Source organism: Massilia sp. LC238, from assembly GCF_000735635.1.
GTDB classification, from domain to species: domain Bacteria; phylum Pseudomonadota; class Gammaproteobacteria; order Burkholderiales; family Burkholderiaceae_D; genus Telluria; species Telluria varians.
Map to the genome: position 1 here is coordinate 111,488 of NZ_JNNN01000080.1, position 56,397 is coordinate 167,884.

Annotated in this window: 55 protein-coding genes and 1 pseudogene (2 of these 56 only partly in view); 37 read left to right on the forward strand and 19 right to left on the reverse strand. The window is 59.6% G+C overall.

The genetic code is table 11. The features are described 5' to 3' along the window. Positions 1-69 carry the 3' end of a PhoX family phosphatase gene (locus FG94_RS23870; RefSeq protein ID WP_036216875.1) on the forward strand. 2,193 nt of this gene lie to the left of the window's left edge, so 69 of the gene's 2,262 nt are visible here — the last part of the coding sequence; the start codon falls outside the window, past its left edge; its stop codon occupies positions 67-69. A 143-nt stretch (positions 70-212) separates the two neighbouring features. After that, on the forward strand, positions 213-665 hold the full coding sequence (locus FG94_RS23875) for a hypothetical protein (protein WP_051997049.1): 453 nt from the start codon (positions 213-215) through the stop codon (positions 663-665). On the opposite strand, the gene FG94_RS23880 is transcribed toward FG94_RS23875, so the two are convergent. Continuing rightward, positions 662-1,549, reverse strand: a complete 888-nt coding sequence (locus tag FG94_RS23880) for a LysR family transcriptional regulator ArgP (RefSeq protein ID WP_036216877.1) — start codon at positions 1,547-1,549, stop codon at positions 662-664. The two genes, FG94_RS23875 and FG94_RS23880, sit on opposite strands and share 4 nt — an antisense overlap. A 94-nt stretch (positions 1,550-1,643) precedes the next feature. Between FG94_RS23880 and FG94_RS23885 the strand changes: the two genes are divergently transcribed. Both FG94_RS23885 and FG94_RS23890 read left to right on the forward strand, forming a co-directional pair. After that, entirely contained in the window at positions 1,644-2,261 is a 618-nt protein-coding gene (locus FG94_RS23885) for a LysE/ArgO family amino acid transporter (protein ID WP_051997050.1), read from the forward strand. A 50-nt stretch (positions 2,262-2,311) separates the two neighbouring features. Next, positions 2,312-3,373 carry a nitronate monooxygenase family protein gene (locus tag FG94_RS23890; RefSeq protein WP_036216879.1) on the forward strand — a complete coding sequence of 354 codons (1,062 nt, stop codon included), beginning with the start codon at positions 2,312-2,314 and terminating at the stop codon, positions 3,371-3,373. Here the strand turns inward: FG94_RS23890 and FG94_RS23895 are convergent. After that, complete coding sequence (locus tag FG94_RS23895; RefSeq protein WP_036216881.1) at positions 3,370-4,275, reverse strand: LysR family transcriptional regulator; 906 nt, start codon at positions 4,273-4,275, stop codon at positions 3,370-3,372. The two genes, FG94_RS23890 and FG94_RS23895, sit on opposite strands and share 4 nt — an antisense overlap. 102 nt (positions 4,276-4,377) lie before the next feature. Between FG94_RS23895 and FG94_RS23900 the strand changes: the two genes are divergently transcribed. Together FG94_RS23900 and FG94_RS23905 are read left to right on the forward strand one after the other, a co-directional pair. After that, positions 4,378-5,400 (forward strand): zinc-binding alcohol dehydrogenase family protein, encoded by a 1,023-nt coding sequence (locus FG94_RS23900; RefSeq protein ID WP_036216883.1) that lies wholly within the window; start codon positions 4,378-4,380, stop codon positions 5,398-5,400. Between the two features lie 21 nt (positions 5,401-5,421). Continuing rightward, complete coding sequence (locus FG94_RS23905; protein ID WP_036216885.1) at positions 5,422-6,075, forward strand: oxygen-insensitive NAD(P)H-dependent nitroreductase NfsB; 654 nt, start codon at positions 5,422-5,424, stop codon at positions 6,073-6,075. On the opposite strand, the gene FG94_RS26265 is transcribed toward FG94_RS23905, so the two are convergent. Together FG94_RS26265 and FG94_RS28605 are read right to left on the reverse strand one after the other, a co-directional pair. Continuing rightward, positions 6,062-6,748, reverse strand: a complete 687-nt coding sequence (locus FG94_RS26265; protein WP_051997051.1) for a DUF6624 domain-containing protein — start codon at positions 6,746-6,748, stop codon at positions 6,062-6,064. The two genes, FG94_RS23905 and FG94_RS26265, sit on opposite strands and share 14 nt — an antisense overlap. A gap of 45 nt (positions 6,749-6,793) precedes the next feature. Next, positions 6,794-7,165 (reverse strand): GNAT family N-acetyltransferase, encoded by a 372-nt coding sequence (locus tag FG94_RS28605; protein WP_081926162.1) that lies wholly within the window; start codon positions 7,163-7,165, stop codon positions 6,794-6,796. 87 nt (positions 7,166-7,252) lie between these two features. On the opposite strand from FG94_RS28605, the gene FG94_RS23915 reads away from it, so the two are divergent. From FG94_RS23915 to FG94_RS23935, 5 genes are read left to right on the forward strand one after another with little or no spacing between them, the layout of a single operon-like run. Beyond that, positions 7,253-7,831: a histidine phosphatase family protein gene (locus FG94_RS23915; RefSeq protein WP_036216990.1), complete on the forward strand. Its 579-nt coding sequence runs from the start codon at positions 7,253-7,255 to the stop codon at positions 7,829-7,831. A 29-nt stretch (positions 7,832-7,860) separates the two neighbouring features. After that, positions 7,861-8,199 (forward strand): DUF6152 family protein, encoded by a 339-nt coding sequence (locus FG94_RS23920; RefSeq protein WP_036216887.1) that lies wholly within the window; start codon positions 7,861-7,863, stop codon positions 8,197-8,199. Then, positions 8,199-8,675 (forward strand): hypothetical protein, encoded by a 477-nt coding sequence (locus tag FG94_RS23925; RefSeq protein ID WP_036216889.1) that lies wholly within the window; start codon positions 8,199-8,201, stop codon positions 8,673-8,675. The genes FG94_RS23920 and FG94_RS23925 overlap by 1 nt, the downstream gene beginning before the upstream one ends. A 24-nt stretch (positions 8,676-8,699) precedes the next feature. Further along, a complete protein-coding gene (locus FG94_RS23930) occupies positions 8,700-9,383 on the forward strand; it encodes an SOS response-associated peptidase (protein ID WP_036216891.1) in 684 nt (227 codons plus the stop codon). A gap of 43 nt (positions 9,384-9,426) precedes the next feature. Then, the gene (locus FG94_RS23935) at positions 9,427-10,197 is read left to right on the forward strand and encodes a glutaminyl-peptide cyclotransferase (protein ID WP_036216893.1); all 771 of its coding nucleotides are present in this window, start codon (positions 9,427-9,429) and stop codon (positions 10,195-10,197) included. A 1-nt stretch (position 10,198) separates the two neighbouring features. Here the strand turns inward: FG94_RS23935 and FG94_RS23940 are convergent, their stop codons facing one another. From FG94_RS23940 to FG94_RS23950, 3 genes are read right to left on the reverse strand one after another with little or no spacing between them, the layout of a single operon-like run. Then, positions 10,199-11,227: an NAD(P)-dependent alcohol dehydrogenase gene (locus tag FG94_RS23940; protein WP_036216894.1), complete on the reverse strand. Its 1,029-nt coding sequence runs from the start codon at positions 11,225-11,227 to the stop codon at positions 10,199-10,201. Between the two features lie 25 nt (positions 11,228-11,252). After that, a complete protein-coding gene (locus FG94_RS23945) occupies positions 11,253-11,717 on the reverse strand; it encodes a DUF2269 domain-containing protein (RefSeq protein WP_036216897.1) in 465 nt (154 codons plus the stop codon). Further along, positions 11,718-13,019, reverse strand: coding sequence for an SDR family oxidoreductase (locus FG94_RS23950; RefSeq protein WP_036216899.1), 1,302 nt, complete (start codon positions 13,017-13,019; stop codon positions 11,718-11,720). A 49-nt stretch (positions 13,020-13,068) separates the two neighbouring features. On the opposite strand from FG94_RS23950, the gene FG94_RS23955 reads away from it, so the two are divergent. Both FG94_RS23955 and FG94_RS26270 read left to right on the forward strand, forming a co-directional pair. Then, positions 13,069-13,542 (forward strand): hypothetical protein, encoded by a 474-nt coding sequence (locus tag FG94_RS23955; protein ID WP_036216901.1) that lies wholly within the window; start codon positions 13,069-13,071, stop codon positions 13,540-13,542. Positions 13,543-13,616: 74 nt separating this feature from the next. Next, positions 13,617-13,835, forward strand: coding sequence for a hypothetical protein (locus tag FG94_RS26270; RefSeq protein WP_051997052.1), 219 nt, complete (start codon positions 13,617-13,619; stop codon positions 13,833-13,835). A gap of 43 nt (positions 13,836-13,878) precedes the next feature. On the opposite strand, the gene FG94_RS26275 is transcribed toward FG94_RS26270, so the two are convergent. The 3 genes from FG94_RS26275 to FG94_RS23970 form a co-directional block, all read right to left on the reverse strand. Next, positions 13,879-15,240: a TonB-dependent receptor gene (locus FG94_RS26275; RefSeq protein WP_161783995.1), complete on the reverse strand. Its 1,362-nt coding sequence runs from the start codon at positions 15,238-15,240 to the stop codon at positions 13,879-13,881. A gap of 15 nt (positions 15,241-15,255) precedes the next feature. After that, positions 15,256-16,791 (reverse strand): TonB-dependent receptor, encoded by a 1,536-nt coding sequence (locus FG94_RS26280; protein ID WP_051997054.1) that lies wholly within the window; start codon positions 16,789-16,791, stop codon positions 15,256-15,258. A gap of 327 nt (positions 16,792-17,118) precedes the next feature. Then, positions 17,119-18,057, reverse strand: coding sequence for a DUF808 domain-containing protein (locus tag FG94_RS23970; protein WP_036216905.1), 939 nt, complete (start codon positions 18,055-18,057; stop codon positions 17,119-17,121). 198 nt (positions 18,058-18,255) lie between these two features. On the opposite strand from FG94_RS23970, the gene FG94_RS23975 reads away from it, so the two are divergent. The 10 genes and pseudogenes from FG94_RS23975 (at position 18,256) to FG94_RS24020 (ending at position 31,195) form a co-directional block, all read left to right on the forward strand. Beyond that, positions 18,256-18,477 carry a BrnA antitoxin family protein gene (locus tag FG94_RS23975; protein WP_036216907.1) on the forward strand — a complete coding sequence of 74 codons (222 nt, stop codon included), beginning with the start codon at positions 18,256-18,258 and terminating at the stop codon, positions 18,475-18,477. Positions 18,478-18,565: 88 nt separating this feature from the next. Then, on the forward strand, positions 18,566-18,850 hold the full coding sequence (locus FG94_RS23980) for an HU family DNA-binding protein (protein ID WP_027864703.1): 285 nt from the start codon (positions 18,566-18,568) through the stop codon (positions 18,848-18,850). Positions 18,851-18,953: 103 nt separating this feature from the next. Beyond that, complete coding sequence (locus FG94_RS23985) at positions 18,954-19,604, forward strand: LysE family transporter (protein ID WP_036216909.1); 651 nt, start codon at positions 18,954-18,956, stop codon at positions 19,602-19,604. A gap of 135 nt (positions 19,605-19,739) precedes the next feature. After that, positions 19,740-21,755 (forward strand): DUF6600 domain-containing protein, encoded by a 2,016-nt coding sequence (locus FG94_RS23990; RefSeq protein ID WP_051997055.1) that lies wholly within the window; start codon positions 19,740-19,742, stop codon positions 21,753-21,755. Between the two features lie 276 nt (positions 21,756-22,031). After that, a complete protein-coding gene (locus tag FG94_RS23995) occupies positions 22,032-22,298 on the forward strand; it encodes a DUF493 family protein (protein WP_036216911.1) in 267 nt (88 codons plus the stop codon). An 88-nt stretch (positions 22,299-22,386) separates the two neighbouring features. Beyond that, positions 22,387-23,076: a lipoyl(octanoyl) transferase LipB gene (lipB, locus tag FG94_RS24000; protein ID WP_036216913.1), complete on the forward strand. Its 690-nt coding sequence runs from the start codon at positions 22,387-22,389 to the stop codon at positions 23,074-23,076. Between the two features lie 27 nt (positions 23,077-23,103). Beyond that, positions 23,104-24,090: a lipoyl synthase gene (gene lipA / locus FG94_RS24005; RefSeq protein ID WP_036216915.1), complete on the forward strand. Its 987-nt coding sequence runs from the start codon at positions 23,104-23,106 to the stop codon at positions 24,088-24,090. Between the two features lie 292 nt (positions 24,091-24,382). Further along, complete coding sequence (locus FG94_RS24010) at positions 24,383-27,319, forward strand: glycosyl hydrolase 115 family protein (RefSeq protein ID WP_229446051.1); 2,937 nt, start codon at positions 24,383-24,385, stop codon at positions 27,317-27,319. Between the two features lie 93 nt (positions 27,320-27,412). Beyond that, positions 27,413-28,645: pseudogene (locus tag FG94_RS24015) on the forward strand (DEAD/DEAH box helicase); the annotation flags it as partial. Between the two features lie 597 nt (positions 28,646-29,242). After that, on the forward strand, positions 29,243-31,195 hold the full coding sequence (locus tag FG94_RS24020; protein ID WP_036216919.1) for a helicase-related protein: 1,953 nt from the start codon (positions 29,243-29,245) through the stop codon (positions 31,193-31,195). A gap of 180 nt (positions 31,196-31,375) precedes the next feature. Here the strand turns inward: FG94_RS24020 and FG94_RS24025 are convergent, their stop codons facing one another. After that, entirely contained in the window at positions 31,376-32,464 is a 1,089-nt protein-coding gene (locus FG94_RS24025) for a YsnF/AvaK domain-containing protein (protein ID WP_229446052.1), read from the reverse strand. A 605-nt stretch (positions 32,465-33,069) separates the two neighbouring features. On the opposite strand from FG94_RS24025, the gene FG94_RS24030 reads away from it, so the two are divergent. From FG94_RS24030 to FG94_RS26875, 3 genes are all read left to right on the forward strand, one after another. After that, on the forward strand, positions 33,070-33,723 hold the full coding sequence (locus FG94_RS24030) for an OmpA family protein (protein ID WP_036216921.1): 654 nt from the start codon (positions 33,070-33,072) through the stop codon (positions 33,721-33,723). A gap of 33 nt (positions 33,724-33,756) precedes the next feature. Further along, positions 33,757-34,209 carry a hypothetical protein gene (locus FG94_RS24035; protein WP_051997056.1) on the forward strand — a complete coding sequence of 151 codons (453 nt, stop codon included), beginning with the start codon at positions 33,757-33,759 and terminating at the stop codon, positions 34,207-34,209. Positions 34,210-34,805: 596 nt separating this feature from the next. Next, on the forward strand, positions 34,806-35,243 hold the full coding sequence (locus tag FG94_RS26875) for a PAS domain-containing protein (RefSeq protein WP_081926165.1): 438 nt from the start codon (positions 34,806-34,808) through the stop codon (positions 35,241-35,243). A gap of 184 nt (positions 35,244-35,427) precedes the next feature. Here the strand turns inward: FG94_RS26875 and FG94_RS27485 are convergent, their stop codons facing one another. Further along, entirely contained in the window at positions 35,428-35,808 is a 381-nt protein-coding gene (locus FG94_RS27485; RefSeq protein WP_152571096.1) for a hypothetical protein, read from the reverse strand. A gap of 209 nt (positions 35,809-36,017) precedes the next feature. On the opposite strand from FG94_RS27485, the gene FG94_RS27490 reads away from it, so the two are divergent. Continuing rightward, positions 36,018-36,971, forward strand: coding sequence for a hypothetical protein (locus FG94_RS27490; protein ID WP_152571097.1), 954 nt, complete (start codon positions 36,018-36,020; stop codon positions 36,969-36,971). A gap of 1,021 nt (positions 36,972-37,992) precedes the next feature. On the opposite strand, the gene FG94_RS24055 is transcribed toward FG94_RS27490, so the two are convergent. Further along, the gene (locus FG94_RS24055) at positions 37,993-38,448 is read right to left on the reverse strand and encodes a hypothetical protein (RefSeq protein ID WP_152571098.1); all 456 of its coding nucleotides are present in this window, start codon (positions 38,446-38,448) and stop codon (positions 37,993-37,995) included. Between the two features lie 663 nt (positions 38,449-39,111). Between FG94_RS24055 and rhuM the strand changes: the two genes are divergently transcribed. Together rhuM and FG94_RS28000 are read left to right on the forward strand one after the other, a co-directional pair. After that, complete coding sequence (gene rhuM / locus FG94_RS27995; protein ID WP_229446053.1) at positions 39,112-39,495, forward strand: RhuM family protein; 384 nt, start codon at positions 39,112-39,114, stop codon at positions 39,493-39,495. A gap of 39 nt (positions 39,496-39,534) precedes the next feature. Continuing rightward, complete coding sequence (locus tag FG94_RS28000) at positions 39,535-39,873, forward strand: Fic family protein (protein ID WP_200880026.1); 339 nt, start codon at positions 39,535-39,537, stop codon at positions 39,871-39,873. Positions 39,874-40,025: 152 nt separating this feature from the next. On the opposite strand, the gene FG94_RS27495 is transcribed toward FG94_RS28000, so the two are convergent. The 4 genes from FG94_RS27495 to FG94_RS24080 all read right to left on the reverse strand — a co-directional run bounded on the left by FG94_RS27495 (position 40,026) and on the right by FG94_RS24080 (position 43,047). Next, entirely contained in the window at positions 40,026-41,405 is a 1,380-nt protein-coding gene (locus FG94_RS27495; RefSeq protein WP_152571099.1) for a helix-turn-helix domain-containing protein, read from the reverse strand. 314 nt (positions 41,406-41,719) lie between these two features. Further along, complete coding sequence (locus FG94_RS24075; RefSeq protein WP_036216930.1) at positions 41,720-42,130, reverse strand: HAD domain-containing protein; 411 nt, start codon at positions 42,128-42,130, stop codon at positions 41,720-41,722. 29 nt (positions 42,131-42,159) lie between these two features. Next, the gene (locus FG94_RS27500) at positions 42,160-42,561 is read right to left on the reverse strand and encodes a hypothetical protein (RefSeq protein WP_152571100.1); all 402 of its coding nucleotides are present in this window, start codon (positions 42,559-42,561) and stop codon (positions 42,160-42,162) included. Between the two features lie 72 nt (positions 42,562-42,633). Then, a complete protein-coding gene (locus tag FG94_RS24080; protein ID WP_152571101.1) occupies positions 42,634-43,047 on the reverse strand; it encodes a hypothetical protein in 414 nt (137 codons plus the stop codon). A gap of 176 nt (positions 43,048-43,223) precedes the next feature. Between FG94_RS24080 and FG94_RS26880 the strand changes: the two genes are divergently transcribed. Then, the gene (locus FG94_RS26880) at positions 43,224-43,526 is read left to right on the forward strand and encodes a helix-turn-helix domain-containing protein (protein WP_081926166.1); all 303 of its coding nucleotides are present in this window, start codon (positions 43,224-43,226) and stop codon (positions 43,524-43,526) included. A 613-nt stretch (positions 43,527-44,139) separates the two neighbouring features. On the opposite strand, the gene FG94_RS24085 is transcribed toward FG94_RS26880, so the two are convergent. Then, entirely contained in the window at positions 44,140-45,303 is a 1,164-nt protein-coding gene (locus FG94_RS24085; protein WP_081926167.1) for a GGDEF domain-containing protein, read from the reverse strand. A 1,263-nt stretch (positions 45,304-46,566) separates the two neighbouring features. Between FG94_RS24085 and FG94_RS24095 the strand changes: the two genes are divergently transcribed. The 6 genes from FG94_RS24095 (at position 46,567) to FG94_RS24115 (ending at position 54,041) form a co-directional block, all read left to right on the forward strand. After that, positions 46,567-46,746, forward strand: a complete 180-nt coding sequence (locus tag FG94_RS24095; RefSeq protein ID WP_036216938.1) for a hypothetical protein — start codon at positions 46,567-46,569, stop codon at positions 46,744-46,746. A gap of 290 nt (positions 46,747-47,036) precedes the next feature. Further along, positions 47,037-48,920, forward strand: coding sequence for an ATP-binding protein (locus tag FG94_RS26885; RefSeq protein WP_161783993.1), 1,884 nt, complete (start codon positions 47,037-47,039; stop codon positions 48,918-48,920). Between the two features lie 70 nt (positions 48,921-48,990). After that, a complete protein-coding gene (locus FG94_RS26890) occupies positions 48,991-50,130 on the forward strand; it encodes a sensor histidine kinase KdpD (protein WP_229446054.1) in 1,140 nt (379 codons plus the stop codon). Between the two features lie 3 nt (positions 50,131-50,133). Then, positions 50,134-50,541 (forward strand): two-component system response regulator, encoded by a 408-nt coding sequence (locus FG94_RS26895; protein ID WP_081926170.1) that lies wholly within the window; start codon positions 50,134-50,136, stop codon positions 50,539-50,541. Between the two features lie 1,183 nt (positions 50,542-51,724). Further along, entirely contained in the window at positions 51,725-52,624 is a 900-nt protein-coding gene (locus tag FG94_RS24110; RefSeq protein WP_081926171.1) for an OST-HTH/LOTUS domain-containing protein, read from the forward strand. Between the two features lie 52 nt (positions 52,625-52,676). After that, positions 52,677-54,041, forward strand: coding sequence for a DUF6035 family protein (locus tag FG94_RS24115; RefSeq protein WP_036216943.1), 1,365 nt, complete (start codon positions 52,677-52,679; stop codon positions 54,039-54,041). A gap of 39 nt (positions 54,042-54,080) precedes the next feature. Here the strand turns inward: FG94_RS24115 and FG94_RS26285 are convergent, their stop codons facing one another. Next, positions 54,081-56,054 (reverse strand): PAS domain-containing sensor histidine kinase, encoded by a 1,974-nt coding sequence (locus tag FG94_RS26285; RefSeq protein ID WP_081926172.1) that lies wholly within the window; start codon positions 56,052-56,054, stop codon positions 54,081-54,083. 316 nt (positions 56,055-56,370) lie between these two features. Between FG94_RS26285 and FG94_RS26900 the strand changes: the two genes are divergently transcribed. After that, on the forward strand, positions 56,371-56,397 hold the 5' portion of the coding sequence (locus FG94_RS26900) for a sensor domain-containing diguanylate cyclase (protein WP_081926173.1). It continues 1,665 nt past the right edge of the window; only the first 27 of its 1,692 coding nucleotides appear in the window; it begins with the start codon at positions 56,371-56,373; its stop codon lies off the right edge, out of view.

A 56,397-nucleotide genomic window follows, 5' to 3' on the forward strand; every position in this document is an offset into this window, starting at 1 on the left:
GCCGGCAAGCGCCCGCGCTCGGCCACCATCGTGATCACCAAGAACGACGGCGGCCGCATCGGCACCTGAGCCTGAAGCGGCACTGACAGAATCTCCATCCTTTGGGGCTGGACGTCCACACGTCCAGCCTTTTTTTTCGTCCATCGCAAAGAGTATTGATGCGAGGCATGCCAGCATCGTGGATGCGCCCTTCAACGCCGCAGGAGCACGCCATGCCGACCGTCACGCTGTCCACCTATCTCCGCATCACGCGCGCCAGCGCCCTGTTCGATATCCTCATCGTGGCGCCCTTCGCCACGCCCTGGACCTTCCAGCTGCTGTACCCGCAGCTGGGCAAAGTCAATCTCTGGCTGGGCGGTGCGGCGCTGCCGCTTTTCGCCCAGCTCCACATCATGATTACCTGCCTGATGGGCAGCCTGGTGCTGCTGTGGTCGGTGCGGCGCCTGCTGGAACCGAGCCTGGCGCTGGGACGCTACGACGGCGCCGGGCGCTTCCTGTTCGCGACCTGGATGCTGTGGGCGCTGGCCCAGGGCGGGCTGCCGCTGGTCTGGCTGTTCCTGATTCCGGAACTGCTGTGGGGCGTGGCGCAATGGTGGCCGGTGGCGCCGGCGCGCACGGCCCAGCGCAGCAACGGGCCGGGCCTGAAACTCGTGCATGCGTCCTAAGGCAGCAGCACCTCACGCGCGGCCTTCACCAGCGCCGCACCCATGCGTTCGAGCCGGGGCGGCTGGATGCGCCAGGCGTGCCAGTAGAGCGGCACGTCCACGTGCAGCGCGGGCGCCAGGTCCACCAGGCTGCCGTCCTCCAGCATCGCGCCGCACTGCTCCAGCGGTAGCATGCCGTAGCCCATGCCGACCCGGATCGCCGTCACGAAGGGGTCGCTGGCCGGCACGTAGTGGAACGGGTAGGAACCCTCGGGCAGGCCGAAGTGCTTCAGCAGGAAGGCCGACTGCAGCGAGTCCTTGCGGTCGAAGACCACCACCGGCGCGCGGCGCGCGGTCTCGCGGTTGAAGCCGTCGGCGAACCACTGCCGGGCGAAGGCGTTCGACGCGACCATCCGGTAGCGCATCTGGCCCAGCGGGCTCACGCTGCAGCCGTGCATCGGCATCGCCTCGCCCGATATGCAAGCCACCACCCGGCCCTGCTCCAGTAGCGCGAAGGTATGGCCCTGGTTGTCGAGCACGAATTCCACCAGCAGTTCTTCCTGCGCGAGGATCGGCGCCAGTACCGGCAGCAGCCAGGTCGCCAGGGTGTCGTTGTTGACCGCGATCGCCACCCGGGCCGGGCCGTCGTCCATGCCCATCTCGGCCAGGAACTCCGATTCCAGCAGGGTCGAGCGGCGCAGGTACTGCAGCAGGCGCGTGCCCGGCCCGGTCGGCCGGCACGGGCGGCTGCGCACCAGCAGCGGCGTGCCGAAGTCCTGCTCCAGCGCCGAGATGCGCTGCGAGACGGCCGAGGGGCTGAGCGACAGCTGGGCGGCCGCCGCTTCCAGGCTGCCGCTGTCGACGGCGGCGATGAAGGCCGCGCTGCGGCGGGGATCGATCTGCATGGATCAGTTTTGCTTAACTAAGTTTAGAAATCATGAATATATTTGAATTTTGCTGTGTGGTAAGCAAACATGGCGGTTTTCGTCGAGGTGCATCATGTTTTCCCAACAGATTTTCCTGCAGGGGCTGGGTTTGGGAGCCAGCCTGATCATGGCCATCGGTGCGCAGAACGCGCACGTGATCCGTACCGGCGTGCGCGGCCAGCACGTGCTGGCGACGGTCGCCGCCTGCATCGCGGTCGACGTGCTGCTGATCGGGCTTGGCATCGCGGGCCTGGGCGCGCTGGTGGAAGCCTCGCCCACCTTGATGGCGGTGGCGCGCTACGGCGGCGCCGCCTTCCTGGTCTGGTATGGCTGGCGCTGCTGGACGAGCAGCCTGCGCGGCGGCGCGTCGCTCGCGGCGTCGCCGGACGCGAAGGCGCAGACCCTGGGCCGCGCCCTGGCCACCGTGCTGGCGCTGTCGCTGCTCAGCCCGCACGTCTACCTCGATACCGTGGTGCTGCTGGGCGCGGTCGGCAGCAGCCTGGCCGGCGAGGCGCGCCTGTCCTTTGCCCTCGGGGCGATGACGGCCTCGGTGCTGTGGTTCTCGGCGCTCGGCCTGGGCGCCCGGCGCTTTGCAACGGTGCTCGGCCGTCCGGCGGTGTGGCGCGCGATCGAAGCGGCCACCGGTACGCTGATGCTGGTGCTGGCGTATCTGCTGGTACGCGGCGCATAAGCGCGCGGCTCTCGCTATACTCATGATGTCACCTTGACGGAGCCGCAACCATGAGCCACGACCTGCTGTCGAAGCTGGACATCCGCTACCCCATCATCCAGGCCCCGATGGCGGGCGTTTCCACCCCGGCGCTGGCCGCCGCCGTCTCGGAAGCGGGCGGGCTCGGCTCGATCGCCCTGGGCACCTCGACCGTGCAGGCGGCGCGCGCCGCCATCGCGGCGGTGCGCGAGAAGACCGGCCGGCCGTTCAATGCCAACCTGTTCACCCATGCGCCGGCCCAGGCCGATCCGGCGCGCGAAGCCGCCTGGCTGGCCTGGCTGCGTCCGCACTTCGAGCAGTTCGGCGCCGAGCCTCCCGCCGCGCTGTCGGAAATCTACCGCAGCTTCCTGGCGGACGAGGCGATGCTCGAGCTGCTGCTGGAAACGCGTCCGGCCGTGGTCAGCTTCCATTTCGGCCTGCCGCCGCAGGACTGGATCGACGCGCTGAAGGCCGCCGGCGCCGTCCTGTTCACCACCGCGACTTCGCTGGACGAGGCGCTGCGGATCGAGGCGGCCGGCATCGACGTGATCGTCGCCCAGGGCATCGAAGCGGGCGGACACCGCGGCATCTTCGATCCTTCCGCACCCGATCCGGCCTTGCCCACCTTCGAGCTGCTGGAGCAGTTGCGCGACAAGCTCGCGCTGCCGCTGGTCGCGGCTGGCGGCATCATGGACGGCAAACAAATCCGCACCGCCTTCTATCACGGCGCCAGCGCGGTCCAGATGGGCAGCGCCTTCATCGCCTGTCCCGAGTCCTCGGCCCCGCCGCACCACCGCGCGCTGATCGCGCAGGGCAGCGCACTGCAGACCGAACTCACGGCCGTCATCTCCGGACGGCCGGCGCGCGGCATCGTCAACCGATTGTTCCTCAAGGTCGGGGCCGACGGCCATCCGCCGCTGCCGGACTATCCGATCGCCTACGACGCCGCCAAGGCCCTGCATGCGGCCGCGTCCGGCAAGGGCAGCCAGGATTACTCCGTCAACTGGGGTGGCACCAACTTCGCCCAGGCGCGCGCCATGCCGGCGGTCGAACTGATGGCCACCTTGGCGGCGGAAATGGACGAGGAAGCCTAGGCGTCGCGCGCCAGCGGGCGGCAGCGTTCTTCGACCAGGGCATGCAACAGCTTCACCGCGGGCGAAAACTGCCTGCGGTGCGGGCAGACCAGGTTCAATGGGGTGGGCTCGCCCGGCAGCTCCGGCAGCAGCACTTCCAGCCGCCCCTGCGCCACGTCCTGGCTGACGTCGAGCCAGGATTTGTAGGCGATGCCCTCGCCGGCCAGCGCCCAGCGCCGCACCACCTCGGCATCGTCGCTCACCAGCCGCCCCGACACCTGCACCAGCCGCGCGCCCGCAGCCAGCGGGAAGGACCAGCGGTCGTAGGTGCGGCCGCGCAGCCGGTATTGCAGGCAGTTGTGATCGGCCAGCGCGTCTAGCGAACCCGGGCGCCCGTACCGGGCGAGGTAGGCGGGCGAGGCCACCAGCACGCGGCGGTTATGGGGCGCGACCGGCAGGGCGACGTAGCTGGCGTCGTCGATCTGCCCGTAGCGCAGGGCGATGTCGACCGGGTCGCGGAACACGTCCGCCACCTGGTCCGACACCAGGAGCTGGATGTCGAGCCCCGGATGGGCGCGCCGAAATTCCGAGATCCAGGGCAGCAGCAGGTTGCGCCCGAAGTCCGAGGGCGCCGCGATCTGCAGGGTGCCGGTCAGGCAGTTGGCGTCGCCGCGGATGCCGTCGTAACCCTCGCGCAGGGCATCCAGCGCGTCCTGCGCGAAGGGCAGGTAGCGCTTGCCTTCCTCGGTCAGGCGTAGACTGCGGGTGGAGCGCGCGAACAGTCGGATGTCGAGCTCGCGCTCCAGGCGCTGAATAGCCGCGCTGGCTTGCCCGGGCAGCAGATTGACTTCGCGCGCGGCCTTCGAAAAGCTGCCCAGGGCAGCGGTACGGACGAACAGTGCCAGGTCATCCAGCCTGATCATTTTCTCTCCAGCTGTGAAAGTGAAATCGCTCCAGCCGGGTTTTTCATCCCCGGCCTGCTACATAGAATCGTCATTGACCTTGAAACTTACCGGAGATTCAACATGAAAGCAGTAGTGTATACCCAGCATGGCTTGCCCATCAGCGATCCCCAGTCCCTGCAGGAGATCGAGCTGCCGATGCCGCTGGCCGGTCCGCACGACCTGCTGGTGGAAGTGCGCGCCGTCTCCGTCAATCCGGTCGATACCAAGATCCGCCTGGGCAGCCCGGTCACCGAGCCGCGCGTGCTGGGCTGGGACGCCAGCGGCATCGTGCGCGGCGTCGGCAGCGCCGTCACCCTGTTCAAGGAAGGCGACGAAGTGTTCTACGCCGGTTCGCTGCTGCGTCCGGGCTCGAACAGCCAGTTCCAGGCCGTGGACGAGCGCATCGTCGGCCGCAAGCCGGCAACGCTCGATTTCGCCCAGTCGGCCGCCCTGCCCCTGACCGCGATCACGGCCTGGGAGCTGCTGTTCGACCGCCTGCGCATCGCCGAGGGCGGTGGCGGCGGGAAGTCGCTGCTGGTGATCGGCGCGGCCGGCGGAGTCGGCTCGATCCTGTTACAGTTGGCACGCAAGCTCACCGGGCTCACCGTGATCGGCACCGCCTCGCGCGAGGAAACCCGCAACTGGGTGCGCGAGCTCGGCGCCCACCACGTCATCGATCACGCGCAGCCGCTGCGTCCGCAGCTCGAAGCGCTGGGCTTCCCGGCGGCGGACATCGTCATCAGCCTGACGCACACCGACAAGCACTATCCCGCCATCGTCGACGTGCTGGCGCCGCAGGGGCAGTTCGCGCTGATCGACGACCCGGCCAGCCTGGACGCCGTGCCGCTCAAGCGCAAGTCGATCTCGCTGCACTGGGAGCTGATGTTCACGCGCTCGATGTTCGAGACGGACGACATGATCAAGCAGCACAAGCTCCTGAATCTCGTCGCGCAGATGGTCGACGAGGGCAGCCTGCGCACCACGCTCGGCGAGCATTACGGCAGCATCTCGGCGGAGAACCTGCGCCGCGCGCATGCCCTGATCGAGAGCGGCCGCGCGGTCGGCAAGATCGTGCTCGAACATTTTCAAGTCAATGTAATGTAACAAGCTAAGGAAACGAACAAGATGGATATTCTCGCAAGCGCCCGCAAGCGCCACACCGCCAAGGCCTACGACAGCGAACGCCGCGTCCCCGAAGAGCTCATGCAGCAGGTCTACAGCCTGCTGCGCCACAGCCCTTCGTCGGTGAACTCGCAGCCCTGGCACTTCATCGTCGCCAACACCCCCGAGGGCAAGGCGCGCGTGGCCAAGGCGGCGCAGGGCGGCTATGGCTACAACGCGGCGAAGATCCTCGATGCCTCGCACGTGATCGTGTTCTGCTCGCGCATCGACATGGACGACGCCTACCTGGAGCGCCTGCTGGCGCAGGAAGCGCGCGACGGGCGCTTCCGCGACGATGCGGCCCGTGCGGGCCAGGACGCCGGCCGGCGCGGCTATGTGCGCACCCACCGCTACACCACGCGTGACCTGCCGCAATGGCTGGAAAAGCAGGTCTACCTGGCGCTGGGCACCGCCCTGCTGGGCGCGGCCTCGCTCGGCATCGACGCTACGCCGATGGAAGGCTTCGACCAGAAGATCCTGGACGAGGAATTCGGCCTGCACGAGCAGGGCCTGGCCAGCGTGGTGCTGGCCAGCTTCGGCTATAGCTCGGACGCGGACTTCAATGCCGGCCTGCCGAAGTCGCGCCTGCCGGAAGAGCTGACCTTCACTTTCGTCTGATGTCCGCCCGCGCCGCCACGCCTTGCGGTGCCGGCGGCCCGTAGTGGTAATCGGCGGGATCTTGCGGCGCAACCGGGCAACGCTGCGCCGCCAGCACCGCGCGCCGGTAGGACTCCAGCGGCGCCATCCCGAGCCGCGCGCGGCGCGCCTCGACCTGCGCCCGGTCGTCCATGCGGTCGAACGCCAGGGCGCAGTAAATCCCGGTCGGGGCTGACAGCTGCGTCCCGTAATGCTGCGGGCGCTTTTCCATGACCGCGATGCGGTCGTACAGGTAGGCGAAGGACTCGTCCAGGCCGTCGCCGCCCGCGCCGGCGGCCTGCTCGACCAGGGCCAGCGCCTGCTTCTGGAAAACCAGGTCGCGTTCCGCCTGCTGGACCACCAGCCAGGCATTCTTGACTGCCCCTGCGCCATGCGTGGCCGCCGATGGCCAGCCACAGCGCGCCAGCAGGGCCTTCAGGCGTTCCTTGTTGGTGCGGTCGACCAGCTCGACGTGCTGCAAGAGCTTTTGCTGGACTGGGCTCTCGGGGTCGAGGTAGTCGATGCGCTTGCGCAGCGCCTGGCCGGCCTCTTTCATGACCGCGAGTTCGCCGGCCAGTCCGTCGCAGGAGTCGTCGGCCAGGGCGGACAGCGGCAAGGCCAGGCAGGCGGCCAGCAGGGTGGCAGTCAGGCGCATCGTGTTCTCCCATTCATCGTGAAACCAGTGTAGCGGGACGCTCCGCTAGCGTCCATGCGAGGCGCATGGCAAGGTTTTTTCCATGTAGACCGGCACCGCGTTCAGCGAGGACGACAGGAACAGCCGGCGCAAGCCGTGCGCCAATGCCATCGCGTCGAGCGCCGCCAGCAGGCGCCTGGCGATGCCGCGTCCCTGCTGCGCCGGGTCGACGAAGGCCGCATCGAGTTCGCCCGTTTCCAGGTTGAGGATGGCGTAACCCAGGACTTGCCCATCTTCTTCTTCCAGAAGTGCCCCACCGGCTTCCAGCAGGGCTTGCAGCTTGGGCGGCGCCGCCGCGGCGCACCACGCCTCGATGATGTCGCCCGCATAATGGTCCGCGCAGGTGGCGCGGATCGCGCGGGTGCGCAGTTCCCACAGGGCATGGTCGTCAGCTTATCCCGCAGCCGTGCGCTCGTCCAGCTGCCGGGGCAGGATAATGCCCACAGCCGATCCGAGGGGACAAGCATGCTGCGACGAGGCTTCCTGGCAATATCTGCCCTGCTGGCCAGCGGCCGCCTGGTCGCGGCCGAGCGCGACCTGTGGCAGCGCCTGCAGGAAGGCGGCTACGTGCTGCTGATCCGCCATGCCGCCACCCATCCCGGCATCGGCGATCCGCCCGGCTTCCGGCTGGCCGTGTGCAGCACCCAGCGCAACCTGTCGGACCAGGGCCGGCGCGACGCACGCGCGCTCGGCGTCGCCTTCCGTGAACGCGGCATTCCGCTCGGGCCGGTGCTGTCGAGCCGCTGGTGCCGCTGCCTCGACACCGCCCGCCTGGCTTTTGGCCGGGTGGAAGAAGCGCCGATGCTCGATTCCCTGTTCCGCGACAGCGAGGCCGCGGCACGCGCCAAGACCCGCGAAGTGCTGGACCGGGCCGCTGCATGGCGTGGAAACAAGGCCAACCTGGTGCTGGTCACGCACGACGTCAACATCCGCGCCCTGGTGAACGAATATGTGGCGCAGGGCGAGATCGTGGTGGCGCGGCCGGGACCGGACCGGCTGGAAGTGCTCGGAAGGCTGGATGCACAAGATTTGGGCGTACAATAATTTGCCTATTCCTTGACGGGAGACTGTCCATGAAACGCTGGCTTTTACTCGCTGCACTGGTCGCCACCACCGCTTCCGCCCACCATGGCTGGAGCGAATACAACGCCGACAAGCCGCTGACGCTGTCCGGCACCATCGAGGAGTCCGGGTACATGCAGCCGCATGGCTTCGTGCGCCTCAAGACCGCCGACAAGACCTGGCTGGTGGTGCTGGCGCCGCCGGGACGCATGGAAAACCGCGGCCTGCCGAAGGAAAACCTGGCAGTGGGCGGCCAGGCCACGGTTGTTGGTTATCCACACCGCAGCAATGCCGGCGAGCTGCGCGCCGAACGCATCACCATCAAGGACAAGACCACGGAGCTGCGCTGATGCTGCAAGACGCGGCGAGCTTCGCCGCGTCCTTGCCGCTGGCGCAGGCCCTGCGCGAAGGCGCCTGGCTGTACCCGGCCGTCGAGACGCTTCACATCATCGGTTTCACGGTGCTGGTGGGCGCGGTGGCGATGTTCGACCTGCGCGTGCTCGGCTTCGGCCGCCAGCTGCCGGTCAGGGCGCTGGCGCGCCACCTGCTGCCCTGGTCGGCCGGCAGCATGCTGCTGGTGGTTCCCACCGGCCTGCTGCTGTTCGTGGCCGATCCGCTGGCGCTGCTGGCCAACCGCGTGTTCCTGCTCAAGCTTGGCCTGATGGTGCTGGCCGGCCTGAATGCGCTCGCCTTCCACGCCGGGCCTTACCGCCGGGCCGAGGCCTGGCCGGAGCGGGCGCCGCCCCGGGCCATGCTGCATGCCCTGCTCTCCCTGGGCCTGTGGTTCGGCGTGATCGCCTGCGGACGGCTGCTGGCCTATTTCTAGCGCTTGCACTATGCTGGACGGATCATGTGCGTCAACTACCATACCCCTACTCGTGAACAGTTCGGCACGCTCGGCGCCTTCAGCGAGCTGCCTGCCGACTGGCGCTGGCCCGACGAAGTCTGGAAGGACTACAGCGCGCCGATCGTGCGCCGCGGTCGCGACGGCAGCCCTGAAGTCTGCCTGGCCAGCTACGGCATGGTGCCGCGCCGTCACATCCCGCCTGGGGTGAAACCCTTCGACACCATGAACGCGCGCGCCGAATCGCTGGGCGAGCGGCGCTCCTTCGCCCCCGCCTGGCGCCGCCTGCAGCTATGCGCGGTGCCGATGAGCTGGTTCTACGAGCCCTGCTACGAAAGCGGCCGCGCGCTGCGCCATGCGATCGGCATGCACGACGACAGCCCCTTCCTCGTTGCCGGCCTGTGGCGCGAGTGGACCGAGGCCGACGGCCGGGTCGAGTCCTCGTTCACGCAGATCACGATCAACGCCGACGAGCACCCCTTGATGTCGCGCATGCACAAGCCCGGCGACGAGAAGCGCTCGCTGGTGGTGGTCAGGCCGGAAGAACTCGAGGACTGGCTGGCCTGCCGCGACGTGGAGACGGCGCGCAGTTTTCTCCGCCACTATCCGGCGGCAGGGATGAAGACCTGGGCGGCGCCGCAGACGGTCAAGAAAGCCCCCGAGCCGTCGCCGAACCTGTCGCTGTTCTAGCGCTCGGGCGCGCACCCTGCGATCATGCTAGAGTTTCAGCATCATGCTGAAACCACTCGCCACCTTCGCCATCGCCGCCGCCATTGCCGTCCCGGCCCAGGCAGCCGTCCCGGTCTACGGCTTCGTCGTCAAGAACACCTATCCGCACGACCCGAAGGCCTTCACCCAGGGCCTGTTCTTCCGCGACGGCCACCTGTACGAGACGACGGGCCGCAACGGCAGCTCCTCGCTGCGCAAGGTCGACCTCAAGAGCGGCAAGGTGCTGCAAAAGGCCGACATGCCGGCGGAAGTCTTCGGCGAAGGCTCGACCCCGGTCGGGAACAGCATCCTCGCCCTCACCTGGACTTCGCAGGTCGGATACGTGTTCGACATGAAGACCTTCAAGCTGAAGCAGACCTTCAAGTATGTCGGCGAAGGCTGGGGCCTGGCCAGCGACGCGAAAGGGGTCTACATGAGCGACGGCAGCTCCTTCATCCGGGTCCTGGAACCGACGACCATGAAGGAAGTGCGTCGCGTCCAGGTGACGCACCAGGGCCAGCCGATCGCCCAGCTGAACGAGCTCGAGATGGTCGAGGGCGAGCTGTTCTCGAATGTCTGGGGCACCGACCTGATCCTGCGTATCGATCCGGACAGCGGTAAGGTGAAAGGCGTGATCAACCTCGAAGGCCTGCTGCCCCCGGCGCAGCGCGGCACCCTCGACCCGGACGCGGTCCTGAACGGCATCGCCTGGGACAGCAAGGGCAAGCGCCTGTTCGTCACCGGCAAGCTGTGGCCCAGGCTGTACGAGATCGAACTGGTGCCGCAGAAGCGCTAGCTCAGTGATCCTGGCTGGTCACATCGATGACCACCTTCCCGAAGTGCGAGCCTGACTCCATGTAGCGGTAGGCCTCCTGGGCCCGCGCGAACGGGAACACGCGGTCGATCACCGGCTTCAGGCCGGTGACGTCGGCGAAGCGCATCACGTCTTCCAGCATCGCGCGGCTGCCCACGAAGATGCCGACCATGCGCTTGGCGGTGGCCAGCAGCGAAGCCGGGTTCACCTCGCCGCCGAAGCCGCTGACGCCGCCGATGATCGCTACCGTCCCGCCCATCGCCGCCGCCGATACCGAGCGGTTGACCGTGCCCTTGCCGCCGACTTCCAGCACCACGTTCGCGCCCCTGCCCTGCGTCATGGCCAGCACTTCCTCGTGCCATTCGGGGATTTCCTGGTAGTTGATCGTGTGGTGCGCCCCGAGATGGCGGGCGCGCTGCAGCTTCTCGTCGCTCGAGGAGGTGATGATGGTGCGCAGGCCGGCGGCCTTGGCCAGTTGCATGCCCAGCACCGAGACGCCGCCGGTTCCGAGCAGCAGCACGGTATCGCCCGGCTTGAGTCCGTTGCTGGACACGAAGATCGCATTCCACGCGGTGACGCCGGCGCAGGGCATGGTGGAAGCCTCGACGAAGCTCAGCGAGGCCGGGATCTTCGCCAGCGCGTCCTCGTGCAGCACCACTTCCTCGGCCAGCATGCCGTCGATGTCGCCGCCCAGGGCGTGGCGGATCTTGTCGGCCGAGGTCATGCCGTCCTGCCAGTAGGGGAAGAAGGAGCCCGCCACGCGGTCGCCGACCTGCACGCGCGTGACGCCCGGCCCGACTTCCAGGACTTCGCCGGCGCCGTCCGAGCAGGGGATGATCGGATCGTCCACGGTGACGAGGTAGTTGCCGCTGGCGACCATCAGGTCGCGGTAGTTCAGCGACACCGCATGCACGCGGATGCGCACCTCGCCGTGGCCGAGGTTGCGGTCGGGGTAGTCGATGCACTGCAGCGCCTCGATGTTTGCGCCGGGAAGAATCTGGTATGCCTTCATGGGGGTCTCCTGAGGATGAAAGAGGTCACATCGGCTTGGCCACCATCAGCCAGAAGATCACCACGAAGGCGATGAAGGCCGGCACGCCGAGCGTGACCCAGATGCGGAAGTAGCGCCAGTACTGCGGCGTGAGTTCGGTGCCTGTGCGCGCCGCCTCCTGGGCGATGTCGCGCATGCGGATCTGCAGCCACACCACCGGCAACCAGCAGGCGCCGGCCAGCACGTACAGTGTGATCGACCACATGATCCACTTGCTGTGCAGCGGGTAGCCGGCCAGGTGGATCAGGTAGAAGCCGGTGAGCGGCTGCGCGATCGCGGTGGTCGCCGTGAACAGCCAGTCGGCCACCACCACGTACTTCGCCACCACGGCGATCGCGCGCACGTCGCGGCTGACGTTGGCGAACAGCATGTACCAGGCCGAGCCGATGCCGGTGCCGAACAGGAAGGTGGACGACAGGATGTGCAGCCACTTGACGACGACGTAGTCCATTTATCTTTCCTCCAGTTCGTAGAGCAGCCAGATGGCCGCCAGCATGGGCAGGTTCTTGGTGAGCGGCCCGTAGGGATGCAGCAGGAATTCCGGCAGCTTGACGGCGATGACGACGGTGTAGAAGCCGATCAGGCCGAGCTGCGCCAGCCACAGCCAGCGCCGCCGCGCCAGCAACAGGATGCCCAGGCCCAGCGCCAGGTCGAAGGTGGCGGCGCCGTACAGCATCAGGGGCTGCAGGTCCGGCGGAATGCCGGTGCGGGCCAGCAGATCGTAGCTGGCCTCGACCGGGTACAGGCCGTAGGAGACGATCGCGGTGATGATCCACACCGCCACGATCGACAGGCGCAGGACCGGCAGCAGCCAGCCCAGCTTGGCCTGGGTGCGCTCGGCGCCGGGATTGCGGATGAAGTCCTGTACCGGGCGCGGCGGATGGCCGAGCAGCTGGGTCGTCATTGATACGTCGCCGGCATTGCCGCGGTCCAGCATGCGCAGCGCCTCCTCGTCGAGCAGTCCGCCCGGCAGCACGCGGCCGAACTTCGCCATCAGGCGCGCCAGCGCGCCGGGCAGCCGCAGTACCGGCTGGCGCCCCATTCCCGTGCTTGTGCGCAGTGCCTGCAGATAGTCGGTGAAGGGCATCGCCTGGGGGCCGACCAGGGGCACGCGCAGGGCCGTGCCGTTAGCGGGCGGCAGCGGCAGGCGGTGCTTGAGCAGGCCGGTGACGGCCGCCACCAGGTCGTCGATGTGGATCGGCTGCACCAGCTGGGGTGCGCTGCCGAAGCGCAGCGTGAGCGGCATGCTGGCCAGGGTGCGGAATACCCTGGCGCTGGTTCCCTCGCTGCCGTATACCAGCGAGGGCTGCACGATGTAGGCGCGTACGGGAAGCGAGGCCAGGTAGTCGTCCGCCGCCTTCTTGGACAGGTGGTAGCGGGTGTCGGCCGCGCGGTCGGCGCCCAGGGCCGAGAGCTGGATCACCATCTGCACCTCGTGCGATTCGGCGCAGGCGGCGAACAGGGCGCGCGGCGCTTCGGTGTGCAGGCGCTCGAAGGTCTGGCTGCCGGTTTCGCGGAAAATACCGACCGTGTTGATCACCACGTCGATGCCGGAAAGGCGCGCCAGCCAGGCGGATTTATCGGTATCTTGGGTGAAGTCCGCATGGATGGTGGCGAGACGCGCGCTGTTGCCGGATTCGGTACTGCTCCTGGGCCGGCGCACCGCGCAGACGACGTGGTGGCCTTCGGCCAGCAATGCCTGCAGCAGGTGTTGTCCGATGAAACCGCTGGCTCCCGTCAGCAAGATCCGCATCCATGCTTCCTTTCACGCAATTCAAGTGTAACCCGATCAAGAGGACCCTATGCAAACGCAAGCCTGGAACTCGGCACTACAGCGCGGCCTCGTCGGCGGCGCCACCTCCAGCATCCTGTCGACGGTGGCGCTGGCGGCCCTCGGCAAGAAGGAAGTCGGCAGCGCCTATGCGCCCACCAATGCGGTCAGCCACTGGCTCTACGGTGACAAGGCGGCGCGCCACAGCGGCCCGTCCATGCGCTACACCGTGCCGGGCTACCTGATCCACCATGCCAGCGCCACCTTCTGGTCGATCCTGTTCGAGCGCTTCGCCGGCAAGTATCTCGACCGCAATACGCCGGTCGGCATGCTGACCGCGGCGGTGGCCACCTCGGCCTTCGCCTGCTTCGCCGATTACCAGCTGACACCCAGGCGCTTCCGCCCCGGCTACGAAAAGCACCTGTCCAAGCCTTCGCTGGCCGTCGTGTATGCGGGCTTTGCGCTGGGCCTGGCGGCGGGCGCCGCGCTAATGCGACGCAAGTAGTCTAGAGCAGGCGGAAAAAACGTGCCGCCCTATGTCTATGCGTTAATAGTGCACGGGTCATCGGCTTCCTCGACGTGGTGATCAACCACGAATTCCTGTTCGCGGCGCTGTTCGCCTCGCTCGCTTGGTGCGAGTGGCACGGGGCCTTCGTCTGGTGGATCGAGGCGCTGTTCGCCGGTGAACTGCTGGTCACGGCGCGCGATGGCCCTGGGCGCGTTTGCCTGGGGCGTGCGCGATGCACGCGCGTCGCTGCGCCTTGGCAGTGGGCCGATATCGGCCTGACGCGGAAATAAAAAGGCCGCCCGAAGGCGGCCTCGAATCACTGATTGGAAAGCATCAGAATTCGTAACGTGCCGTGAAGCGCACGCCGCGCGGCGTCTGGTACGAGGTCGGACGGCGCCAGTTCAGGTTCAGGCGGCCTTCCACGTCGCTGGTAGTGGCACGGCTGTAGTCGCGTTGCTCGTCGACCTCGGTCACTTTCTGCGAGTTGAAGACGTTGAACACATCGACCTGCAGGGTCAGCTTGTGCGTACCGAATTTCCGCAGGTAGGCAAAGGACATGTCCAGCGACGAGCTCCAGGGCGTGCGGCCGAAGGTACCGCGGTTGTGCAGCTCGCTCTTGCCCTGCGCATTCAGGCAGTAGTACGAGGACGCGACGTTATATCCGGAGGCGTCGTCGTAGTCGAACGCGTCGTAGGGCACGTAGCCGATGCAGCTGATCGGACGGCCGGAAGCGACGGTGGCGTTGAAGCCCAGGCGCATCCGCTCGTTGAGCATGTAGTTGCCGAAGGCTTTCAGCACGTGGCGGCGGTCATTCGACAGGTAGCCTTCCGAACCATGGGTCAGCGACGGGAAGTCGAAGTCCTGCGACACGCCTGCGTCTTCCTGGTTGATGACCGAGTTCACATAGCCTTCGGCCGAACCTTTCGATTTCGACAGGGTGTACGAAGCGTTCAGGCTCCACTTGCCGTCGAACGGGCGGTCCAGCGAGAACTCCAGCGGCGCGTACTTGCGGGTGTACTTCTCCAGGCCGATGTAGGCAGCCGGGAAGGTAACCGGCACCAGCTTGCCGTTGTTGTCGAGATCGACCTGCAGCGTGACGTCCTCGCCCGGATTGACCATCATGCACTGCGCCATGGTGCCCGAATCGAAGTTCGGGTGACCATTGTCTTCAGCCCATCGCTGGAATGCCGAGTGAGAACAGTAATCGTCCATGCCGTTGTTGACCTTGCGGAAGACGGCGCGCGCACCGAAGCTCCACCCCTTCATCACCGCTTGCTGGAAGCCCAGGATCAGCTCGTCCTGCGACATCGGCTTGAGGTTCATGTCGGCCACGGTGGCCGGATTCGGCAGCTTGCCGTCGCCATTGACCAGCGGGGTACCGACTTCGGTCAGGCCAAGCGGGGCGGCAGTAACCGGGTCCATGCCGGTGTAGCGGTAGAAGCGGTCGACCGAATATTCACCGCGGGTGGCGCGGATGTTGGTGTTGGACGCGACCGGGATGAAGTAGCGGCCCAGGGTGCCGTACAGCTTGGTGGTGGCGTCACCCTTGACGTCCCACGAGAAGCCCAGGCGCGGCGCCTTCAGGTTCTTGGCCTCGACGAAGCTGACGCCCTCGCCGTTCATGTTGTCGAAGGATTCCCAGCGCATGCCGCCGTACAGCAGGAGGTTGTCCGTAACTTTCCAGTTGTCCTCGATGTAGTAGGCATCGTTCTAGACTTCGAATTCGCCCGTGGTACTGGTGACCGTGCGGCCGCGCACGTAAAGCGAGCCCGGCGCCACCGCATTGGCCACGCCGTTGATGGCGCCGGTGGTGCTGCGCAGGTAACGCCAGTAGATGCCGCCCGAGAAGGCGTCGCCGGCCTGCCTGGATGTGAATTTCTGCGAGTCGACACCGCCGCGCAGCGAGTGCGAACCGATGGTCCAGTCGGCGTCGATACGGAAGGCACGGCGCTTGTCTTCGTCGAACTTGGGTGCGTTCGGGTCACGGGCGCTCAGCAGGAAGGGTTCGTTCCAGCAGCCGAGCTTGTTGACGTCGACGTCGTACACGGTCGGGCAGTCCAGGGCCGCCACGCGGTAGCCGGTGGTCCTCGGCTGCTTGTCGTCGACGGCGCCGACCAGGGCCGACAGCGTGAAGTTGTCGGTCAGGTAGCCGGTGTACTTGCCGATCAGGGTGTGGCCGCCGGATTCGATCGTACCGGTGCCTGGCGTGCCGACGTGGCTGCTGGCCCATTCCTGGCCTTCGGCATGGACATAGTCGATGTAGTCGGTCTTGCTCTTGTTGCTGATGCCGGTGAACTCGAGGCGGTGCGTCTCGTTCGGCGTGAAGTCGACCTTGATCATGCCGTTCGGCTGGGTCGACTTGGTCTCGGTGCTGCGGTTCTGCAGGAAGGTGTCGGTGGTGTCGCGGCGCCCTTCGAGCACGCCGAAGACGAACAGCTTGTCCTTGATGATCGGGCCGCCCGCATAGACGTTGGCGTTCAGGTCCGTCTGCTTGTTGTACTTGCGGAAGACCTTGTACTTGGCGTTGTCGGGATCGAGATCGAGCAGGTTCTGGCCGCTGGCCTGCAGCGATTCGGGCGAGAAATAGACCGAAGCGCCGCCCTTCCAGGTGTTGGTGCCGCGCTTGGTGACGATGCTGATCACGCCGCCCAGGGAACGGCCGTACTCGGCGCCGTAGCCGCCGCTCTTGACCTGCTGCGCGCCGATGGCTTCGAACGGCAGGTTGGAATACGAGAGGAAGTTACGGATATTGGTGACGTCGAAGCCGTTGATGTAGTAGCCGTTTTCGGCAACCGATGCGCCGGCGAAGGACGGCAGGCTGCCGCCGCCCAGGTCCGGGTCGCCCCGGACCACGCCCGGGGCCAGGATCGCGATCGCGTTGATGTCGCGCGCCACCGGCAGCGCCGCGATCTGGTCGGCGGTGAAAACGGTGCTGGTTTCCGCCGTCGAGGTGTCGATCAGGCTGTGGCTACCCTGCACGACCACCCGTGCCACGGTGTCGCCTCCGAGGTCGACGGCAGTACCGGAACCGATCGCGACGTTCACGTCGCGGGTGATGCCGCCGCCTTCGACGCGGTAGGAGCCCGGCTGGAGCTTGGCAGCGGTATAGGTGCCGTTCGCATCGACGGTGATCTGGCGCGTCGCGCCATTCTCGATGCTGGTAATCGTGATCTTGTCACCGGGCTTGCCGCGGCCATAAATCGAGCCTTCGGAACTCTGCGCGATGGCGACAGAGGAAATCAACATGCCAACTGCAATTGCGGCGGCGCTAAGCTGACAGCACCCGGATGAGAAACGCATAGATGCTCTTGGTTGTTATGAACATTGTTTTATCAGTCGCGGTCAACATATTGCTACCGCGAATGATTTATTGGCGGAGTATCCATGCTGGCAATTTGTCAAATAGTTGTCTATTTACGCAGCATGTTTTGTAAATATCATGCACCGCGAGTGCGTTTTGACGCGGGGAAGCGCCAGGCCGCAGTGCGGCCTGGCGTTTTGTATGCAGGGGGACTGGCCGGGGCGGCCATGGGAGGAGGAAGGACGGGCGGGATCTGGTCCCGCCCTGCTTGATCAGTGGGCGGCTTTCTTGCCGCGCATGCGTTGCACGAGGGTCACGACCATCAGCACTAGGGCGCCGACCACGACCCCGGCCAGCGCATCGACGATGGTCGGGGTGATCGCCGCCAGCACGCCGCCGACGCCCGGCACGCCGGCCGTCACCTGCGCCGCGCCTTCGGCGAAGTGGTGCAGCGGCTCCCAGGCGTGGGCGATGATGCCGCCGCCGACCATGAACATGGCCGCGGTGCCGGCAATCGACAGGAACTTCATCAGCTTCGGCGCGGTGGCCAGCAGCAGCCTGCCGGTGCCGCGCGCCAGGCCGCTGGCTTTCTGGCTCAGGGACAGGCCGGCGTCGTCCATCTTGACGATGCCCGCCACCAGGCCGTACACGCCGACCGTCATCGCCAGTGCGATGGTGACCAGCACCAGCACCTGCTGGTTGAACGGCGCGTTTTCCACGGTGCCGAGGGCGATCACGATGATCTCCGCCGACAGGATGAAGTCGGTGCGCACCGCGCCCTTGATCTTCTCCTTTTCCATCGCGCACATGTCCACCGCCGGGTTGGCCACGGCAGCGGCGAGCTCGGCACGGCGCTGATCGTCTTCTTCCTTACTGTGCAGGAACTTGTGCGCCAGCTTCTCGAAACCTTCGTAGCACAGGAAGGCGCCACCGATCACCAAGAGCGGGGTGATCAGCCAGGGCACGAAGGCCGAGATCGCCAGCGCCGCCGGCACCAGGATCGCCTTGTTCTTGAACGAGCCCTTGGCCACTGCCCACACCACCGGCAATTCGCGCTCGGCGTTGACGCCGGTGACCTGCTGCGCATTGAGCGCCAGGTCGTCGCCGAGCACGCCGGCGGTCTTCTTCGCCGCCACCTTGCTCATCGCCGCAACGTCGTCGAGGATCGTCGCGATATCGTCCAGTAATGCTAGCAAACTGCCTGCAGCCATTGTTCATGCTCCAATCATGTCAAGTTCGCCACATCTTACCTGAGCCCGTAAAGCTGGTCACACGGTTCAGCGCGGCTTTATGCATTTCAGTCGCGTAAATCTGCATCTCGTCGCTTTTGCCGGGCATCCGGAAAATCGCGTACGTATAGTGCAGGCTGTTGGCTGCGGTACTGCAGCCTCGCCACCGAAGGAGATGCCATGAATACCGAATCGACCCTGCAAGCAGCACAGATCGCGGCACCAGTGCGCCGTGCTCGTCCGCCGAAACGCAAGACCCGCATCACGATCTACCTCGACGACGAAGTCCTGAACGAATTCCGCAACCTGTCGGAACGCTGCGGCACCGGTTACCAGACCCTGATCAACGCCGCCCTGCGCCACCGCCTGGCGGCGCAGGGCGTGGAAAACAGCCTGGCCTGAGGCTGCGCGTCGATTCACCTCCGGACGGGATTACATAGAGCAATTCTTTTGTGCTAATCTTCCCGCTCTTTTAACCCCGGAGGGACTTATGAAAAAAGGCGAACTGATCGCGGAATTCGCGAAGCGCACCGAGATGTCCGGCGCGGCTGCCAACACCGCCGTCAACACGATCATCGAGATCATCACCGAGCGCCTGAAGAAGGGTGACACGGTCGGCATCACCGGCTTCGGCACCTTCTCGGTCACCAAGCGCGCTGCGCGCAAGGGCCGCAACCCGGCAACCGGCGATGTCATCAAGATCGCAGCATCGAAGACCCCGCGCTTCGCTGCCGGTGCGACGCTGAAAGCAGCTGTCAACCCAAAGAAGAAGTAAGCAGTACCCTGGCCTTGCGCCGCGCTCCGGTTGATCCGGACGCGTGCGCTGGCCCGTTTTGCATTACCCTCCTCCGCCTTTCCCTTCCTTTTCCCCTAGCAGCATGAGCTTCGCTACCTGGGTCGCCTTCGTCATCGCCGGTTCCCTGATCGCCATTTCGCCCGGTTCCGGCGCGGTGCTGTCGATGTCGCACGGCCTCGCGTATGGCCTGAAGAAAGCCAGCGCGACCGTGCTGGGCCTGCAGCTCGGCCTGATCCTGGTGCTGGTGATCGCCGGCGCCGGCGTCGGTTCGCTGCTGCTGGCGTCCTCGTTGGCGTTTACCGCGGTGAAGATCGTCGGCGCGCTGTACCTGATCTACCTGGGTATCGCGCAGTGGCGCGCGCCGGCGGCGCCGGCCGCCGATGCCGGCGCGATGAGCAGCGCCGGCCTGCCCGCCCACCCGGGCTTCGGGAAGCGCGTGATGACCGGCTTTCTCACCAATGCCACCAACCCCAAGGGCATCATTTTCATGGTCGCGGTGCTGCCCCAGTTCATCAACCAGAAAGCGCCGCTGCTGCCGCAGCTGGCCATCCTCGGGGTGACCATGGTAACCATCGATTCGATCGTCATGCACGGCTATGCCGGCATGGCATCCATGATGCAGCGTTTCCTGCGCGACGTGCGCGCCGTGAAGCTGCAGAACCGCATCTTCGGCGCCGTGCTGGTGGTGATGGGCACGCTGTTATTCCTCGTTGAACCGGGCCGCCGCGCCTAAGGGGACGAGGCACCGCTGCCGCTGCTTGTGTATCTGTCACTCAGCAGTTGAAACTTTCTGTAAGTTGCGTATTCCCCGCACGCTTTTGTGCGTTGTAATCAGGTAGCCGTCCTTCGTCCACCTAGCGGAGCCACCATGAACAAGCGATTCGCCCGTACCGCCGTGATGCTCGCGCTCACGGCTTTATCCACTGCCGCCCTGGCGCAGGGCACGCTGGAGACCGAGCCGCCGGGCCGCGTCGGCCGCGTTTCGCTGGCCCAAGGCAAGGTCAGCATCAGCGGCGACGTGGGCGAGTCCGCCACTGCCGCCCTGGTCAACTGGCCGGTCACCAGCCGCAACCTGATCACCACCGAACCGAACGGACGCACCGAAGTGCGGATCGGCTCGACCGCGATTCGCATCGACGGCGACAGCTCGCTCGAAGTGAGCGAACTGGACGACGACAGCCTGCGCCTGCGCCTGCACTACGGCAGCGCCAGCATCCGCATCCTGAACGAGGACGTGCTGCCGGAATTCGAACTGAGCACGCCCCAGGGCCGCGTGCGCATGCTCAAACCCGGCCGCCTGCGCGTGGACGCCGAGCGCGTGCGCGATACCAGCGTGGTCAGCGTGTTCGATGGCGAGGCCCAGGTCGATGGCGGCGGCGCCAGCCTGACCATCCGCGCCGGCCGCAGCGCCGAGCTGCGCGACGACGACGTGCGCACATTGCAGGCGCAACGCGACGCTTTCGACGACTGGGCATTGGGGCGCGACCGGGAGCTCGACGGTGCGCGCTCGGCGCAGTACGTCACCACCGAGATGACCGGCTACGAAGAGCTGGACCGCCACGGCATCTGGCAGGACGACATCGAGTACGGTCCGCTGTGGATCCCGTCGGTCACCTCGAGCTGGGTGCCCTACCGCGACGGCCGCTGGACCTGGATCGCCCCCTGGGGCTGGACCTGGGTCGACAATGCGCCCTGGGGCTATGCGCCCTTCCACTACGGCCGCTGGGTGCACGTGAAGAACCGCTGGGCCTGGGCCCCGGGCCGCAAGGAACACTACGGCCGCCGTCCGATCTGGGCGCCGGCGCTGGTCGGCTGGGTCGGCGGCAGCGGCTGGAGCGCGAGCTTCCACCAGCACGGTTCGCGCCCGGCCACCGGCTGGTACCCGCTGGGCCCGCGCGACCACTACATGCCGCACTACCGCCTGTCGGACGAGCGCCTGCGCCGCCTGAACTCCTGGGGCTGGCGCGACCGCAAGGACGGCGAGCGCCGCGACCGCAACCGCGATCGTGGCGACGGACCGGGCATCCCCGACTATCGCCAGCGCGGCCTGACCGTGGTCCCGCATGCCAACTTCGGCCAGCGCGGCCAGGTCGTGGTGCCGGACGTGCCGCGCGCCACCCTGCCGGGCGTCATCCCGAGCGGTCCGGGCACCGCGCCGCCGGCGCCGCTGGCATGGCGCGACCGCGCGGCCCGCCGCGACAGCGACCGCGACGGTATTCCCGACCGCATCGACCGTATCGACGGACCGCGTGACCGCGATGGGGACGGCATTCCGAACCGGGTCGACACCCGGCCGGGCGGCATCCGCGACCGCGCCGACCGTGACGGCGACGGCATCCGCAACCGTGTCGACCGTGATCGGGATGGCGACGGCATCCCGAACCGCGTCGACCGCGACGGCTGGGGCCGGGATCGCGCCGACCGCGGCCAGCGTCCGCCGGTGCTGACGACCACTCCGGCGCCCCGTCCGCCGGTGGCGGCGACGCCGGGCCAGCAGCCGTTCCAGCCGGGCGCGATCACGACCGTGCAGCCGCCGGCGCCGGCGCTGGTGCAGGAACCCGCCCGTCCGCAGTGGGGACGTGGACGCGAGGACGAGCGCCGCGAACGTCCCGAGCGTGCCGAGCGCTGGGACCGTGGCGAGCGTGGCGACCGCGGCGAGCGATTCGAGGGCCGCCGCGAGCGTCCGCAGCCGGTAGCGGCGATGCCGCAGCCGGCTGCACCGAGCATGCCCCCGCCGCAGGCGGTTGCGCCCCCGCCGCCACGCGTGATGGCGCCGCCGCCTGCGCCGATGGCAGCCCCGCCCGCGCCGCCGCCGGCGCGCGCCAGGCTCGAACGCCGCTCCGAAGCCCTGGACCACGGGCGGCCCAACGAAAGAGAACGCTGATGTGAAGGCGGCGGCGGCGCCGTCCATGCCGCCGTTTGCGCCGCCCGTCACGCCAGGCTGCCGTTCGTCGCATAGCGCTCGCGGCATGGACGGCGGAGGAATACAGTGGCATCACTCGCTCGCAGGCAGCAGCGCTGCTCCGAGCGACCCCATGTCCCGCTATTCTTCCCATTCCAAAAAGAATAGTTCAGGCCGGCCACAGCGCCGGCCTTTTTTTTCGCCCCTGCAGCACCATATGGGATTGGCTACAATGCCGCTTTGCACAGGACAAATACCATGGACCAGAAAGAATCCCTCATCGAATATCCGAGCGACTTCCCGATCAAGGTGATGGGCGCGACGCATGTCGATTTCGCTTCGACAATTGTCGAAGTGATTACGCAACTGGATCCGACTTTCCACGCCGACAAGATGCAAAGCCGTCCTTCCGCCAAGGGCAACTACACCGGCCTGACCGTGACCGTGCGCGCCACCAGCCGCGAGATGCTGGACGACGTCTATCGCGCCCTGTCCTCGCACCACATGGTCAAGATGGTGCTGTAAAGGGTCAAAGGGATGGACGGCCGGCGGGCACGATGCATCGCGCTGGCTTATAATGACAGGGCTGTCCATATTCCCGCCCTATACCCACATGTCCGCTACCCGTCCCGCCACGCCGCTGATCCGTGAGCTCGGCCGCGCCGACTACGAACCGACCTTCGCCACGATGCGCGCCTTTACCGACGCGCGCACGCCCGACACGCAGGACGAGCTGTGGATCGTCGAGCATCCCCCCGTGTACACGCTGGGCCTGGGTGCCGACCGCGCCCACGTGCTGGCGCCCCACGATATCCCGGTGGTCCAGACCGACCGCGGCGGCGAGGTGACCTACCACGGTCCCGGCCAGGTCGTGATCTACCTGCTGATGGACCTGCGCCGCAACAAGCCGGGCGGCAAGCTGTACGCCCGCCAGTTTGTGGCAAAAATCGAACAGGCGGTCATCGAGGTGCTGGCGGCGTATAATCTCGCGGGCGAACGCGTTGCCGGGGCGCCCGGCATCTATATCGCGCAAGGGCCACGCAAGGGCGCGAAGATCGCCGCCCTCGGCCTCAAGGTGCGCGGCAACGGCTGCACCTACCATGGCGTGTCGCTGAACGTGGCGATGGACCTGGCCCCGTTCACGTGGATCAACCCGTGCGGATACTCGGGCCTGGCCACGGTCGACATGCGCACCATGGGTGTGGAAGCCCCGCTGGCGGATGTCCAGCAGGCGCTGGCGCAGGAACTCGTGCGCCAACTGGCATCGACCGAAGCGGAAGAGCCAGCAACGAACAACCTCTGAATGGAAGCCCCTTCCGGGCTCAAGCCAATGACCACCGACACCACCACCGGCACCGCCCAAGCTTACGACGCCACCGAAAAGCAGAAAGGCGCCAGCAAGACCGCGCGCATCCCGATCAAGATCGTTCCGATCGCCGACATCGAGCGCCTCAAAAAGCCGGACTGGATCCGCGTGAAGGCCGCGACCGCCTCGTCGCGCTTCTACGAGATCAAGGACATCCTGCGCGCCAACAAGCTGGTGACCGTGTGCGAAGAGGCGAGCTGCCCGAACATCGGCGAATGCTTCGGCAAGGGCACCGCGACCTTCATGATCATGGGCGACAAGTGCACCCGCCGCTGCCCGTTCTGCGACGTCGGCCACGGCCGTCCGGATCCGCTGGACGTGAACGAGCCGGGCAACCTGGCCAAGACCATCGCCGACCTGCGCCTGTCCTACGTCGTGATCACCTCGGTGGACCGCGACGACCTGCGTGACGGCGGCGCCGGCCACTTCGTCGAGTGCATCACCAAGACCCGCGCCTTGAGCCCGAACACCAAGATCGAAGTGCTGGTGCCGGACTTCCGCGGGCGCCTGGAAAAGGCCCTGAACATCTTCGCCGACGGCCTGCCGGACGTGATGAACCACAACCTGGAAACCGTACCGCGCCTGTACAAGGAAGCGCGCCCGGGCGCCGACTACAAGCACTCGCTGGTGCTGCTGCGCGACTTCAAGAAGATGTACCCGACCGCGGTCACCAAGTCCGGCCTGATGGTCGGCCTGGGCGAGACCGACGAGGAAATCCTGGAAGTGATGCGCGACATGCGCGAGCACGACATCGACATGCTGACCATCGGCCAGTACCTGGCGCCGTCGAACTCGCACCTGCCGGTGCGCCGCTACGTGCACCCGGATACCTTCAAGATGTTCGAAGAGAAGGCCTACGAAATGGGCTTCGTGCACGCCGCCGTGGGCGCGATGGTGCGTTCGTCCTACCATGCCGACCAGCAGGCGCACGAAGCGGGCGTTGCTGCCTGATTCGCGCTTAAGCAGGTTTGCAGGGCCAGCCAGTCGCTGTACGCGACGGAGCTGGCCTTTTATTTTGCGGCAGTGGACAGGTTACAGTAAAACGGCTTTGTTTCACTCAGCCAAGCAGCCTTAACAATTTCTGTCTTGGCAACCGGTGTTGAAACTCGAGCCTTCTCAAGAGGAAAGATTAGCTGTACAGCTAATCTTTCCTCATCGTCTAACGTTGACTCCTTGCCCGGACAATAATAGACTTTGATGATTGCGCTAACATTTATTGTTGGCTATAACAATCGGAGGAGACATGGCAGCACCAGCGAGGCCCGGCAGCGGGATCGGAACACGCATCATGCAGCGGCTGCTGTGCTGCCTGGCGCTCGGCCTGTGCCTGTCGCTACCGGCCGAGGTGTACGCGCTCGGTACCCCGCGCTTCGTCGACGTGCAGGGCAAGGATGGCGTCCAGCTCGTGAGCAAGGGCCGCGCCGCTCCGATCGTGGTGGGCCAGGACGACTTCCCCGGCGTGCTGCGCGCGGCGCGCGACCTGCAGCGCGACATCCAGCGGGTCTCCGGCAAGATGCCGCAATGGCAGACCAGCGCAGCGGGGAGCGACGTCATCATCGCCGGCACCCTTGGCCGCCACCCCCTCATCGATGAACTGGCCAGGCAGGGTAGGATCGATACGCGCACGCTCGCCGGCCAGTGGGAAGGTTTTCTGATCCAGGCGGTAACGGACCCGCTGCCCGGCGTGAAGCGCGCCCTGGTCATCGCCGGCAGCGACAAGCGCGGCAGCATCTACGGCATCTACACGCTGTCCGAGCAGATCGGCGTCTCGCCCTGGCACTGGTGGGCCGACGTGCCGGTTTCTCGCCATGCCGCGCTGAGCGTCCCGATGAATACGCGCCTGATGGACAAGCCGGTGGTCCAGTACCGCGGCATCTTCCTGAACGACGAAGCGCCGGCGCTCACCAATTGGGCCAAGCAGCGCTTCGGCGGCTACAACCGCAAGTTCTACGAGCAGCTGTTCGAGCTGATGCTGCGCATGCGCGCCAACTACCTGTGGCCCGCCATGTGGGGTTCAGCCTTCTACGACGACGACAAGGGCAATGGCGAGCTGGCCGATATGATGGGCATCGTGATGGGCACCTCGCACCACGAGCCGATGATGCGCGCCCACCAGGAGTGGCTCCGCCACGGCAAGGGCCCGTGGGACTACAGCCGCAACGCCGACAACCTGCGCGCGTTCTGGGCCCAGGGTCTGCGCAACACCCGCGACTACGAGAAGGTGATCACGATGGCGATGCGCGGCGATGGCGACGAGCCGATGTCGGAAAGCGCCAACGTCGCGCTGCTGGAGCGCATCGTGGGCGACCAGCGCGCGCTCATCGGGCAGGAGCTGGGCAAGGATCCGGCCGCGGTGCCGCAGCTGTGGGCGCTCTACAAGGAAGTCCAGGAATACTACGAGAAGGGCATGCGCGTGCCGGACGACATGCTGCTGCTCTGGTGCGACGACAACTGGGGCAACATCCGCCGCTTGCCCACGCTTGACGAACGCAAGCGCAGCGGCGGCGCCGGCGTCTACTACCACTTCGATTACGTAGGCGGCCCGCGTTCTTATAAATGGCTGAACGTGACCCAGATCGCCAAGGTCTGGGAGCAGATGAACCTGGCCAACGAGTACGGTGCGAACCGGCTCTGGATCGTCAACGTGGGCGACCTCAAGCCGATGGAAGTGCCGACCGAGTTCTTCCTTGCCTATGCCTGGAATCCGCAAGCCTGGCCGGCGGAGAAACTGCCGGCCTACCTGGAGGCCTGGGCCGCGCGCGAGTTCGGCGCCCAGCACGCCGGCCGCATCGCCTCGATCGTCGAGCGCTACACCCGCTACAACGCGCGCCGGCGTCCGGAACAGCTGGAACCGACCACCTACAGCTTGAGCGCCTACGACGAAGCCGAGCGGGTGGTGAACGACTACAAGGCCCTGGTCGAAGAAGCCCGCCAGGTCGGCCAGGCCCTGCCGAAGACGATGCAGGACGCGTACTTCCAGCTGGTCGAGTATCCGGTGCGCGCATCCGCCAATGCGCTCGACATGTGGGTGTCAAGCGGCCGGAACGCCCTGTACGCGCGCCAGGGACGCGCCACCACCAACGACATGGCCGCCCGCGTGCAGCGCCTGTTCGATCGCGACGCCGAACTGACCCGCCAGTACCACGGCGCTAACCGTGGCAAGTGGAACCACATGATGTCGCAGAACCGCTTCGGCTACACCAACTGGGCCCAGCCCTATCGCGACGTGATGCCGGCGGTATCGCGGCTGCGCCTGCCGGAACCGAGCGCACCGGGCGGCATCCGCGCGGCCGACCAGATGGGCGTGGTAGTGCAGGGCAGCCAGGCGGTGTGGCCGGCCTACGGGCTGCAGCACATGAGCGTGCCGGCGCTGGACGTGTTCGACAGGCAGCCGCGTTACATTGAACTGTTCAACCGCAGCAGGGAGCCCTTCGACTACGCGCTCAAGGCGAGCCACCCGTGGGTCCGGCTCAGCCATGCGGCAGGGCGGATCGACAAGGAACAGCGCATCCTGGTGGACGTGGACTGGAACGCCGTCCCGGCCGGCAGCATGGAGGCCGAGCTGACGGTGAGCGGGCCGGAAGGAGCAAAGCTCATCGTCAAGGTCCCGGTGCACAAGCCGGAAGGCTTGAGTCCGCAGTCCGCGCAGGGGCACGTGGAGAGCCGCGGCGTGGTCGCCATCGAGGTCGAGCACTTCAGCCGCCAGCATGCGCCGCAAGGGCGCCGGTGGCTCAGGATTCCCGGCTACGGCCATACCCTGTCGGGCATGACCACGATGCCGGCCGCCGCGCCGGCGCTGAGGGTGGAAGACGGCATGCGGCTCGAGTATGACGTGCACCTGTTCCGCGGCGGCGAACTGAAGCTGCATGCGACCCTGGGACCGACGCTCAAGTTCCAGCCTGGGAAAGGATTCCGCTTCGCCGTGTCGATCGACGACGGTCCGCTGCAGGAAGTGAATGTGCACGCCGACGAATCCGAACAGTACTGGAACCAGCTCGTGTCCGATGGCGTGGCGAAGTTCGTCACCACCCACCACGTGGACCGGCCGGGGCGCCACACGGTCAAGTTCTGGGCCCTGGATCCGGGACTGGTGCTGCAGCGCCTGGTGATCGACGCGGGTGGGTTGCAGCCGAGCTATCTCGGCCCGCCGGAAAGTCCCTACTATCCGATCAAGCGCTAGCGGCTGGAGGAGGGGGCTTGCGCAGGGGAACGGAGCCATGCATGTTCGCTCGCTGCGATATAGTGATGGCAACATGACATCACGCAAGCAACCATGAATCAATCCCATCCTCCTCTAGATGACACCGAACACGACGACGCCTTCCTCGAACGCGAGCTCGACTTCGCCGAGCGCGGCATCGAACTGGTCAAGATGGAAGGCCGCGTCTTCCTGCGCTTCTCGGGCGAAGTGCGCTACGAAGGCCTGCGCGTGCCCTACCGCTTGGTGCCTTCGCGCGGCGTGCTGGCCAAGCCGAGCAAGTGGCGCAAGATGGACATGCTGGCGCGCCGCGACCTGCTCGAGGAACGCGCCACCCCCGACGCCATCGAGGAGCTGCAGACCGAAGCCGAGGCCTTCGTGCGCGACATCGCGGAAGAAGCCGACGATTTCGGCTGGGACCCGATGCTGTTCCTGCACGTGCTCGACGAGCTGGAAACCTCGGAGCCGGCCGAATACGTGTTCCAGCGCATCTCGCAGCGCCTCACCCATGCGATCGAGCGCGAGCAGGAAGAGCGCCACGCCGCGCGCACCAAGGAAAGCATCAACCTGGCCGAGTACCCGGAATCCTTCGAGGTGGCAAGCCGCATGCAGCGCAAGTTCATCGCCCTGCTCGGGCCGACCAACTCGGGCAAGACCCACCGCGCGATGGAGGCGCTGGCCAAGGCCGCGAGCGGGGTCTACCTGGCCCCCTTGCGCCTGCTGGCGCTGGAGAACTACGAGCGCCTGCAGAACGCCCGTCCGCACGGCGCGCCCATCAAGGTCAGCCTGATCACCGGCGAAGAGCGCCGCATCGCCGAAGACGCGACCCACGTCGCCAGCACCGTCGAGATGCTGGATACGAAAACGCAGGTCGAAGTGGCGGTGATCGACGAGATCCAGATGCTGGCCGACCGCGACCGCGGCGCTGCCTGGACCGCGGCCGTGTGCGGCGCGCCGGCATCGACCGTGTTCCTGGTCGGTGCCCCGGAAGCGCGCCGCGCGATCGAGGCGCTGGCCGAACGCCTGGAAGTGCCGCTCGAAGTCCACGTGCTGAAGCGCATGGCGCCGCTGGCGATGGAGCCTTCGCCGGTGCGCAAGCTCGGCAACCTGCGGCGCGGCGACGCCGTCATCGCCTTCTCGCGGCGCGACGTCCTGATGTGGCGCGACATGATCACCGAGAAGGGACTGTCGGTCGCTACCGTGTACGGCAACCTGTCGCCCGAAGTGCGGCGCGCCCAGGCCGAGCGCTTCCGCGAAGGACAGGCCGACATCGTGGTCGGCACCGACGCGCTGGCGATGGGCCTGAACCGCCTGCCCCCCAAAAATTCATACTTGGGCGCGAAGCGCCCGGCTTTGCAGGGCAAAGCCTATTTTTTAAAACCATGAATAAGATTCATAGTATTCATACTTTCGTTAAGGAAAAAAGCCCTACGCCACTCTCTACGGGCCGATTTTCCGATTTTGAAGTTATCCACAGCCGCGACCAAAAATCCAGCCGGTCTCGAAAATCCAGGTGTCGACCTCAGCCGCCCGCCATCGCAACAAGTCGCAATTAGGCAAATGCACTCGCGGTGGTACTGCATGTGGATTGCTCTTCAAATTGCCTTTGATGGTCCTTGGGCTCTGGCCCAAGCGCTGTGCTAGCTCATCAACATCAAGATAAGTCGTCAATTTGCTCCCGCAATACAGTGAAGTTTGTCTATGCCGAGTTGGCTTGTATGCGTGTAGCTACTGCTTTTATATCCATCGCACTTTTCAATGCACTAGCTAGACGAGCTCTCCCACAATCTTCATAGCTATACGTTAAGCGGTAGAGCTTCATGGTCGCGCGCACCTTTGGGCTACGGTTTTTTAGCCGGTCCGCGATATAGTTTGATTCACAGACAACTGGATGCCAGGGGCGAAATGAACGATTTAATTCATGATGATGGTGACGACAGCACTTTGCTTCGCGAACTAGGGCTTGACCGGTTTGGCGCTGAGCTAGTGAAGATGGAAGGTCGTGTCTTCGTGCGTTTTTCCGGCGTCGTGGAAGCCGGCGGCTTGCGCGTGCCCTACCATCTGGTGCCGAGCCATGGTGTTCTAGCCAAACCAAGCAAGTGGCGCAAGCTTGACCGCGAGGGTAAAGCGAACCTACTTTCAGAACGCGTTACGCAAGAGTCAGTCGATTCTCTCAACGCAAGCGTGGCAGCGTTCGTTGAAGACATTGTTGAGAGCTGCGAGCACGTCAATCTAGAAGCTGCCATCTTCCTCAACCAGCTAGCCGAGTTGGAGACGTCGGAGCCGGCATCCTATGTGTTCGAGCGCATCGAGCAGCGACTTGACCACGCCATCGAGCGGGACCAAGAGGAGCGAAACGCCGAGCGAACCAAGCAAAGCATCAACCTAGCTGAGTATCCGGAGTCGTTCGAAGTGGCGAGCCGCATGCCTCGTAAGTTCATCGCTCTGCTGGGACCAACCAATTCAGGAAAAACGCACCGTGCGATGGAAGCACTGGCCAAGGCATCCAGCGGAGTCTACTTGGCGCCGCTTCGCCTTCTGGCCTTGGAAAACTATGAGCGCCTGCAAGAGGCGCATCAGCACGGCGAGCCGCTCAAGGTCAGCCTTATTACTGGCGAAGAGCGCCGCGTCGTTGAGGGCGCGACCCATGTGGCTAGCACAGTTGAAATGCTCGACACCCGCACGCGAGTCGAAGTGGCTGTCATTGACGAAATCCAGATGCTAGCTGACCGCGACCGCGGTGCCGCATGGACTGCTGCAGTGTGTGGGGCGCCGGCATCTGTGGTGTACCTGTTGGGCGCACCTGAAGCACGGCGCGCCGTTGAGGCACTCGCTGAACGGCTCGAAGTTCCGCTCGAGGTACATGTGCTTAAGCGAATGGGGCCTTTATCAATGGAGCCTACTGCCGTACGCAAGTTGCGCAACCTGCGTCGTGGTGATGCGGTGATTGCGTTTTCGAGGCGCGATGTGTTGATGTGGCGCGATATGGTCACTGAGATGGGGCTATCGGCGGCCACCATCTACGGCAACTTGGCGCCCGAGGTTAGGCGGGCTCAAGCCGAACGTTTTCGCGATGGCTCAGCCGACGTGGTCATCGCGACTGATGCACTTTCTATGGGCCTAAATATGAGAATCGCCCGAGTTGTGATGACGACGACGGTCAAGTTCAATGGTGTCGAGGAAGAGGAGATATCGGCTTCATTGGCGCGTCAGATTGCTGGGCGGGCAGGGCGCTATGGCGTGCATGAAGAGGGATTGGTGGCCGGCTACGATGATGAGACCCACGAGGTCATGCGAGCGCTGCTTAAGGAGAAGATTGCGCCCCTGAGCGCTACCGGTTTTTCGGTCGCGCCTTCGCTCGAGCAGCTGCACAGGATATCAGCGGTAACTGGTGAGACGTCACTGGCCAAGCTGCTCAAGCGCTTCATGCATAACATTGATGTCCCAGACGGCTTCTTCTTCCCCCGCATTACCGAAGAGCAGGCCGAGCGGGCCGTATGGCTCGATACGCTTCCATTGTCGGTAGCCGAGAAGTTCATGATGTCGCTGGTGCCGGTGTCAACGAAAGTTCCGTCACTACAGCAGGCATGGGAACAGTGGGCATATGCGCTGTCGAAAAAGCGGGTTACCAAGCTTCACGAAGAGCATGATGACCTGTACGGCCGCAATCTGCAGGAAGTGGAGGATAGCTGTCGCTTGTACTCGGCTTACGCCTGGCTTTCGTACCGAGCGCCGGAGTACTTCCCAAGTATTAGTCAGGCCCAGTCGCTAGCCCGGGCGGCGTCAGAGAAAGTGGATTCGATTCTGCAGGCTCAGAACGCTGCAGCACGTAAGAAGCAAAACAAGAAATTTCGTTAGTCGATAAGAAGTTATTTGCTGCCAACAAAAAAGGCCGCTGACCACAGCCAGCGGCTAATGTTGATAGACGTTGTGCTACAAATAGACAAAAAAGGGCCGAGAAAAATCTCGGCCATTTGAGCTCGCAAACTAATTTCTACGTAACTCACAAGACACAACTTCGCGTGTTACACAAACCTGTCAGTACGAGCGACCGGTACTGTTGTCGTCAGTCATACGGTCCCAACCATGACGCACTGCGGCTTTCATTTTTTCCCATGTCGAGCCAGTAGCGCTGCCGTGGCGAGTTTCCCAATCGGTGCGCAGATTGGTCTCGACGTCGTCCCACTGGCGGCCACTGTATTGGCTGCGCATCTGCGAGCCGTAGGTATAGGCTGGCGCGTAGTCGTCGTACGAACCTCCCGCGGTACTGTAGTTGCTCTGAAAGTGAGTACGATAGTAGGTGTCGTCTTGGGTGCTGGCAGTACCGGTCGCGCCCAGGTGCTCCACTTCCACTTCGGTATGGCGCACGGTGTCGGTGATATTTTCCTGACGCTGGTTGACCTGCTTGCCGATAGTGACTTCCTCAACGACCCTGGCTGACTTCTCAACCACGGCTTCTTCGGCGGACTCGCGCATCTCGATAGTCTGCTCCTTGAACGCAGCGGCGTCTGTTGGGCTGATTGGCTGGTTAACTGCGCGACGCTGCACTTCAACGTGCTCTTCGCGCAGGGCGATTGTCTCGTTGACCGGGGTCTCAACCACGCGCGAGAAAATGCGCACGCCGCCGCGTTGCACTTCGCGCTTGCCGACCTTCAGCTGTTCTTCGACCACCGGAATCGACTGGGTTGCGGTGTCGCGCTGCATTGAGCTGCCGGTAAGCGCGCTCTGCTGCTGGGTCGTGGCTGACTGTGCCGACATCGAGGACAAGGACATGCCACTTTGGCTTCCTGCCAGCATGGCGCCGCTAGCATCCATACCGGATGAATGCTCGTCAATATCTATCGGGCCGAAGCCTTCAACGATATCGGCGGCACGCTCGACTTCCTCGAGCGAATCGGCGGTGACCGTAATCACGTTCTTGCCGCCCGAGACAGCGCCCTGGTAGCGGGTGGAATGCTCGTTGTCGTCGCTGCCGAATAGGTCACCGAAGAAGTTCTTGATGCCGCTGCCAATGCCAGTATCGGACCCAGTGGTCGTGGTCATGGGCGTGGCAGTGGCGGAGGTGGTATCAGAGCTTGAAAGACGAACGTCTTGGGTTGAGAAACCCGAGGACAGCAGTTCGTTCATAGCGTTTTGTGCGTCGGTACGGTCATCGAAAACTGCTACAAGAGTATGTTGCATGGTCATTCCTCCTTAATGGTTTTCCGTGGGGTCAGCGCCTGGTCAACCCTGTCAAACTGCCGTGCTCCCGCGTTTTGCTTTCGCAAAGGTCGTAGGCGCCTCTTTGACAATCGAGATTCGATTAGCCAAGTCCGAGCGTATTACTGACATTAATTGGGTGCAGTTAGAGCTGAGGAGATTACCGGATGAGGCGCAAAGTGCTCGCACCTTTGACATAACGAAAGTTGCTTTACCAGGATTGCCAGAGCTTTTAGTTGCAAATACACAGTAGAAATTAGTGCAAAAAGTGCAAATAGGCATACTTCCTTCGCTAAGTACATTGGCTTAATCAGTCCACTCCGACAAAAACTTTGGCGTGTTGCACTAACAGTCTATGGCGCAACTAAATTGTTCCAATGAACGGAACGGCAGCCTTTTCTTAGGTTTGATAAAAAGAGCCCATAGAACTTGACAGCTCAACCATTGGGTTCTTTGACAATGACGTATCTACGCGCTTTGTGCGCGACAGTTGCATGCAAACTTCCATCGAGAATTGAAAGGAGAACAACAACATGGCAAATTCGGACCACAATAGCGGCGCACCACGGAATGTGCATGTTGGCCCCGAGAAGAAAGCTAAGTGGCTACCTTGGCTGCTCTTGGCACTAGGGCTGCTTGCCGTCCTGTTCGGGCTTAGAAGCTGTAAGAAGGAAGAGCCGGTTCTAACGGCGCCCGTAGCAGCTGTACCGCCCGTCGACACGGCCCCGGTCGCACCAGCACCGGTCACGCCGACGCCAGTTACTGCTGCTGCCGCCGGGACCGAGGTGGTCCTGCCTGGGCTGTCGACCGTCGGCACTTATCTAGGCAGTACCGGAGCCGTGCCGCGCACTTTCGTGTTTGAAAAGCTGAACTTTGATACTGCTAAGAGCGACATTCGCGAGCAAGACCGTGAAGAGCTCAATGCGCTTGCAGCGGCGCTGAAGCAGTACCCGAATTCGCGCATGCGGATTGTTGGCTACGCCGACGCACGTGGCAGTGCCCCCGCCAATGCCACGCTTGGTAAGGACCGTGCTGAGAGTGTGAAAGCAGCGCTTGTCGCACAAGGTGTTGCCGCCGAACGTCTCGAGACCGCTTCCGGTGGTGAGACAGACCCAGTTGACACCAATGCAACCGCAACTGGACAGGCAGAGAACCGCCGGGCCGAGCTAATCGTCCTCCAGCGATGATTTGCAGACTATCCAACGTAGAAAGGTAAGCTTATGTCACGCACTCTCACTGCCCTGTTCGATACGCGTGCCGATGCCGAAGCCGGACGCCAACGACTTCTAGACGCCCGCGTCGATGCGGACAATATCAAGATTCATGACAAATCTTCGGTCGGCGAGGCCGGGTACTCTTCACGCGAAGAACCCGGCCTGTGGGCGTCAATCAAGAATGCCTTCTTGCCTGACGAAGACCGCCATGTCTACGAGGAAGGCATGCGTCGCGGTGGCTTCTTGCTCACTGCCGACATAGATAGCGACGACGCCGGCGAGGCGATTCGGGCCCTTGAGGACGTCAATGGCATCGATATCAACGAGCGCGCCTCTCAATGGAAATCGGACGGCTGGAATCCGCCGACGTCCAGTACTGCAACCACCGGTGCCTCAACTCGTTCCTCTAGCGAGGGTGGCACGCGCGTGTACTCTCGTGATGCCGACAAAACGGTATAGACGCCGTGATGAAGCAACAATGGGTCTGAAGTCGTAAAAATTTAGCTCTTGTTCTACTCCCGCGCACTCACCCAGTGTTGCGGGAGCCTTCACTTTCCCTACATGGTTTGATTACCCAGCCAATAGCTAGCGCAGCAATACGACTGGCAGGATGCCGTTATGCTTGACCTGCACTCTACTGCGACTCGATGGGTGAGCTATCAACTATTCAACGTAGCGAGAAGGCTCGAATCGTAACGCCTTTCGTTGAGGCCACTCTCGCTCGAGCTTCGCCCTCCTGCGATGGCGGAGCATCGTGTCATACGCGCGTCGCTCTAGTTCTTTTACATCCGGAATAGACGGCCACTGAGAACCCCGGAGGCGGGGCAGGAAGAGAATAACGGGAACGCTTCCGCTAAAAATCGGAGGCGGGCGGCTACCTCAAACGCTAGACACACTCCCTTCCAAAAGTAGATGCAGGCTGTACATACGGCTAAGCAAGGCTAGTGTCAAGAAGAAGAGTTCATCGTGTTGGCACTTAGCTTCAGGTGTGAAGTACAACTTTAAATCATCTATAATCTCTAGCTTTGTAACTAGCTAGCACTACTAGCCTTCTCATGAGCCACGAACTTCCAAGCTGGGTCACGTACGAGCAAACGGGTGCGCCGAGTGGGCTCCCAGGCGAAATTTCCCTTTTTCGCGCTATCACCCAGAACATACCTGGTGCCGCCGTATTCGTAGTCGACCAAGATTTCCGCTACCTGCTTGCCGGAGGTGATGGTTTGAAGGATGCAGGAATGACTCCGGCGGACTTCGAAGGAAGGTTTCTTGCGAACGTCATACCACCTGAGCAGTTGAACCAGGCCTTGGCAGACTACACTGCGATTCTCGCAGGGGAAACGTTCATTCGTGAACATCCTGTTGGCAACCGTTTCTATAGGACCAGAGGCAGGTTAATCAAAGGAACAAATAGCACGCGCGACGTAGCGTTAGCCGTCTCGTACGATATTTCCGACGAGCGCAAGGTAGCGGAATCCGGACACTTTGACCAATAACTCACTTCGCGGATGTCGTGACAACGTGGTACGCGTTTATTAAACCGCCCTAGTGGCGGTTTTTCTTTGTCTGAATCGCGCAGCCTAAAGCTAAGCCTACCAGCTACAGAGAATTCACTCACCCCTAGTAGTCAGCTCCCTGGCTCAGCCAGGGAGCTCACTTGCGTAGTTGCTAACTACGCTGTTATCGCTTTTTAGGTCCTACAGTCAGCGACGAGCGCTGAGCTCGTGGCGCCGTAAAGAGGAATGCCCTGTCCCCATTTACGTTCCAGACGGTCTCCTTCAGGCCCCAATACACGTTGTGCTGCACTTGGTTGGTTGTTGTTGCTCCTGCAGAATATCTGCCACTTTGGGTCCACAGCACGACGTACTGCCCTTGCTTTACCTCCAGCTTAGGAAAAAAGAAGACGTGACGGAGCTTGTTAGAGGGTTCGTCGTCAGAGCCATACGTGCTGTCGGTAAGAAGATAGTCCCCGAGGTTGCAGTTAGCCTGAACTGCAAGAAAAACGTGCTCGCTCTGCAGCACACCAGTGTTATTAACGTTAACAATTTTCAGCATTGCCATCCCTATTTTGTTGTCGCGGACACATCGTCCGGTCACGCAGATGGGCGCCGTGTAGAAAATTGCAAGAGTGCTGGAGGGCTATCGTTGCAGGATTAATGTCGAGTCGATGGGTTACGTGTTCTTCACTAAACCATAGTAGAGACGGCAAATAGTTGCATTAGAGAATCACCTCATGTCAGAATACTCACAGCTAATTTTTTGAGATTCGTATGCCGTTCATTGCTTTAAACAGTGACAATGAAGAGGTCACTGCTTCACACTGTCGAGACGAGTTCTTGCGCACGCGCGTTATTCGTTCAGACTTCAAGTGTGCGTTCTGTTTCTGTCCCTACTTCGCCCGCTATATCTATGTTGATGGGAAGATTGGACGAGCGCCGCACTTCGTCATCAAAGGAGAAGGTCATCGGGGCAATTGTGATGGTACGCCCCTCGATGTAGCTCCCGAGGTTCTAAGCAAACTGCAAGGCAAGCGCATTCGTGAGAACGAGTTTCGCTTTCCAGAGAAGCTAGTGGCTAGACAACGGCCGCGAGTCACCGCCATTCCGCCTACGGAGAGCATGGATACTCCAAGCAATGAAGACATTGCTAAGCGTCGGCGGCGCGCCGGCAAAGAGTATGGCGCGTCTACTTTCACCTCTAGCCTACTTCAGGTAATCGTTGAGTCTAAAACCAAGATTAACCGCTGGTGCTATAGCGAAATCGCGAAGAAGAAGCTTGGTGCAAAGGAAGGTGCGGAGCTGTTCAGGGAAACTGCTGGAAGCTATCCACTGCAGCTCTTCGAACAGAAAGACCTGAACTACGACAATGCTTTCTGGAGTGGGAACTTTGAAAGGTTGGGTCCTGGCGAGCGTATCTTCCACGCAAAGCATGGCGTTGCAATAGTGAGTCAGTCTGGCTTCATTGTTCGTTCAGAACCTCTTCCGGCGTCTCCTTCTTTACCGAAGAAGGACAAGCAGCCGCTGCCTGTTGAAGTTCGCTATGACGGAGAATCGTACGACGATGGGCAGGCGCCGCGGTCTCACATCCAGCTAATGCAGGAGCTTGGGGGACTGACGCCGAGCCAAGCTATCCAATGGTTCGCTTACGGTCAGATGACCCGAGAAAAAGACCTGCTCGTCGTTCATCTCAAGACTCTTGACCACTTCCACTACAAGGAAGAGTGAGACGTCAACTTTGCTAGCGCTTGACGCACCAATGTAATGTCAGTGATGAAAGCATTGCCCCACGAAGGCTGGAGCCCATCACCTGCTCGCGGTAGCCGGTAGTGGCTCTCGGTAGAGTCGGGACAATTCCAGGTGATTGATGCTAGCAGCTGGGTGCCGTCCAGGAACTGCAGGACATGGAAGTCGTCGACCTTTTCCAGAATGCTTCGAACGTCTTGAGCCTTGGCCATTAGCTTGGCTGTAACTTCCTGAAGATAGTAAAGCACGTCCGTTGACGTTGGACGCAGGTCCGCCGGCAGAGTCATATTTCCTATGCTGGACACTTCTGCCAGACCCCAGTGCCCGCTTTCGTATCGACGCATCGTAAGTGTGAACGCTTCGATGTCGTACGATTCCTCAGCGGACACGTCAAAGCTATCCATGCTACGGAACTGGAATGTACCCGCAGCAGGGTCGCCAGGACTTAGTCTACGAATTAACTCAATAGCTTCGGCGCGGGACCGCGGAGGCGTCGGAAGTTCAAAAGACTTGCCATCGTAGGATGTGAAGTAGTGTCGCATGAGTGAGTCGTCGGGGCCATTCGTGGTCAAGTTTAGCGACCTCATTTATGCGCTGAATCATGCAGCCTCCCTGTACTACAGCTGCTATCGTAAGCTGCAACAGCTCCCGACTAAAGTGCAGTCCAACGACTCGGGTCATACCCATATTGGTTCGAAGTGAGGCAGCTGCGGGTGGTGCCTGGGCCGAAGGGTCCGAGGTATGTGATGCGCCGACTGCTGCGCACGCTACGGGAGCGCGGTGACACTTGGGAGCATCCTGTTCGAAGCCGAGAAGCTCCGTCATGACAAGAAGCTGCAGCTGTACAAGCGGATACGCCGGCACCACTCAGATAAAGACGAGGCTTGGTGGTGGGATACGCTGTACATCAACTTGAAGGATTCTATAGGCGGAAAAAAAGGGCCCGCAGGCCCCTTTTGAGTTTAGCTCGTGCCTATGTGTAACCAGGCCTCTGAAGGCGTGCTTAACGAGGCAAGGTGTCGTATTCGGCTTTAGGGTCAAACGACATTGGCGTTGCCTCATTGATTCGCGAGTCGAGGTCGTCGATGACGGTTTCCAGTTCTTGCAGGTCTTCGTTAGTTACCACGTCTTTGCCAAGAATCTGCTCTGCTCGCGTTTTCTGCTCGTACGCCAAGTCGACATGGACCGAGTGCTCCGCAGCATCCGACGTCTCCGGGGCATCGGTATCGTCGTCAGAGTCGTCGACAACCTTGTTGTAGTTGCCTGATACATGTGCGTCTACCCGGACCAGCAGGCTCCCAAGTTCTTCAAGTCGCTCTTTCTGTTCGTTGACGTCATCCTGGTCAGCCGGCGCCTTTGGGTCAGGGGCCAGAGGAGTCGCCAGGCTTACCTGGGAATTCAAATTTTCCGGGCCGCCAGTGTTGGCGTCGGCATTGTCGTTGTTCAGGGGATTTTCCATCTGCAAGGCTCCTTCAAAGCAATGACCTCAAGCGCGAGCTCGATGCTCGACTTTGGTTTGTCATTGTGCCATTACTTGAATGAGGAGATGCTCCGCACACGACCAAAAGCAAAGGCGCCGTTGAGGCGCCTTTCTACCGTTCAGTCAGTTCTGACTTGAACTACTACAAGAATGTGGCAGAAAGTAGCAGGACCGTCACGGCCGCGCTGCCCACCAGGGCAAGTGCCTGTAGCTTACGGATAACCTTGTTGCGTCCAAGCGGAGTTGACACATACTCAATGATTTTATCCATGGCAGCCTCCTTATTTCGTAATTTAGCACATTAACTTGCCCACCGATGCGTAGCGCCAGACCTCAACCTGGTCCAGTATATTCGTCGCCATCGAGCCAGTGTAAGCCTCTGCCAGGCCCTGTATATGCGCCACCACCTGAGCTGGTCTACATGCCATCACCAGGTCCTGTATATGCCGCCACCCGGCCCCGTGTACATGTAATGAACCCGGTGTTTTGCTGTCATGGAAGTTCTCTTGCTAGATAGCCAACTAAACTTTGCTCGCTTACGACAATTCTTCGTTCAAAGTTAGCCCCGGACCAGCCTGCAAACTGGATGAAAAGGCAACTATCCGGAATTTCCGGATAGTTCGCCAAGAAGGTGCAAGACAAGTGACTCGAGACGTCGAGCACTACAATCTCGACGTCATTATTTCTGTCGGCTATCGCGTCAAATCGCAGCAAGGCACCAGATTTCGCATCTGGGCAACGACGACGCTTCGAGACCATCTCGTCAAGGGATACACAGTCAACCAGCGCCGGCTGACAGACAATCGTGCCGAGCTGGAAGCGGCCTTGGAACTGGCGCGCAAGGCTGCGAGCAGTCAAGAGTTGACGACCAGCCAAGGTAAGGGGCTGGTGGATGTCATTACCCGATACCCTCGAACGTACTTGCTCTTGCAGCAATACGACGAAGGTTCGCTCGTCGAGCCTTCTGGCACCGAGCCGGGTTCCTGCTTACATATGAAACTGCAAAGCGGGAAATTGAGCGGTTGAGGCAGGACCTAGCCACGCGAAATGAGGCCACCACCCTGTTTGGGCGAGAGCCGGGAAGACGCACTTGCGGCACTCCTGGGAAATCTGGAGCAATGGGTATTCGGGGCTCCCGCCTATCCAACGGTGGAGTCCAAGGCAGCGCATCTGCTGTATTTCGTCATTAAGGACCATCCGCTGTCAGATGGAAATAAGCGAGCGGGCTCCTGCCTTTTCCTTTATTTTCTGGAACAGAACCGCGCGCTCACGCGTATGGATGGAACACCTAAGCTGAACGACGTCGGGATGGCGGCGCTTGCCCTGCTAGTAGCGGAGTCCGCCCCAAATGCAAAAGAGACGGTAATTCGACTCATTATGAATATGCTCTCCGAACCTGCCTGAATTCGGCTTAACCATTTGATTTTTAATGGATTGGGCCAACTGCGTATTAACGCCCCCGCGGAAGCAATAACCCGCTGAGTGGAGCGGAAGCGGTGCTCAGTATTCCTGAGCACTGAGTGCTCTACGAATGGAAGCTCCGCGCTACCGCTATCTCAGGTGTACTCGCGCCCGAGCATGTGACGCAGCTCCTCGTCAACGAGCTTAGTTGGCGGCTCGAAGAACGAGAACTTCCGTAGTAGTGGTGTGACTATCTTCGCGACGATTGAGCCTAGGGCAGCATCAACTTCAGCTGGTGCCACCTCCACCTCTGTTCGGTATGTGTCATCGTGCGCCGTCGACTCCCCAAACATGATTCGGCGACTGTTATGGCTAAACAGTGTGCGGCCAGTCAACCCTTCCCATTCCATCAGAAACTGGAGGCGATAGTCTCCTACTGCCATTCTTCCACCAAATTCCTTCACTCGAAGGATGAACTCGGCGACCCTCCAGACTGGTAGGGTAAGCTCGAACAACGTTCCTGGGAGTTTGCCAGCCTCTTCGTTAACGAAGTCAGAACCATCTTCCTGATGGCCTCTGATAAGCACAATTTCACCGCTAGGCGAGACCCGCCAAAAGTCAGCATGGCCTGGGTCACGTTGCTCCGAACGGCCTAGCCAGCATTCGACAATATCGTTTTCTGCCGGATAGGGCTCAAGCTCCTTACGGTTGAAGATGTACATCGGCGACCAGCCGCTGTAACGCTTCAAGCCCCGTAGTAGGTCTACTATTTCGTGCGGATTAAGCTGCTTCAACTCTCCGAGGATGCGGGCGGAAAAGATGTACCGGCCGTGCGCAAGGCGCGCCCCCGCATCCTCCGGTAATTTTTCCTCTTGCATCTTCTCTAGTTTTTTGACCGCCGCGTCGCGGAAAGCCGTCAGTTCGGCGAACGGATGAACAGGCTTCGCCAGGCTCTGTATACCGAGAAGGCCGGCAGTTGGCCCTGTGCCGAGTATGGCTGCTAGTGAGCTAAGAAGTTCTTCTTTGCGCGCCAAGAGACATCGCTGAAGCAATCCATCCCAATCTGTCCCAGTCTGAGGTGGGCTGCTTTCTGGGCCTGGTCTGCGAATGTAGTACGAGTCTAGCTTGGCACTCTTACCCCCATCAGGTGAGTCGCTCTTACAACGTACTGGAACCTTAGCGCCCCCTGGCACAACAATCACCGGGTAGAGCTCACCTGTGACGGGATGAGCGACAAGATGCACCATGCAATGAAACGTCGGTTCAGCATATCGCTTGATTATGGTGTTAAACAAATCAGTGCTGAAATTTTCGAGGCTTGCAGGACGGTTTGGGTCTGGCACTGGTGGGTTGCCGTCTATGAATCCAATGACGAGGTATCCCCCTCCGTGATTCCGAAGAGCCAGAAGTTCCTTCGCAAACTTGGCTTGCACATTCTTGTCTTGAATGTCCATCCATTGCTTGAGCTCGATATCAAGGTCTTCTCTAGGAAATCGCAAAAGCTCCTGCAGCTCTTCGTTCATGTGTTCAAACATTTTTTGTTGAGACGAACAATCTTACCAGTCCAGACACATCTGAAAAAGGAAGTCGCACCTTCTCAACAGACATCAAGTTTGTCGTCGCAATTTACCCATGTCCACAAAACCGCTAAGCGGGCCAGCATCGGCGAGCGGTAGGCGGCATCGCACATACTTCAGCGCCGTAGGCGAGAGCCACACGACTACTAGGCTCATTGACATTGGCCGTGCAGTATCTCGCGAGCTGCGCTTAGCTTCGTGGCACTAAAGCCAACCGATGCGTCGCAGAGCACTGTCCTATCTTCTAGCCAGGACCCAGACAACGCTGCTCCCTACGCGTGGTCGTCAATGATGACGTAGGCATGGTCTTCCTCCCACGCTTCGAGTTCGAGCCAAGCTTCAATTTCGCTCAACCTGCTTGAGGTCTCATTACGGGGAGTGCACCACTGCTTGCGAAGGTTGAGCGCCACAAACTTCAGGCCACAACGCTTCAGCATTCTTTCCATCTCTTCTAGGTTTAGATGAGATGTCCAAGATGAGCTAATCACATAGCGCGGCTGAAATTCCTTGTGCAACGTCTGTAAATTTCGCCGTGCTGCACTGTCGAGTACGTCAAGCCAGAGGTCGGGGAATGCATCGACAATTGCCATGGCATTGACGTCTAACACTCGGGCGTTGTCACTGAACTTGTGAATGGCCAGCGCGTCGTCGAAGTTCAAGAATATGACGGGTTCAAGGTTCATCTATTTTTAGCTCGGTCGCAAGTGGCTCTCTAGTCAGTGCTCTGGCCAACCATCAGCCGGCAAGCCTCTGGAAGCGGCCAGGCTAAATCTCTCGCTACCTGCGTGAACGCCCACTTGAGCTGCTCCTCGGTGCCATATCGACCGTTCGCTTTGACCGCCCGTTGGTAGTACTGCAAGATGATTTCTGCTTCGCTCATGTGTGCCCGTTTTCCGGCTTTCGATTCGAGACACTTTTGCGTCATTGCAGAGGCAAGGGCAGTGCTGTAATTCCAGTCGTGCCAGCGTTCGTGCGGCGCGTTGCCTGGGCTGTAGAACTTGCCGTTCGCAGAAGTAGTCAAGAGCAGCTTCGGCTGATACCCGGAGACCGCCCCATGCATCGGATGGTATGGATAGTCAGCAGGTACTTCGGCGTAGTCAGGTGTATCAGACATGCTTAGCCCAGCGGCATACACAGCAAACACCCGATTGCCTGGTACCGGTCGACCATGACACTTCTACAATGTTCATACGACGTGCTCGACTTCGGCAAACGCATCCTCGAAGAGGACGCTGATATGCGCATGGGTAAGCGGGTAGCCGATTTGTCGTGTCAAGAGTGCCTGCCGAATCCAGTGCTCTAGTTCGTCAGTAAGCGCTGGAAGCAAAACCTTCCAATGCTTCTGAAAAGTACGAAAGCGTGCCAGGCCTTGCGCGATAAGCAAGCGCTCAATCCAACGGTACATCAGTTCCCGTACCCCTTTCATTTCACCGTCGTAGAGCGCATTACCCTTATACATCGCTAACACTCGCGCGAGAAAAATCAAAGTGTCAACGGGTAGCCGATGAGGAAGCAACTCGCCGTTATCGAGCCTTTGGATGTAGCGCATCCAGTGTTGCGTTGTAGCTAAAGTTTCCGATGCAGAGTTTTGCAGTGGCATGATGGATACGGTTGCTATACAAATTACATCTAAAAATGGAGAAGCCGTGGCGATAAACCGACCTACATACGCACCTAATACGTCACGTAAACAGTGTAATACTAAACAGTGGAATTGCAAAGAGTGTCACGTCCTGCGTTGTAGACGTATGTCTTACAGTAATGGATGCTAAGACGATGTCAAAAACGAATAGCACACTGTCTCTACGCACCCGATTCGCCAGAAATCTTCGCGCTTGTCGAGTCAGCCAGAACCTATCGCAAGAGCAGTTGGCGACCCTTGCCGGCTTCAGTAGGACATTCGTTAGTGACGTTGAAAGAGAGATTAGAAATTGCACTATAGACAACATTGAGCGTTTGGCTAAGGCGCTAAAAATAGATGTTTCGACACTATTCATACCTGTGGCTGCGGAAGATGAGGTACCTGGAGTGCTGCCAAAGGGACCGCGGAGCAGAAGGATAAAGACTTCGTCAGAATGACGGGGGCATCTAGGACTGACCATTGATGGCCTGCGTCGAACACGTTAGAGTTGGCAACTAGGCTGGACCAAGTCCGGTATGTGCTTCGGGGATGCGCTTTAAGTATCGTACGCAGGCCTTGCATAGCATATCCAACCACGCTCCTCCCGAACCAGGGCGCTACACAATGCACAGGCACTGCATGCATTCATGCTTGAGCGGCGCTGTTCTCTATACCTCACAGAGGTTAGAGATTTCTCAGCAGGAGGGTGCAATGCAGCCATGGAGGTATTGTTCGGCGATTCTAAGCGCGGACTTTCAGCATTTGAGTGTCTGAAGCCTTTCCACGTTGTATTGTGTTTGCACCTGTAACGCTCGCTGCTATAGTTCCAACGTGTCGTGCCGCACTGTGGTTGGCCCGCTTGACATCCTCGGCACTTGAACCCGGCGTCCTTCCGGGTTTTTTTTGCTTAAAGCACCCAACTAACCCCCCATAGCGGCGTTGCATGGTCTTGCCATAGAAGCGTACTGTCTGCGACGATACAGCTTGTCCTGGGGGCTTTGTTAGATGCCCTAAGTTGCCGCAGGCTCCGGCTAACAACATGAGCGTGAGCAGCGTTGTCGTCTTTCCAGCTTAAGGTTGGCAGGGCTGATGCCGGTCCAGTTGGTAGGATAAGCCTCGATTTGCTCTGCAGCCTTCACCGGAGGTTGGTGGAAGGAGACTCGATTCAACCAACTCACCAATTTTGGAGAACGCATGATTCGTCGAGGTGACGTACTGGTTCTTTCCAAGTGACTTTGCCCTGTACATCAGCTGGTCCGCTGCTTTGAACGCGAATCGCGAAGTTGTCCCGATTCCCGCCTCCAAGTAGTAGACGCCAATGCTTGCGCCGAGCGGACTATTGAAGAGCTTACCAATTTCTGCGGTTCGCGCCAGGAAGCGTTCTAGTGCAGCCTCGAGTTCATTACGGCTTTGCATAGAGTTAGCGATGACAGCGAACTCATCGCCGCCAAATCGTGCAGTTGTGCCGTACTCACTCAGTTCGAAGCTCAGCCAGTACGCAACATGCTTCAGTACTAGGTCGCCCCCGTCGTGCCCCTGGACATCGTTAATCTGCTTAAATCCGTCCAAGTCGAGAAGGATAACGGCACTGTCGCGTTTTGCGGTAACGGCGCCATTGCATGCTTCGTCTATAAGCTCATCAAAGCTAATCCGATTTCTTAGCCCTGTCAGTGAGTCAGTGCGCATCTTCAATGCGAGCGCATCAGTCAAACGGAAGACGTAGAAGGGCAGGAAGACGACGGCAATTATCAGCCCCACCCGAACAGTCGGATACTGAGCCCAGTAGGGCGAGTACAGCAACGCTGCGCATGTGAGCGTCGAGCCAACCAGCTTGGCGAATACAGCATGCGTCCTCTCATAGCGTAGGCCGGCTCCGAACGTCTGCATCAAGGGCATGAATATGAACGGTGCTGCAATTTCACCTGTGAGATAGAGTAGGGCCGCGAAGTGCACGTGGTCGAGGAACGTCGAACCCATCTGGCGTGAATTTGCATGACCAAACTTCAGGACAACAAAGCACCAGGCGAGAAGGGCGTACAAGAATTGGCAAGTCGTAAGTAGCCAAGCTGCAGCCCACTCAGGAGTACCATGAGATTGGCCACTTAACAGCAGGTAGATTGCGAAGGCTGGACTCCAGCACAGGCGAGCGGTAGCCTGGCCAAGCTCGGTAGCAAGGCCAGGTATCACAAAGAAGGGTGCGGGCTTTAGGTTGCGCAGGGTTGCTAACTTATGCATATTTCAGTCGAATCTCCTTTGCTATTGTCGCATGGCACTCTTCAGTTATGTATTGCAACCTACTTTTGTCCCGCTAATCATGATGGCAGTCAACTGCAGCGCCCTCCATTCAAGTTGTTAGCCATTTGAAAGCCCCTTGAGTCTTCGCTCAAGGGGCAAATTATGTCTATTGCTTAACTAAGGGTGCAGCGAGGTACTGAATTGTTTCTCTAGCTTTGCTCTTCGTCGGTGCCGTAGCATCGTCTCGTACTCGCGCCGGTCAAGCTCTCTCTTGTCTGGATATTTGGGATGTTTGTCTGTACGAGCGTATACACCATTACAGATGCCGAACGCGATGATTGATGCGGTTGGCGAGCAGATGAGGATGATGAGGCCAGTTTTGATAAGGAGGTCTTCCATGTCGGTCTTCGTTGTTGTCCTGACACGTATAGCCACATGCATAAAGCTTGATGAAGCAAGCAGAACGAGACCTTAATTTGCTGTCCTTCGGCAGCGAAGTTGGGGAAATGTAGTGTCCTAGCGACTTAAGGGCCTTAGCTTGCCTTCCATACCATCGCGTGGCACAAGCGTATTGCTCTCGCAACAACAAGTCTCTAACGTTAGGACTTGTTCGTTACAACTGCTATACTGTTCGGTTCTTCGGGATAGACAGAGGCGTTACCTTGATTTCGGCAAGGCGTAGGAAGTTACTGGACTCTCACAGTAGGGCGTATGTTGTAGGAAACGGACGCCGGACCGGTTTCGAGTACTTGGTCGGATACTGTCTGCGCTCAGGCAAAGTGTTGGGCCGGCATACTAGCAATCATCCGAACAAGGTTGCTATCCCTACAAACATGGTCACTAAGCTCAAGGACAAACGCAGTAGAGGTGTGATTCATCACAACCATCCTGGCGGCTCTAGTCTATCCTCTGGAGACCTTCGTAACCTGGCGAACCTGCCTAGGACTATGTTCAAGTACGCCCATGGTCACGCGGGAGAGTGGTATCGTGCGGAGACGCTACGTAAGCGCGACTTTGCGGACCTCTTAGAGGCTGGCTACAAGACGTTTGCAAAGGTACGAGTGGAGCCGGGGATGATGAGGCGCATCCCTAACGAGTTTGTCAACCATATCTTGAACTTAGGGTATGATAGGGCTAAGCTCATTCGCTACACGTATGAACTGAGCAGAGAGCAGAAGTTACGGTATAATCTTCTTCCTCTTGCAGACATTGAAGTACTCATCAACGCCGTTGTGATTGGCGTAGCTCAGAAAGGAGCTTGATATGATTTTTCTTGAAAGCCCAATCTTGGGTGAACCGAAAGAAGTTTGGACCGATTGGCTTGCGGAACTGCGCACGATGGACCAACGTGACGAGTCGGTGAAGTACGCTATTCGTAACGCTGAAATCAGCATTCAGGCTATGGAAGAAGCCGAAGCTCAGTATGAAGCTTGTGCTGCTTAACTAGTCTGCTACCTAACGAAAGCCGAGCTGTCTAGCTCGGCTTTTTTGTTTCTTCCGCTCATGCAGATTTCACAAACGAAGGTTAGATGTATGCATGTTGCCATATATTATCTTTGGTCCAATTCTAGTACTCCTAAGGTAGTAACAGCATGAGTCCACCTCTCATCCCAGCTCACACATTCTTGGTCAATGGCGGGGAAGTAGGGGCTCTGATGCGAGGTCATGACTGGTCGAGCTCGCCACTTGGCTCGCCTGATACGTGGCCTCAGTCATTGCGAGCTATTGTCAGCATGATGCTGAACTCGAAATTTCCCATGTTCGTTGCATGGGGAGATGAGCTAGGTTTTCTGTACAACGATGCCTATGCAGAAATCCTCGGTGCTAAGCATCCGAAGGGTCTGGGGTGTCGTTTCGTAGACGTTTGGCCCGAAATCTGGACTGACATTCTGCCTATCATTGAGCAAGCTCTGCAAGGACATGCGGTCTACTATGAGAACCTTCCTTTCACCATGAACCGTAACGGACATGATGAGGAGGCGTGCTTTACCTTCTCATACTCTCCCGTACGTGATGAGAATGGTCTCGTAGGTGGTATGTTCTGCGCATGCCAGGAGACAACCGAGCAAGTTTTGGCTGAGAGGCATCGTGCAGCAGAGCTTACGCGCTTGCAGCACTTGTTCCAGCAGGCGCCAGGCATCATTGCTGTCCTTCGAGGCGAGAATCATATTTTCGATATCGCTAACGACGCCTACACGCAACTTGTCGGCCGGCGAGACATTCTTGGCAAACCCATACGTGAAGCGCTGCCTGAATTGGATGGCCAAGGCTTCTTCGAGCTGCTTGACAAGGTGTATGCCACAGGTCAGCCGTATTTCGGCAATGAAGTGTCGGTGCTTCTGCAGCGGCAGGCCGACAGTGGCCTTGAAGAGCGTTTCGTGAATTTCATCTACCAGCCGACGTTTGACTACCGAGGAAATGTCACCGGTATCTTTGTCGAAGGAAGTGACGTTACCCAAACAGTTAAAGTACACCGAGCGTTACAGAAGAGCGAGAGCGAGTTGCGTGCGGCCAGTCGGCGCAAGGACGAGTTCCTTGCAATGCTGGCACACGAATTGCGGAATCCACTTGCTCCAATCGCTACCGCGGCTTCATTGCTCAAAATTAGCTCTTCCAATGAAGCGCTTGTACGAAAGAGTAGCGACGTCATCACGCGACAAGTTGAGCACATGACTGAACTTGTCGACGACTTGCTTGACGTTTCGCGTGTGACTCGAGGACTTGTGACGCTGCAAGAAGAGCTGCTGAGCGTGTGCACCTTACTCGAGGGTGCTATAGAGCAGGTTCGTCCACTAATCGAAACTAAACGGCAAAACTTAGTTGTGCAACTTCCAGAGGTACATCTACTAGTAAAGGGGGACCGAACTCGTATGATTCAGGTCTTCTCGAACATCCTCAACAACGCCGCGAAATACACGCCAGAACATGGGCATATTCAAGTTAGTGTTGTTGCTGACGATGCACATGTCGAGGTAATTGTGCAAGATAATGGAACAGGCATAGCGCCAACTCTGCTACCCTACATTTTCAACTTGTTTACCCAAGCGGAGAGGTCCCCAGACCGTGCTCAGGGCGGCCTCGGGCTAGGACTTTCTCTTGTAAAAAGCTTACTTGAACTGCAGGGCGGGAAAGTCTCAGCCGATAGTGAAGGGATAGGCAAGGGAAGCCGATTTACCGTCAAGCTGCCGCGAGTAATATCTTCCGAATTATCATCAACTTGTATTATTTCAGACCGCTTGCCTCTGTTCTCTGTGGGGACGAAGGTTCTATTGGTTGAAGACAACAAAGACGCTGCAGAGACATTGCAGCTGTTGCTAGAGGCGACAGGTCATGAAGTGGTTATTGCTCACAGTGGGCAGGACGCCTTAAAACTGGCGCGCGACACGTCGCCGGCTGTTTTGTTCCTAGATATTGGTCTGCCAGGCATGGACGGCTATGAGTTAGCCGCTAAGTTGCGCGCTTTTCCAGAAACGGCTTCTTCTATTTTCGTTGCACTAACTGGTTATGGTCAAGCAGAAGATAGACTGCGTGCTAATAAAGCTGGATTTGACCACTTCTTGGTCAAACCTGTAATGCTAGCCGACGTCCTAGCAGTGTTCGCAAAATCGAAACATTAACGTTGTATTGTATTTCGGACGGTATCGAGCGCTTGGCTTAATCAGCTTCTGCGAATCGATAGATTTCTTTATGGCATTCTCAACAGACCCACAGCTTGGCAACGACGGCTTGTCTACAGTATCTCGAAAAATGCTCGAACTTCGAGAAACGGTTTTTGAAGAGTGGGAAGCTCGCGTTCGGGCTGAGCTGGATAAAGCAAGACCTCTGCCGCATCCAATTCTTATAGACACGTTGCCAGCGTTTTATGACAACATTGCGCAATCGTTGACGCCTGGCTATCCACGCATGATTGCTACAGAAGGTACCGATATAGCATCGCAGCATGGTGGAGAGCGTGCGCGTCTAACTGAATATGCTCATGAAAATCTAATAGATGAGTACCAGTTGCTGCGATGGGTGATATTTGACGTTTTATATCGTAAAGGCGTACAGCTCAGTCCCTCAGATGTTCTAACTATTAATTCATCGCTCGACATAGCAATTAAGGAAGCAGTAGGTGGATTCGCTGTGGTCGACAGAGCTTTACGCGAACGTTTTGCAGCAGCGCTGACCCATGACTTAAGGGGACCATTAGGCACGACATCTTCAGCACTCGAGCTCATATTGTCAGTCGAAGATTTTGCTAAAGCACGGGTATTTGCGGTTAAAGCGCTTGAAAATGTGCATCGAATGAGTGGAATGATTGATGAGTTGCTGCACACAATGGCATTCCACTCAGGTGAGAAAATATCGCTCCGTCTCTTGAGTTTTGATATTCGAAAGCTTATAAAAGAAGTTCAAGTTGAGCTAGCATTTCGAGATGAGCGTATTGTGCTTGTTGATGGCGCTCCGATTGTTGGGTGGTGGGATTGGAGCGTGATGAAGCGAGCATTGGAGAATATTTTAAGCAATGCGATTAAATATGGAAAGAAGCCGTCTCCCATTACTGTAAATGCAGTTGAAACCCATGGAAGGCTGGTATTGTCTGTCCATAATGAAGGAGCACCAATTCCGTCTGAGGAACAGGAAAACATTTTTCAAATGTTTCGTAGAGTAAAAAGTCAGCAGATTATACAACAGCAGGGATGGGGCATCGGTTTGCCGTATGTTCGTGCAGCAGCAGAAAGCCACGCTGGTAGCATTGTCTTGGATAGTACTATTGAACGAGGCACGACTTTTTCGATAGATATTCCTGTAGACTGCCGACCATTTTGCGAATCTAAAGGTTGAGCAATGGAAAATTTTTCGGGTACACGCATCTTGCTTGTCGAGCGAGACAATGATGTTCGTAACCTTTTCGAAATATTTTTGTTTGGGCAGGGCTATTCCGTTTGTACGGCAAAAGAGCCTAGCGAGGCATTTAGTATTATCAAACTAACGCCTCCGAATGTCGTATTTAGCTCCTTGGTTTTTCACGAGATGGATGGTTTTAAATTCTGCCAAAAACTAAGATTGATGCCTGAAATGAAATCTACATTAATTGTGGCACTTACGGGTTACTCTGAAACTAATGTGGAGCAAAAGGCTATCGATTCTGGTTTCGATAAATTTTTTTTGAAACCAATAAGTGTCCATGATATGGTTGAAGTAATAGAGCAGCATCGAAGCGGCCAGGCTTCTCACCGATTAATGCGAGCCTGAATGTCATGATTGGTTGTCTGACGTTAGTTAGCAGGCTTAGCTCAATATTTAGTCGAAACTGATAGGGCCGGCTGTGCATTAATTGCCTCTCAGACGGACCCAAGCTACCTTTGCTACAACAGATATTACAGTCCAGAATAACGCCGAAATACCCAGTTGAGGCCAAAGGATGTCGTCTAACCCTACCAACAAAGAAAGTGGGTCTCTAGCGATTGAACCCAGCGGCGACACTGCTTGACTATCCGCAATGAACGGTAGTGGAAAACCGTAGGCGAGTACTGAGCAGTACACTGGAAGGTCCACGTTACTGCATACCGCCGTAACGCTCCCGGGAACAGCTAACGAGAAGTACGTTAAGGCAACTGTGGCAATGCACAGAACAAGAACAGCTCGAAGGAAGGAAACTATTCGACTCACAAGCATTTCCTCCGATGCTGAGCAGAAGCGTTACTTGCTAGCGCGCCGAGTGGGACACCGGTAGCGTACAAGGGGCGGGGCGCTTAGCTCATCCGTTAAAGTTCGTCCGTCGCGCGACAGACGAAAATGCGCTGCGTGGACCCTAGTTTCTCCCTCCCCAGATAACTCAGCAAGGAGTGCAAGCTGGCGTCCACGCTTGATGACTGCATGTACCGGCCCAGAGCTTTCGTAATAAGTAATTTTATTGCTACGAATTTCTAGTACCGAGTCGTTGAGAGCCCTACCGCAGTCGGCAACACGCATGTTCCACTCGCCATGGAATTCACGTGGTACTTTCGTTTGTGTCTGCGCCGCGACTTTGCTGCTGACGACGGTCATCAAGAGTAACGTGAACGCTAGCTTCATTGAGCCTCCGAATGGTAGCTGAGCAGGATTGTTCTCATCCTAGCTTATTCAGCGCAGAGTGCTTGGACGCTTCAGCGCTACAGCCAGTCGTTGATGCGAGCAAGTAAGCGGAGAAGTTTCGCCAGGCCAAATGTCTAATTGACCGGCTCGCTGCATGGTTCCCACAGCAACATTCTGGTGACGGTTTCCCAGGAGGGCAAATACTGAAGTGACGCACTAGCACGATAAACTGTAGTTGTAGCAGGCCAGTTGCTTTACTCAGCCAGGGGAACCCCGATATCCTACGGACATGTCTATAAGCCTAAGTGTGCCGTGTACTTAGTACCTGCGCTCAACCACATCTCCCACGAGTTAGCGAACCATGAGTAACTGCCAGAGTGAAGTAAGCCGAATTCAGGCAGATAAGCAATCTTCAGTACAGCGCCTACTAGGACTCTCCCTCCTACGTCTCCAAGAGTATGAAGCACTGCTCAAGCAGATGCTTTTGAAGGGGCATATCTCGGGACCTCCTGCTGAGATACCCGAACTACTACAGAAGAAGAGCTCTTCACTTCAAAAGAAGATGATGGGGGAGCTTGTTGGAAACCTGACCAAGACATTCTTCGCGGTAGAGAACGCGAGCGACCTGGAGAGGACGGTTCCCGAGCCGGCTAACAACATCGCATGGGTAGAAGCCCATGCGCAGATTGTCTTTTCTCAAGAACGTTATGCTGTAGTGAAGCCGGCCTTGGAACAGCTCGTTTCCTTGCGCAACGAGTTGGTGCACCATTTCATACACAAGTTCGACTTAAATAGTCTTGAAGGTTGCACCAAAGCTGAAAGCTTCCTGCAGCAGAGTCATGCAAACATTGAAGAGAACTTGACTCTCTTGCGCACTTGGAACCAAAGCCTAGAAGAGATACAGGCGAAACTAGTATCCCTGTTGAGTGAACGTGAGTTCAAAGATGTTCTGGATGGAATTCATCCAGATAAGACAGTAGATTGGTCAAGAGCGGGCATCGTTCAAGGACTTCGCGACGCGGAAGATTGTCTCGCTAATAACAGCTGGACTGACTTAAGCGCAGCAATTCTTTGGATGTCAGAGAACGCGCCGGAGCAACGACCTAAGCGATACGGTTGCAGCAGTTGGCGCCAAGTTATCCATGAGTCAGGTCAGTTCGAGGTGCGCAAGCAAGCGCCTGCCGGCTTATTAGTGAACACTGCAGCACATCAGGCAATGTCGTTGTGGTATCGCAGTCGCCGACGTCTGGACGCCCATTAAGACTGGGTTACTATCGCGTGAGCGAGCAATTTTCTTACCTCATCGCCCTTGCATGCTGCAGCAGCCTTCAATACCCCATCAAGTTGCGTCGTTAGCGGTAGAGCGACCAGAAATCCCTGAGGTTCTCAATCTTGAGACTGGTGAGTATCTAACGCTCCAACAGGCGGTCGACGCGGACTTCAGTGATGTTATCCGACTGCGCGCAGAAATCAAGCTAGCTCAGTTAAAGAGCGAGCCGCTGTTCGTTTGCTCGGAGTGCAGCGTTCCAGTCAACCTCCTCATGCATCCAAGCTCCCGCTGCTTCTACTTTAAGCACATCTTGGAGGACGGGCGCTGCTCTGCAGTAACTAGAGGAAATCTGACCCAGAAAGAAATCAACGCCAGAAAATACAACGGCGCCAAAGAAAGCCGGCTGCACCAACGGATGAAGCAGCTTCTAGTAAGCTCTCTCCAGGCTGACTCGTGCTTTCACGGAATCGAAACAGAGGAACGCTGGACTGACACAGTAAACGGCCAATGGCGCAAGCCTGATGTGCGAGCTATTTACACTGACACCCAGGGGACGCAAATACCAGTAGTGTTCGAGGTACAGCTGTCGACTACGTTCCTTGACGTCATTGTCGAGCGACGCGAGTTCTACCTGCGTAACGGTGGATTGCTGTTCTGGGTTTTTGCAGACTTTCCGGATATCGGCCGGCGCCTTACTCAGGACGATGTCTTCTACAACAATAATCAGAATGCGTTCATCGTGAGCGACGAGACAAGGATTGCGTCTGACGAACTGTCTGAACTCTGCATGACATGTGTCTGGAGCGAGCCGCGGGAAGGCGATGCCGAGAGCCCTTTGCGGCGGAAGACTGTCTCATTTCGAGATTTGACCTTGGACTTGACCAAGCAGCGCGCGTACTACTTCGACTTCGAGCAAGCTCGCAATGACCTACATAATGCAGCCACGTTCAACCTGACCAAACTTCGTGAGCAATTTGAGCACGCATGGACAAGTCCCGACAGGAACAGTTCAGAGAGCGTGAGGATTTGGCAGCAGTTCTACGTTGGTCTTCGTAAGTGCGGCGTGCGCTTACGCAAATTCTCCGGGCCTCCGCCAAGTGCTTTAATAGACGCTTTGTACTCAGCGAAGTATGGGGAAGTGGTAGGTTGGCGTTACAAGAAATTTATCGAGGTAGCCCATCGCATTGCGAGTGGTCACCCGACTTTCCTTCCCATCTTTCGTCGCGCACTTCTAGCATATGACCGTGGACCGCAACTCGAGGCAGAAGACCGAAGCCACCGATGGGCCGACCGAGTGAAGAAGTATCGAGCTGCCATGAGGGTGGGCGACGCTAAGTATGCGGAAGACACCCAGCATGACGAGACACTCATGGTCCTGTTCCCAGAGCTTTTCGAGCCACCTTTATGAGTTCTCCGTGCTCAAAAGAGGCACGTTCGCCGAAGCGGGTTAAACCGCAGGTAGCACCACCGTAAATTTGCTTCCAGTCCCAACCCCTAAGCTTACGGCTGTCACCTCACCGCCATGTAGGTGGACCATTGTCTTAACTAGAGCTAAGCCAATGCCTAGACCACCTTGCGAACGGTCTGGTGTTCGTTGAGCTTGCGTAAAGAGCTCGAAAACATGCGGCAATAGGTCTGGTCCGATACCGATACCGTTATCCACCACCTCGATGCAGGCGCGGTCGGCCTGACGTGACACGCGCAGTACGATTTCTCCTCTTTCGGGTGTGTACTTTGCAGCATTGTTCAGCAGGTTCGTGATGATTTGAACGAGGCGTGTCCGGTCTCCCAGGACAATCAAGTCAGAGGAGCTGTTCTCCACAGTTAGGGAATGATTCTTAGCTTGAATCAGCGGACGCGCTTGTTCAACTGCGCTACTTATGACAACCTTGATATCAACAGGTTGTTTTTCGATTTGTACTAGGCCGCGTGTTACACGCGATGCGTCAAGCAAATCGTCTACGAGGGCCGTCATGTGCTTGACCTGCCTCGCAATGACCTCACTAGCGCGCGTGACCTTAGGGTCCCCATGAGCGATTAACTTCAGCATCTCAGCGGCTGTAGATATAGGGGCAAGCGGATTGCGGAGCTCATGCGCCAACATCGCGAGAAACTCGTCTTTGCGCCGACTAGCATCACGTAACTCGATTTCGGCTTCATACCGCTCCGTAACATCAACGGTAACTCCACGAATCCCGGTTGGGTTACCACGCATGTCGTACCGAACCCGCCCGCGGCTATCCACCCAAATTTGTTGACCAGTGTCTGGACGGATGAAACGGATAGTGATTTGGTAGCTACCTTCACCTGCAACCGCCTGTTCATGCGCCTGGCGTGTGAGCTCACGGTCGTCTGGGTGTATATACTGACCAACTGCTCCCATTGTCTCTGGTGTAATGCCTAGTACACTCAAGGTATTGTCCGAGTATTTCAGGTGACCAGTAGCTAGGTCCCAGTCCCAAACCACCATTTTCGCTGCATCCAAACCGTCTCTTAGCCGTTCCTCACTTTCCTGTTTTGCGGCTTCAGCTTCGACTGCTTCAGTAACGTCGTACCCTTGCGCAAAGATACCGATTGTGTTCCCTTCTCCATCGCGATAGGGTTCGTACACCAGGTCAATGTACCTTTGAATCAACGGACCATTCGGCACGCGCTGTAGCGCGATTGGCATTTTGTTCGTACGCCAAGGTTGCCCGGTCGTGTACACACTATGGAGGAACTCTTCAAAACCTTGGCCGGCTACTTCAGGAAGAGCCTTCCACACTGTCTTGCCAATAATGTCGCGATGACCGACCAGCTGATAGTAAGCACTGTTTGCAAGCTCGAAGACGTGCTTGGGTCCCATTAGCACAGCTACGAACCCTGGCGCCTGGTCAAAGAGGCTACGAAGATGCTCACGTTCGTTGTTCAGGATTCTGGATAACGCCTCATGCATCTGAGCTTGATTGAACGCACCCGCTTCAGACTGGCTAAAAGGCTTACTTTTAAGGACAGGAGTATTTGTTGCTTTATCAAACTGGTACAGACTAGTTACATCGATGGCGTTTTGAAACAGGAAGATTGGCTTGCCGGTGTCGTCCATTACGGGCGTGTGCACAGTACTCCAGAGCCGCTCTTCGAATACTGCTCCTGTTTTAGTCTCAACCGGAACCGAATACCTCAGGAAAGGAGTTGTGTCAGCCTCGCACTTTGACAGAGCTCTTGCAATCGATGCCTTGACCTCTGCCATATTCGTCGAATCCGGGTCGGCAGGATTCGGAGGAAACGCATCGAAGAGGTACTGTCCCACAATCTCTTCTTCGGTACGTTTCACTGAACGAAGGTAAGTTCCACTGGCGCCAATGATTATGAGGTTCGTATCCATCACGAGATACGGATATGGCGAACAACGAAAAAGAGCTTTATAGACCGACAGGTTCATCAGTTGCGTGGCAGGATTGTTGAGCAGGCAGGCCAGCGACGTTAAGTCATCCGGAGGAAGGTAGCACTGTACACGAAGCTACGTGTAACACGCGCGTTTGTTAGCACGAAAGCGCTAGAATGTCACGTTGTAAGCTCGGCACCAACATCGTTGACCTCATCAGGCGAGCTAGCTGAGCCGCTTCTTGCTGGCAGGCTCGAGAAATCAAGATAATTTGATGAGCTGACAAATAACGGCATGCGAGAGCGTAAGTCGGCTATCTTAGCTTGTGCTAACGCTCAATGGTTAGCGCTAGAGTCAAACCTACAGGGCACGAATGCTAAAGCTGAATACCTGGACATTA

Coding starts and splice junctions, on each gene's coding strand:
- FG94_RS23875 (WP_051997049.1), top strand. CDS start 213: ATGCCGACCGTCACGCTGTCCACCTATCTCCGCATCACGCGCGCCAGC.
- FG94_RS23880 (WP_036216877.1), bottom strand. CDS start 1,549: ATGCAGATCGATCCCCGCCGCAGCGCGGCCTTCATCGCCGCCGTCGAC.
- FG94_RS23885 (WP_051997050.1), top strand. CDS start 1,644: ATGTTTTCCCAACAGATTTTCCTGCAGGGGCTGGGTTTGGGAGCCAGC.
- FG94_RS23890 (WP_036216879.1), top strand. CDS start 2,312: ATGAGCCACGACCTGCTGTCGAAGCTGGACATCCGCTACCCCATCATC.
- FG94_RS23895 (WP_036216881.1), bottom strand. CDS start 4,275: ATGATCAGGCTGGATGACCTGGCACTGTTCGTCCGTACCGCTGCCCTG.
- FG94_RS23900 (WP_036216883.1), top strand. CDS start 4,378: ATGAAAGCAGTAGTGTATACCCAGCATGGCTTGCCCATCAGCGATCCC.
- FG94_RS23905 (WP_036216885.1), top strand. CDS start 5,422: ATGGATATTCTCGCAAGCGCCCGCAAGCGCCACACCGCCAAGGCCTAC.
- FG94_RS26265 (WP_051997051.1), bottom strand. CDS start 6,748: ATGCGCCTGACTGCCACCCTGCTGGCCGCCTGCCTGGCCTTGCCGCTG.
- FG94_RS23915 (WP_036216990.1), top strand. CDS start 7,253: ATGCTGCGACGAGGCTTCCTGGCAATATCTGCCCTGCTGGCCAGCGGC.
- FG94_RS23920 (WP_036216887.1), top strand. CDS start 7,861: ATGAAACGCTGGCTTTTACTCGCTGCACTGGTCGCCACCACCGCTTCC.
- FG94_RS23925 (WP_036216889.1), top strand. CDS start 8,199: ATGCTGCAAGACGCGGCGAGCTTCGCCGCGTCCTTGCCGCTGGCGCAG.
- FG94_RS23930 (WP_036216891.1), top strand. CDS start 8,700: ATGTGCGTCAACTACCATACCCCTACTCGTGAACAGTTCGGCACGCTC.
- FG94_RS23935 (WP_036216893.1), top strand. CDS start 9,427: ATGCTGAAACCACTCGCCACCTTCGCCATCGCCGCCGCCATTGCCGTC.
- FG94_RS23940 (WP_036216894.1), bottom strand. CDS start 11,227: ATGAAGGCATACCAGATTCTTCCCGGCGCAAACATCGAGGCGCTGCAG.
- FG94_RS23945 (WP_036216897.1), bottom strand. CDS start 11,717: ATGGACTACGTCGTCGTCAAGTGGCTGCACATCCTGTCGTCCACCTTC.
- FG94_RS23950 (WP_036216899.1), bottom strand. CDS start 13,019: ATGCGGATCTTGCTGACGGGAGCCAGCGGTTTCATCGGACAACACCTG.
- FG94_RS23955 (WP_036216901.1), top strand. CDS start 13,069: ATGCAAACGCAAGCCTGGAACTCGGCACTACAGCGCGGCCTCGTCGGC.
- FG94_RS26280 (WP_051997054.1), bottom strand. CDS start 16,791: ATGTTGATTTCCTCTGTCGCCATCGCGCAGAGTTCCGAAGGCTCGATT.
- FG94_RS23970 (WP_036216905.1), bottom strand. CDS start 18,057: ATGGCTGCAGGCAGTTTGCTAGCATTACTGGACGATATCGCGACGATC.
- FG94_RS23975 (WP_036216907.1), top strand. CDS start 18,256: ATGAATACCGAATCGACCCTGCAAGCAGCACAGATCGCGGCACCAGTG.
- FG94_RS23980 (WP_027864703.1), top strand. CDS start 18,566: ATGAAAAAAGGCGAACTGATCGCGGAATTCGCGAAGCGCACCGAGATG.
- FG94_RS23985 (WP_036216909.1), top strand. CDS start 18,954: ATGAGCTTCGCTACCTGGGTCGCCTTCGTCATCGCCGGTTCCCTGATC.
- FG94_RS23990 (WP_051997055.1), top strand. CDS start 19,740: ATGAACAAGCGATTCGCCCGTACCGCCGTGATGCTCGCGCTCACGGCT.
- FG94_RS23995 (WP_036216911.1), top strand. CDS start 22,032: ATGGACCAGAAAGAATCCCTCATCGAATATCCGAGCGACTTCCCGATC.
- lipB (WP_036216913.1), top strand. CDS start 22,387: ATGTCCGCTACCCGTCCCGCCACGCCGCTGATCCGTGAGCTCGGCCGC.
- lipA (WP_036216915.1), top strand. CDS start 23,104: ATGACCACCGACACCACCACCGGCACCGCCCAAGCTTACGACGCCACC.
- FG94_RS24010 (WP_229446051.1), top strand. CDS start 24,383: ATGGCAGCACCAGCGAGGCCCGGCAGCGGGATCGGAACACGCATCATG.
- FG94_RS24020 (WP_036216919.1), top strand. CDS start 29,243: ATGAACGATTTAATTCATGATGATGGTGACGACAGCACTTTGCTTCGC.
- FG94_RS24025 (WP_229446052.1), bottom strand. CDS start 32,464: ATGAACGAACTGCTGTCCTCGGGTTTCTCAACCCAAGACGTTCGTCTT.
- FG94_RS24030 (WP_036216921.1), top strand. CDS start 33,070: ATGGCAAATTCGGACCACAATAGCGGCGCACCACGGAATGTGCATGTT.
- FG94_RS24035 (WP_051997056.1), top strand. CDS start 33,757: ATGTCACGCACTCTCACTGCCCTGTTCGATACGCGTGCCGATGCCGAA.
- FG94_RS26875 (WP_081926165.1), top strand. CDS start 34,806: ATGAGCCACGAACTTCCAAGCTGGGTCACGTACGAGCAAACGGGTGCG.
- FG94_RS27485 (WP_152571096.1), bottom strand. CDS start 35,808: ATGGCAATGCTGAAAATTGTTAACGTTAATAACACTGGTGTGCTGCAG.
- FG94_RS27490 (WP_152571097.1), top strand. CDS start 36,018: ATGCCGTTCATTGCTTTAAACAGTGACAATGAAGAGGTCACTGCTTCA.
- FG94_RS24055 (WP_152571098.1), bottom strand. CDS start 38,448: ATGGAAAATCCCCTGAACAACGACAATGCCGACGCCAACACTGGCGGC.
- FG94_RS27495 (WP_152571099.1), bottom strand. CDS start 41,405: ATGTTTGAACACATGAACGAAGAGCTGCAGGAGCTTTTGCGATTTCCT.
- FG94_RS24075 (WP_036216930.1), bottom strand. CDS start 42,130: ATGAACCTTGAACCCGTCATATTCTTGAACTTCGACGACGCGCTGGCC.
- FG94_RS27500 (WP_152571100.1), bottom strand. CDS start 42,561: ATGTCTGATACACCTGACTACGCCGAAGTACCTGCTGACTATCCATAC.
- FG94_RS24080 (WP_152571101.1), bottom strand. CDS start 43,047: ATGCCACTGCAAAACTCTGCATCGGAAACTTTAGCTACAACGCAACAC.
- FG94_RS26880 (WP_081926166.1), top strand. CDS start 43,224: ATGTCAAAAACGAATAGCACACTGTCTCTACGCACCCGATTCGCCAGA.
- FG94_RS24085 (WP_081926167.1), bottom strand. CDS start 45,303: ATGCATAAGTTAGCAACCCTGCGCAACCTAAAGCCCGCACCCTTCTTT.
- FG94_RS24095 (WP_036216938.1), top strand. CDS start 46,567: ATGATTTTTCTTGAAAGCCCAATCTTGGGTGAACCGAAAGAAGTTTGG.
- FG94_RS26885 (WP_161783993.1), top strand. CDS start 47,037: ATGATGCTGAACTCGAAATTTCCCATGTTCGTTGCATGGGGAGATGAG.
- FG94_RS26890 (WP_229446054.1), top strand. CDS start 48,991: ATGGCATTCTCAACAGACCCACAGCTTGGCAACGACGGCTTGTCTACA.
- FG94_RS26895 (WP_081926170.1), top strand. CDS start 50,134: ATGGAAAATTTTTCGGGTACACGCATCTTGCTTGTCGAGCGAGACAAT.
- FG94_RS24110 (WP_081926171.1), top strand. CDS start 51,725: ATGAGTAACTGCCAGAGTGAAGTAAGCCGAATTCAGGCAGATAAGCAA.
- FG94_RS24115 (WP_036216943.1), top strand. CDS start 52,677: ATGCTGCAGCAGCCTTCAATACCCCATCAAGTTGCGTCGTTAGCGGTA.
- FG94_RS26285 (WP_081926172.1), bottom strand. CDS start 56,054: ATGAACCTGTCGGTCTATAAAGCTCTTTTTCGTTGTTCGCCATATCCG.